The following is a 43,396-nucleotide window of genomic DNA, read 5'->3' as shown; positions in this document are numbered from 1 at the left end:
CCCCCCCCCCCCCCCCCCCCCCCCCCCCCCCCCCCCCCCCCCCCCCCCCCCCCCCCCCCCCCCCCCCCCCCCCCCCCCCCCCCCCCCCCACCCCCACGCGCCGCAACCCGAACCGCCGTGCCAACGCCGGCCGCCGGGCGATGCAGGGCAAGCGCATGCGTGGGGATGTCCAGAGTGGCGTGCTTGCGGGGGCAAACGTCGATTGTGGACGTTTTCGGCGTGAGTCGGGCTGTTGACAGTCTTTGCGTGGCCGGGAATCCTATGTGCGGCGCGCGGCTTGCCGCGCGCATGTCACTGTCCGTGACATGCGCGCCGGCGGGTCGGTGAACCGTGCCGGGGGACGACGCAGAAGGCGACGACCGCGCCTGCCCGACGATCGGATTTGAACAAAGTGCAGACTGACTATCATGCCGCCGCGGTGTTGGTGGATGCCGGTGGGCGTGTCGTGGACGGCGAGGGGTCGGGCTGCCCGGTGGCGCATGCTCCCCGGCCGCAGGCGCCTGCGATGGAGGACGTGGCGGCGGAGGCCGTGGAGTTCCTGCGTCTCTACCACGCGGAGCGGCGGCTGCCGGACGTGGCCGTGCGCATCGCGCAGGTGCGGGAGGAGATCGCGCTGACCGGCACGTACCGGCACACCTCCGAGGAACTGGCGTACGGGGCGAAGGTGGCGTGGCGGCAGTCGGTGCGCTGTGTGGGGCGCGTGCGGTGGGCCGGGTTGAAGGTCCGGGACCGGCGTGACGTGACGACGGCGGCGGGGATCGCGCAGGAGTTGGCGCAGCACCTTTCGGTGGCTGACAACGGTGGGCGGATCCAGTCGGTGATGACGGTGTTCGCGCCGGACCGGCCCGGGGTGGGTCCGCGGGCGCGGATCTGGAACGACCAGTTGATCCGCTACTGCGGTCATCGGATGGACGACGGGTCGGTGCTGGGTGATCCGGCGCAGGTGGCGATGACGGACGCGGCACGGCGTCTGGGGTGGCGTCCGCCGGCGGTGCCGGGACGGTTCGACCTGCTGCCGTGGGTGATCGAGACGGCGTACGAGGATCCGACGCTGGTGGAGGTGCCGCGGGACCTCGTCCGCGAGGTTGCCCTGACGCATCCGGCGTACCCGTGGTTCGAGGAGTTGAGGCTGCGCTGGCACGCCCTGCCGGTGATCAGCAACATGCGCCTGCGGGTCGGTGGGGTGGACTACAGCTGTGCCCCGTTCAACGGGCACTACCTGAGTGACGAGATCGGCACCCGGAACATGGGTGACCGGGACCGGTATGACCAGTTGCTGCCGGTGGCGCGGGGGTTGGGGTTGGACACCTCGCGGGAGGACACCCTGTGGCGGGAGCACGCCGTGTTGGTGATCAACCAGGCGGTGTTGCACTCGTTCCGGGAGGCGGGGGTGCGGGTGTCCGATCCGCACACCGAGTCGGAGTTGTTCATGAAGTTCTGCGCGCAGGAGGAGCGGGCGGGCCGGCCGGTGCACGGTGACTGGTCGTGGCTCAACGGCAGTGTGGGGTGGGCGGCGTTGCACGCGGTGCACCACCGCTACTACGACACCCGGGTGCCGGATCCGAACCTGTGGCAGGGTGACCGCGCGTACGGGGCGTCGGGCGTGGTGGGGCTGACCCTGCGGGAGCGTCACGACGCCGCCCGCCGGCAGGAGGGCTGAGGCATGGACGTCGCGGCGTTACGTCAGAGTTGGGCGCAGTTCTGCGTGGCCGGTCCGGAGGCGGCGAAGTACTTCTACGCCACGTTGTTCGTGATCGCGCCCGAGGCCCGCACGATGTTCCCGACGAACATGCAGTACCAGCAGGACAAGTTGCTCTCGGCCTTGGGGCACATCATCACCCACGTCGACGACGAGCGGGAGTTGACGGCGTTCGCGCAGCGGTTGGGGGCCGACCACCGGCGGTTCCGCGGCGAGGACCAACAGGGTCGGCCGGTGCCGTTGGCGGAGTGGCACTACATCTGGGTCGGGCAGGCGTTGCTGGCGACGCTGGAACGCTTCCTCGGGCCACGGTGGACGCCGGCCCTGCGCGCGGAGTGGGCCGCGGCGTACGAGTTGGTGGCGCGGTTGATGCTGACGGGGGCGGCGGAGGCGGAGCGGACGTCGCCGCCGTACTGGGAGGCGGAGGTGCAGTGGGTGCAGCGGCGCCGGGCCGACGTGTGCGTGTTCACGGTCCGCCCGAACTACCTGTGCGACTACCTGCCGGGGCAGTCGCTGCCGGTGCAGGTGCCGCAGTTGCGGATGTGGCGGTACCTGTCGCCGGCGAACGCGCCGCGCGCCGACGGGACGATCGAGTTCCATGTCCGGGCGGCGGGTCGCTTCTCCACGCATCTGGTGCGGAAGCTGCGCGAGGGCGACCAGTTGTTGTTGGGGTTGCCGGTGGGGGTGGCGTTGTCGTCGTACGACCGGTCGCAGTTGCCGTTGCTGCTGGTGGCGGGCGGCACCGGGTTGGCGCCGTTGCGGGCGGTGGCGGAGGCGTTGCAGCAGGGGCCGGGGCGTGCGACGACGCTGGTGGTGGGCGGTAAGACTCCCGACGACCTGTACGACGACCGGGCGTTGCGGGAGTTGGCGGCGACGCCGCCGGCGGGGGCGTGGCGCTCCGGTGCGGGCGGCGGCTGGTTGCGGTACGTGCCGACGGTGGAGAGCGGCTGGCAGTGGCAGGGTGAGGTGGGCACGGCCGGTCAGACCGCGGTGCGGTTGGGTCCGTGGCGGGACACCGACGTGCTGGTCTGCGGCAGTCCGGAGATGACCCGGGAGACGATCACCGCCCTGACGGTGTCCGGTGTGCCGCCGGAGAGGATCCTGGTGGAGAGTTACGACCAGTCTCTTTATCCCCCTCTCGCGAGTGCGGCGGCCGCCGCGCCGCGGGACTTCAGTTGGACAGGTGTTCGATGAGCATCGATAGTGGCGACCGGGTCTCCGCCGCCCCGACCGGCGAGCTGACCCGGGCGTTGGGCGCGCTGGAGGCTCGCCGTTTCCGGGGCAGCCAGTGGCTGTCCGCCGACGAGGTCGCCGGCCTGGCCCGGTCGGTCGACGAGCGGATGGCGTTGCTCGACGGTGAGGTGGATCGGCTGCGGCGGGAGAACGACGGGCTGGTGCGGCAGGTGGAGATGCTGCGTCACGGCGCGCTGCCGAGCACCGCCCCGCAGGGCCCGGACCCGGTGGTGGTCGAGTTGGCGGTGCGGGCGCAGGACGAGGCGAACCGGACGATCAGCGAGGCCAGCACGGAGGGCGCGGAGATCATCGCCGACGCCCGGCGACAGGCCGACGAGATCCTCGCCGAGGCGCACCGCCGGGCGGGGTCTCTGTTCCCTCAGGGGGAGCCTCGGGGTGAGGACCTGCGGCGGCAGGTGCGGGAGCTGGAGGGCCGGCATGCGGCGCTGGTGGCGGCGGTGACGACGGCGCAGCAGCAGCTGAGCCAGTGGCAGGAGCACCTGTCGGCGCAGTCGGAGCAGTTGCGGGCCGACGCCTACGCGGCCGGGGCGGCCAGTGCGCGGCTGCGGGCGGTGCTCGACGGCTGACCCCGTGGGACGCCGCGGCGGGCGGAGTGCGCCCGCGCCGGGCGGGGGTGCCGGACGGGGCGCGGTGGGCGCCGTCCGGTTCCGGTGCGCCGGCGGGGACGTTGCGGCCGGTCAGCCGGCGGCGACGGCGTCGGCGATCGGGGTTTCCCCGCCGACCAGCTCCAGGATCTGCCCGGCGGTGCGGGGCTCGTAGAGCAGGGCGAGCAGCACGCGGGCGACGTCGGCGCGGGTGACCGCGCCCGGAGGCACGTGCCGGGCCAGGGCGATCCGTCCGCTGGGTGGGTCGTCGGTGAGCCGGCCGGGTCGCAGCACGGTCCAGTCGAGGTCGCGGCCGGTCAGGTCGTCCTCGGCGGCTTTCTTCGCCCGCAGGTACGCCGCGAACACCTCGTCGGTGCCGGCGGGCGGCTCGCCGTCCACGCCCATCGAGGAGACCAGCAGGTAGCGGCGGACGCCGGCGCGTTCGGCGGCGTCGGCGAGCAGCACGGCGGCGGCCCGATCGACGGTGTCCTTGCGGGCGGCGCCGCTGCCGGGGCCGGCGCCGGCGGCGAAGACCACCGCGTCGGCGCCGGCGAGGTGGCCGGCGAGGTCGGCGACGCCGACGTGTTCGAGGTCGGCGACGACGGGGTGGGCGCCGGCGGCGGTCAGCGCGGCGGCGTGGTCGGGGTTGCGGATCAGGCCGACGGCGGTGTCGCCGCGTCCGGCGAGTTCCCGGTGGGTCAGTTTGGCGATCTTGCCGTGGCCTCCGGCGATGACGACGCGCATATCTGCCAACCTAGTCGCCGCCGCGGCGGGGTCGCGGGGTGTTCGCCGGGGCGCGGGTCGCTGAGGCAGCATGGACGGGTGACGGAGACGATCGACACGCTGGCCGGCCTGGTGGCGGGCGGTGGTGTCGTGGTGTTGAGCGGGGCGGGCCTGTCGACCGAGTCGGGCATCCCGGACTACCGGGGGCCCAGTGGGGCGGCCCGTCGGCACACCCCGATGACCTATCAGGTGTTCACCCGCGACGCGCAGGCGCGGCGGCGCTACTGGGCGCGCAGCCACCTGGGGTGGCGGGTGATCGCGCGGGCGGCCCCGAACGACGGGCACCGGGCGGTGGCCCGGTTGCAGCGCGGCGGCCTGGTCGACGGGGTGATCACACAGAACGTCGACGGGTTGCACACGGCGGCGGGCAGCCCGCGGGTGGTGGAGTTGCACGGTCGTCTCGACGAGGTGGTGTGCCTGGGGTGCGGCAACCAGACGTCCCGGGAGGAGTTGGACCGGCGGCTGCGGGAGGCGAACCCGGGGTTCGACGCGCGGGTCTCGGCGGTCAACCCGGACGGTGACGTGGATCTCGCCGACGACGAGGTGGCGGAGTTCCGGACGGTCGACTGCACGTTCTGCGGTACCGGGGTGCTCAAGCCCGACGTGGTGTTCTTCGGCGAGACGGTGCCGGCGCCGCGGGTGGCCCGCTGTTTCGACATGGTGCAGCGGGCCCGGCTGCTGCTGGTGCTGGGGTCGTCGTTGACGGTGATGTCGGGTCGCCGGTTCGTGTTGCGGGCGGCGAAGCTGGGCATCCCGGTGGTGATCGTCAACCAGGGGCCGACGCGGGGCGACGGGTATGCGGCGTTGACCCTCGACGCGCCGCTGGGCCGGTTGCTGCCGGCGCTGGCCGACCGGACGGTGGGGGCGCCGGCGGGCGGTGACGTCGGCGCGGGCGTGGTGCCGACGGGCCTGACCGGCGCCGGCCGGTAGCCGCCGGGGTCAGCCGGCGGCGCGGGGCTGGTCGATGACCCACCGCCACGTGCCGTCGGGCTGGCGGCGGGCCACCTCGACGGTGACGCTGCCGTCGTCGAGCCGGGTGGAGGTCAACGCCAGGTCACCGGCGCGCAGGGTGGGTCGCGCCTCGCCGGGGACGAAGGTGGGCCGGTCGGCGAGCAGCCGGGTGAACGCGGCGCGGATGGCCCGCGTGCCGGTGGCCGGGCCGGCGGGGGTGTCCAGGACCGCGTCGGGCTCGTAGAGGGCGACCAGGCCGTCGACGTCGCCGGCGTTGGCGCGGGCGACGAAGAACCGGCCGAGGTCCTCCGGGTGGGTCGCGGGCTCGGGCATCAGAACACACCTCCACAGCTCACCGTGATCATGCCGCGGGGGTACGACATCCACCGGCCGACCGGGCGCTGGTAGCGTTGACCATGCCGGTACCACCCACGTGGGAGAGACCGCCCAGAAAGCACCTCGGGCGGCGCCGAAGGGGCAAATCCTCCCCGGAACCTCTCAGGCAAAAGGACCTCGTGGGCAGGCACTGTGGAGCGCTGTGCGGGCGTGACAGAGGGGGAGGCCGACCTGTCGACCTCGCCTCAGGGGAGCGCCACCCATGACCGCAGAGCAGTTCGCCGCCCGCCACATCGGCCCGGATCCGGCCGACGAGCGCCGGATGCTGGAGGCCGTCGGCTACGGCTCGATCGAAGAGCTGATGGACGCGGCGATCCCCGAGGTGATCCGCTGGCACGGCACCCTGGACCTGCCGGAGCCGGCCACCGAGCACGACGCGCTCGCCGAGCTGCGGGCCCTCGCCGCCCGCAACACCGTGGCCGTGTCCATGATCGGCCTGGGCTACCACGGCACGCACACCCCGGCGGTGATCCGCCGCAACGTGCTGGAGAACCCGGCCTGGTACACGGCGTACACGCCGTACCAGCCGGAGATCAGCCAGGGCCGGCTGGAGGCGCTGCTGAACTTCCAGACGATGGTGACGGACCTGACGGGGCTGGCCACCGCGAACGCGTCGATGCTCGACGAGGGCACCGCGGCGGCGGAGGCGATGACCCTCGCCCGCCGCGCGTCGAAGTGCAAGAGCCCGGTGTACGTCGTCGACGCCGACACCCTGCCGCAGACCATCGCGGTGATCACCAGCCGGGCCGAGCCGCTCGGCATCGACGTGCGGGTGCTCGACGTCGAGCGCGAGGAGCTGCCGGCGGAGTTCTTCGGTCTGCACCTGCAGTACCCGGGGGCGTCCGGGGCGGTGCGCGACCAGGCGGGCCTGGTCGAGGCGGCGCACGCGGCCGGCGCGCTGGTCACCGTGGCGGCGGACCTGCTGGCCCTGACGCTGCTGCGCCCGCCGGGGGAGATCGGCGTCGACATCGCCGCCGGCACCACCCAGCGGTTCGGCGTGCCGATGGGCTTCGGTGGGCCGCACGCCGGCTACCTGGCCGTGCGGGCGGGCCTCGAGCGGATGCTGCCCGGCCGCCTCGTGGGGGTGTCCCGCGACGCGGACGGCAACCCGGCGTACCGGCTGGCGTTGCAGACCCGCGAACAACACATCCGGCGGGAGAAGGCGACCAGCAACATCTGCACCGCCCAGGTGCTCCTCGCCGTGATGGCCGGCATGTACGCCGTGTACCACGGCCCCGACGGGCTGCGCGCGATCGCGGAGCGCACCCACTTCTGGGCGGCGCGGTTGGCGGGCGCGCTGCGCACCGGCGGGGTCGAGGTCACCGACGTCGCGTTCTTCGACACGGTCACCGCGGTCGTGCCAGGGCGGGCCGCCCAGGTCGTGGCGGCGGCCGCGCAGCGGGGGGTCAACCTGCGGCTGGTCGACGCGGACCGGGTGGGGATCTCCTGCGACGAGACCACCACCCACGCGCACCTGGACGCGGTGTGCGACGCGTTCGGGGTGCCGCGTGCCCACGGGGAGACCGACTCGCGGCTGCCCGAGGCGCTGGCCCGTACGTCGGACTTCCTCACCCACCCGGTGTTCCGCAGCCACCACTCCGAGACGGCGATGCTGCGTTACCTGCGGCGCCTGTCGGACTTCGACTACGCCCTGGACCGGGGGATGATCCCGCTCGGGTCGTGCACGATGAAGCTCAACGCCACCACCGAGATGGAGCCGGTGACGTGGCCGGAGTTCGCGCACGTGCACCCGTTCGCGCCGCAGGCGCAGACGGCCGGCTACCGGGAGATGATCGCCCAGCTGGAGGCGTGGCTGGCGGAGGTGACCGGCTACGACGCGGTCAGCGTGCAGCCCAACGCCGGCTCGCAGGGTGAGCTGGCGGGTCTGCTGGCCATCCGGGCGTACCACCGCGACCGTGGCGAGGGGCACCGGGACGTGTGCCTGATCCCGTCGTCGGCGCACGGCACGAACGCGGCCAGCGCGGTGATGGCCGGGATGCGGGTCGTCGTGGTGGGCTGCGACGACGGCGGCAACGTCGACCTGGTCGACCTCGACGCGAAGATCGACAAGCACCGCGACGCCCTCGCCGCGATCATGGTGACGTACCCGTCGACGCACGGGGTGTACGAGACGGGCATCGCGTCGCTGTGCGCGAAGGTCCACGACGCCGGCGGTCAGGTGTACGTCGACGGGGCGAACCTCAACGCGTTGGTCGGGTTCGCCAAGCCGGGCCGGTTCGGGGCGGACGTGTCGCACCTGAACCTGCACAAGACGTTCTGCATCCCGCACGGCGGCGGTGGTCCCGGGGTGGGGCCGGTGGCGGTGCGGGCGCACCTGGCGCCGTTCCTGCCGGGCGACCCGCTGGGCGCGCACGTCGACGGCCGGCCCGCGATCTCGGCGGCGCGGTACGGGTCGGCGGGGATCCTGCCGATCCCGTGGGCGTACCTGCGGATGATGGGCGCGGCGGGGCTGGCCCGGGCGACCGGGGTGGCGGTGCTGGCGGCGAACTACGTGGCGGCGCGGCTGCGCGGGCACTTCCCGGTGCTGTACGCCGGCAACAAGGGCCTGGTGGCGCACGAGTGCATCCTCGACCTTCGGCCGCTGACGAAGGCGACCGGGGTGAGCGTGGACGACGTCGCGAAGCGGCTGATCGACTACGGGTTCCACGCGCCGACGATGTCGTTCCCGGTGGCGGGGACGCTGATGGTGGAGCCGACCGAGAGCGAGGACCTGGCCGAGCTGGACCGGTTCTGCGACGCGATGATCGCCATCCGGGCGGAGATCGACAAGGTGGGTGCCGGAGAGTGGCCGGCGGGCGACAATCCCCTGGCGAACGCGCCGCACACGGCGGCGATGGTGTCCGGGGACGAGTGGCCGCACGCGTACCCGCGGTCGGTGGGGGCGTACCCGGCCGGGGTGGACCGGGCCGGGAAGTACTGGCCGCCGGTGCGGCGCATCGACGGCGCGTACGGCGACCGGAACCTGGTGTGTTCCTGCCCGTCACCGGAAGCGTTCGAGAGCTGAGGTCGCGGCGCGCCGGGGCGGTCGAGGTGCCGCCCCGGCGGATGCGCCGACCTGGGCCGCGGCGGTCCCGACCGGGGGACTAGCCTGGGTCGACGCCACAAGACTGCGTGACGGAGAGTGACGGGTCAGGCGGCGAGGGCGTGTCGGGCCGGGCCGCGGTGCGGGGCGATGGTCCTGCCGTCGGGGAGTAGTTCGCCGGTGTCCTCGAAGACGATGACACCGTTGCAGAGCAGGCTCCAGCCCTGCTCAGGGAAGCAGGCGAGGACGCGGGCGGCTTCCCGGTCGGTCGCGTCGGCGGAGGGGCAGGTGGGTTGGTGCTGGCACATCGGGATCTCCGGACTGTGGGGGCACTGTGTCATGGTTCACATGACCAGTGACGCACAGTACCAAGCGAAAGTGGACGGCATCGAGCAGGTATGCGCGTCGTTTCCGGGAAATCCACTGAACGGATGAGGGAGAATAGGCCGGACGGCGTGGAAACGCTTTCACGGGCAGGGGTCGATGTGCCGGCGGCGCCGGTCGCCTGCCGCCGTACGCTCGTCGAGCGGGCCCGCTGGCAGTGGCGGCCCGCCGACGGCGGCGACCCGGCCGCGCTGGCGCAGGAGTTCCTGGCCGCGCACGGCCTGCCGCTGCACGACCTGGCCCGCCCCGCCGCCGGCCACGACCCCGCCGGCGTCTGCGGGGCCGCCCTCTACGTCTCCGCCGCCGCCGGCGCGGGCCTGGCCGGCGGGCCGCCCGGCGCCGCCAACCCCGCCCCCGCGCTGCCGGAGGTCGCCGTGGTCGTCTACGGCCACGGCCCGCCCGCCCCGCCGGCCGCCGCGGCGCCCGCCGCCGGCTGGTGGCTGGGCGGCTGGGCGGAGAGCTGGACCCCTCGGCAGCACGCCGAGGCGGTGACCGCGGTCCGCGCCGCCATCGGCCGGGGCGACGTCTACCAGGTCAACCTCGTCGGGCACGCCGCCGCCCGGTACGCCGGCGACCCGCTGCCCGCCCTGGGCCGGCTCGCCGCGCTGCCCGGCGCCCGCTACGGCGGCACCCTCACCGGGGCGGGCTGGGCGATCGGCTGCGCGAGCCCGGAAACCCTCGTCGAGCTGACCGGCGGGCGGCTGGTCACCCGACCGATCAAGGGCACCCGGCCCGCCACCGCCATCGGCCGCGCCGAGCTGCTCGCCTCGGCCAAGGAACGCGCCGAGCACGTGATGATCGTCGACCTGGAGCGCAACGACCTGGCGCGGGTCGCCCGCACCGGCAGCGTGCGGGTCGACGAGCTGTTCGCCGTACGCCGCTGGTGCGACCTGTGGCAGGCCGAGTCGACGGTGTCGGCGGCGGTCGCCGACGGGCTCGGCCTGGCCGACCTGCTGCGGGCGGTCTGCCCGGGCGGCTCGGTCACCGGCGCCCCGAAGCTCGCCGCGCTGGACCGCGTCGCCGCCCTCGAACCGGTCGGGCGCGGCGCGAGCATGGGCGCCCTCGGCTGGGTCGCCCCCGGGCGGATCGACCTGGGGTTGACCATCCGCACCGCCGCCGTCGACGCCGACCGCGTGCACGTCTGGGCGGGCGGGGGCATCACCTGGGGCAGCGACCCCGACGCCGAGGTCGCCGAGGCCGCCGCCAAGACCCGTCCCGTCCGCGCCGGGCTCGCCGGCGGCTGACCGCCGCGCGCCGACTGGCCCCGCGCCGGCCCGGAGGTCTCCTGACCTGACCGGCGGGGCGGGGGTGTCAGCGGCGGTCGGCGAAGCCGTCCAGCGCCGCCACGACCCGCTCCGCCATGCCGTTCCCGCTGCCGTGCCCGGCGCGCTCCAGCAGCTCCAGGCGCGCGTCCGGCCAGGACTGGGCCAGCAGCCACGGGATGTCCGGCGGGCTGCTGATGTCGAGTCGGCCGTGCAGGAGCACCCCGGGGATGCCGGCCAGCCGCCCCACCTCGCGCAGCACCTGCTCGTTGGGCAGGAAGCAGTCGTGCCGCCAGAAGTGGGTGACCAGCCGGGCGAACACCATCCGGAACACCGGGTCGGCGTAGCGGGGGTCGGGCCGGTGACCGGGGGCGGTGGCGACGTGGCTGTCCTCCCAGGCGCACCAGTCCCGGGCGGCCCGGTCGCGTACCGCCGGGTCCGGGTCGGCGAGCAGCCGGGCGTACGCGTCGGCCAGGTCGCCGTCGCGGTCGGCCGGCGGCACGCCGTCGCGGAACCGGGCCCACTCGGCGGGGAAGACCCGTCCCATGTCCCGGGTGATCCAGTCGATCTCCCGGCGGGTGCCGGCGGTGACGCTGAACAGCACCAGCTCGCTGACCCGCTCCGGGTGCCGCTGGGCGTACGCCAGACCGAGGCAGGAACCCCAGGACGCGCCCAGCACCAGCCAGCGGTCCACCCCGACGTGCTCGCGCAGCCGTTCGACGTCGGCGATCAGGTGGTCGGTGGTGTTGGTGGACAGGTCCACGGCGGGGTCGGCGGCGTGCGGGAGGCTGCGTCCGCAGCCGCGCTGGTCGAACAGGGTCACTCGGTAGCGGGCCGGGTCGAAGAAGGTCCGCCAGCTGGGCGAGCAGCCGGAGCCGGGCCCGCCGTGCAGCACCACCGCGGGCTTGCCGTCGGGGTTGCCGCAGGTTTCCCAGTACACGAGCTGGCCGTCGCCGACGTCGAGCATCCCGTGCGCGTACGGCTCCGTCAGGGCATACCGCTGCGTCATCGCCTGTCCTCCCTCGTCCCACCAGATACAACAGCGCTGTTACATTAGCGGGGTGACTGACGTACCGGACCGGGAGGCCGTGGGGACGCTGCTGCGGCACGTCCTCGAGGTGCTCGACGCAGACGTGGCGGCGGTGTACGCCGAGCGGGGCCTGGCCGACTACCGGCCCCGGTTCTCGCCGCCGCTGCGGGTGCTGGTGGCCGACGGGCCGCTGCCCATCCGCGACCTGGCCCGCCGGGTGGGGGTCACCCACTCGGCGGCCAGCCAGACCGTGGCCCAGATGGCCCGCGCCGGCCTGGTGGAGCTGACCCCGGGCGCGGACGCCCGGCAGCGCATCGTGCACCTGACCGACCGGGCCCGCGAGCTGCTGCCGTTGATCGAGGCGGAGTGGGCGGCGACGACCGCGGCGATGCGGGAACTGGACGCCGAGCTGCCCGTGCCGCTGGCCGACCTGCTGCACGAGGTCCTCGCCGCGGTGCGCCGGCGGCCCGTGCGCCAGCGCATCGCCGACGCGGGCCTGCCGCCGCCGGCCTGACAGCCGCCCCGCCCGCACCGGCGCGCCGCACGACAGGCGCCCCCGGTCCGCCCGCTCGCCGCACGCCAGCGACGCCCCGCCGGCGGGCACGTTGCCCGCCGGCATCGTCCGCGAGGCCCGCCGGCGGCGCCGACCGGGCGGTCAGGCCTGCCGCAGCAGTGCCGCCGCCCGCTCGGCGGCCACCGCCACCAATTGGCGCAACGCGTCAACGTCGACGTCCGGGCCGGGCGGCAGCAACGGCAGCGTCGGCGCGTCCGCCGGCCCCGGTGGCGGCGGCAGGGGCGGCGTCGGGCGGGCGTACGCCTCGACGGCCGCCGTTCCCGCCGCGTCGGGACGCCCGGCGGGTGGCTCCGGCGCGATACGGGCCTGACCGGGTGACCCCGACGGCGGCGTCGACTCCGGCCGCGGCCCGCTGCCGCCCGGGGCCGGCGCGGCGGCGAGCAGTTGCCGGGCGTCGCGGCCCCGGATCAGCAGCAGCAGGGCGGGGTCGGCGTCCAGCAGCCAGGACACCTGGTGGCACAGCGCGGCGGCGTGCCGGCACGGGTGGTCCCACTCCGGGCAGTCGCACTCCGGGGTGATCTCGCCCAGCGCGGGCAGCAGCCGCACCCCGGCGAGGTCCGCCAGGTCGCGGGGCAGCTGCCCCGCCAGCAGCGCCGCCTGGTGCCCGGCCCGGGCGGCCACCTCGCCGGCCAGCAGGTCCCAGTCGTCCCCGGTCAGCGGCGCGACGCGTACCCGGGTGGCGTATGCCTGCTCGGTGTCGCCGTCGTGCACGGCGGCGGCGAGCCGGCCGGGGCTGACGGTGATCGGGCCGACGTGCCCGGCGGCGGCCAGCCGGCGCCCGGCGCGCAGCGGCCCGGCGTCGAGGGCGTCGGCCTCCCACGCCCGGTTCCACGCCGCACCCCACCACGTGCGGGGGCGGCGGGCCCGGCCGGGCGGGAACGCGGTGAAACCGCGCGGGGTCATCGGTCGCCGCCGAGGGTCACGAGTTCGGCCAGTTCGGTGTCGCTGAGCGCGGCCAGGGCCGCCGGTCCGGCGTCGAGGACGGCCTCGGCGAGATCCCGCTTCCCGGCGAGCAGCGCGGCGATGCGGTCCTCGACGGTGCCCTCGGCGATGAGCCGGTGCACCTGTACGGGCCGGGTCTGCCCGATCCGGTACGCCCGGTCGGTGGCCTGGTCCTCCACGGCCGGGTTCCACCAGCGGTCGTAGTGCACGACGTGGTCGGCGCGGGTGAGGTTCAGGCCGGTGCCGGCGGCGCGCAGCGACAGCAGGAACACCGGGGCCTCGCCGGCGTCGAAGCGGCGGACCAGGTCGTCGCGGGTGGCGACGGGCAGCCCGCCGTGCAGCAGCAGCGCGCCGACGCCCCGGTCGGTCAGGTGCCGGTGCAGCAGTCGGGCCATCGCCACGTACTGGGTGAACACGAGCACCGCGGAGCCTGCGGGCAGGATCGTGTCGAGCAGTTCGTCGAGCAGGTCGAGCTTGCCGGAGCGGCCGGCCAGCGGCGGCGCGCTCTGGCGCAGGTACTGGGCGGGGTGGTTGCAGATCTGCTTGAGCGCGGTGAGCAGCTTGACCACCAGCCCGTGCCGGGCGAAGCCGTCGGTGCCGGCGATCAGGTCGAGCAGTTCGGCGACGCACGCCTGGTAGAGGGCGGCCTGTTCGGCGGTGAGCGCGACGGGCTGGTCGGTCTCGGTCTTGCCGGGCAGCTCCGGGGCGATGCCGGGGTCGCTCTTGCGGCGGCGCAGCAGGAACGGCCCGACCAGCCGGGCCAGGTCCCGTCCGGCGTCGGGGTCGCGGTCGGTCTGCACCGGCTTGACCCAGCGGGCGCGGAACTCGGTGAGGGTGCCGAGCAGCCCGGGGGTGGTCCAGTCCAAAATCGCCCACAGGTCGGTGAGGTCGTTCTCCACGGGGGTGCCGGTCAGGGCGACCCGGGCGGCGGCGGGGATCGCGCGCAGCGCCGTCGCGGTCTCCGAGTGGGGGTTCTTCACGTGCTGTGCCTCGTCGGCGACGAGCAGCGGCCACCGCCGGGCGGCCAGCCGGGTCGCGTCGCGGCGCAGGGTCGCCCAGGTGGTGAGGACGAACCCGCCGTCGAGGTCGTCGAGGTGGCGGTCGGGGCCGTGGAAGCGGCGTACGGGGGTGTCGGGGGCGAAGCGCCGGATCTCCCGTTCCCAGTTGCCGAGCAGCGACGCGGGACACAGCACCAGGGTCGGGCCGGCGGTGGCGGGGTCGGCCTGCCGGTGCAGGTGCAGGGCGATGAGGGTGACGGTCTTGCCCAGCCCCATGTCGTCGGCGAGGCAGCCGCCGAGGCCGAGCGCGGTCAGCCGGGCCAGCCAGCGCAGCCCGTGCCGCTGGTAGTCGCGCAGGGTCGCGGCCAGCCCGGGCGGTGCGGGCACCGGGGGAGCGGTCCCGCCGTCGGCGAGCCGCCGCGCGGCGTCGGCCAGCCAGCCCTCGGTGGTCACGTCGACGCGTTCGCCGTCGACGTGTGTGGCGCCGGTCAGCGCGGCCCGCAGCGCGGGCATCGCAGCCAGCGTCCCGGCGTGCGGGTCGCGGGCGCGGCGGGCCAACTCCGGGGGCACCAGCACCCACCGCTCGCGCAGCCGCACCACCGGCCGGTGCGCGTCGGCGAGCCGGGCCAGCTCGGCCGGGGTGAGCGGCGCGCCGTGCAGGCTCAGCCGCCAGTGCAGCGCCAGGTCGCCGGGCGCGGCGAGCAGCCCGGTCCCGGCGGCGCGGCGGGCCGGGGCGCGCAGCACGGCCGAGGCGGTGAGGTCGCGGTCGAGTCCCGCCGGCCAGTGCACGTCGATCCCGTCGCCGGCGAGGCGGGCGGCCGCGCCGCCGGCCAGGTCGACGACGTGGGCGTCGGTCAGCGCCACCGCGTCGGGCACGGCCGTGTCCAGCAGCCCGGCCAGGGGCGGCCACACCCGCGCGGCGTGTCGCAGGGCCAGCAGCGCGGCGTCGCGGGCGCCGGGCGGGAACCCGGGGACCGCGGCGTGCCACAGCGCGGCGGCGTCGGTGAGCAGCCCCGGCGCGGCGGCGCGGTGCACCTGCGCCACGAGCCGCCACGGCTCGTCGGGGGTGTCGTCGTGTTCCAGGCGCAGCGACAGCCGTACCGCCGCGTCGGCGTGGGCGGCGACCCGGGCGGCCCAGTCGCGCAGCCGCCCGACGGGTGTGGGTGTCGGCGCGGCCCACGCCCCGGTGGCGCCGTCGGCGCGGGGCAGGGTGTCGGCGACGGCGTCGAGGAAGTCACGGAGCAGCCGTGCCGGGTCGGGCAGCCAGGCGGGGGTGCGTCCGGGCACCGGCACCGCGCGCGCGGTGGCGGGCATCGCGGCGGCGAGCCGCGCCTGCCGGGCCTCGTCGTCGGCGGTGAGCGGCCCGACGCGCCAGGTGTCGTGCCCGGCGGGGGTCACCGCGGGCAGCAGCAGGCCGTGGGCGGCCAGGTGCAGGGCCTCCCGGGTGGCGGCGGCCCAGAACGCGGCCGCCGGGTCCGTGGCCGGCGCGGCGAGCAGCAGCGGTACGCCGGCCACCAGCGACGCCCGTCGGGCGGACACCGGGGTGGGGTGGCCGTGCGGGGGCGCCGCCAGGGTCACCTGGGCGGGTTCGCCGATCCCGTCGGGCGGTGGGCCGCCGTCGGGCGACCAGACGAGCAGCGTCCCGGCGCGGGGCGGGTCGGCGGGGGTGAACGTGACGGCGTGGGAGCCGATCGTCACGGGCGTCCTTCCGGGTGCAGGTCGGTGGTCAGGTCCTCGGCGCGGCGCAGGTCGTCGCGGACCGGACCGCGTTCGGCGGACGTGAGGGGCACCGCCGTGGCGGCGTCCAGGGCCTCACGCGCCTGGTCGGCGTGGATCGGGATGGTCCGTCCGGTCACCGGCCGAGCCTGCGGTAGCGGCGCACCGCGAGGGGCAGGAACACGGCGATCAGCAGCAGCGGCCAGGCGACGGCGAGGGCGACGGCGTGCTGCGCGGCGAAGGACTCGCCGCCCCAGCCGGGGTTGCCGAACAGCTCCCGGCAGGCCGCGACGGTCGCGGACAGCGGGTTCCACTGCGCGACCGCCGCCAGCGGGCCGGGCATGGTGTCGGGGGCGACGAACGCGTTGGAGGTGAACCCGACGGGCCAGACCAGGATCTGCAGCACCACGACCGACTCGGGTCGGCGCAGCACCAGCGCCAGGTGGATGCCGACCCAGATCAGGGCGAAGCGCAGCAGCAGGAGCAGCCCGACGGCGGCCAGGGCCGCGGCGGGGCCGGCGTGCCACTGCCAGCCGACGGCGAGGCCGCAGGCCAGCATGACGGCCAGGCCGGCGGCGGAGTGCAGCAGGTCGGCGGCGGCCCGGCCGGTGACCACCGCCGAGGGCGCCATCGGCAGGGACCGGAACCGGTCGGTGACGCCGCGGGCGGTGTCGGTGGCCACGGCCGCGTACGTCGACTCGATGCCGAAGGCCATCGTCATGGCGAACATGCCGGGCAGCAGGAACTCCCGGTAGTCGCCGCCGCCGGGCACGCTCATCGCGCCGCCGAAGAGGTAGCCGAACATCAGCACCAGCAGCACGGGGAACAGCAGCCCGACGATCGCCTGCGCGGGTTGCCGGACCCAGTGCGCCAGCGCGCGGCCGGTGAGGGTGACGCCGTCGGCGACGGCCCAGCGCAGGCGGTGCGGCAGCGGGTGGACGGTCACGGTCACGCGGTCACCTTCTTCTCGGCGGGGTGGGCGGCGGGGGAGTCCTCGCCGGTGAGCTTCAGGAACACTTCGTCGAGGGTGGGGCGGCGCACCGCGATGTCGACGGCGGTCAGGCCGGCGTCGTCGAGCGCCCGCAGCACGGCGGCCAGCGCGGCGACTCGCCCGGAGACGGGCACGCTGACCCGCAGGGCCGCCGGGTCGACGTGCGGCCGCGCCGCGACGGCGGCACCGACGGCCCGCGCCGCCCGGTCCAGTTCGTCGGCGCGGGACAGCACCACGTCGACCCGGTCGCCGCCGAGCGCGGCCTTCAGCTCGTCGGGGGTGCCGTCGGCGATCACCCGGCCGGCGTCGACGACCCGGACGCTGTCGGCGAGCTGGTCGGCCTCCTCCAGGTACTGGGTGGTCAGCAGCACGGTGGTGCCGTCGGCGACGAGGCCCCGCACGGCGTCCCACACCTGCGCCCGGGCGCGCGGGTCGAGGCCGGTGGTGGGTTCGTCGAGGAACAGCACCGGCGGGTCGAGGACCAGGCTCGCCGCGAGGTCGAGGCGGCGGCGCATCCCGCCGGAGTAGGTGCCGGCGGGCCGGTCGGCGGCGTCGGTCAGGTCGAAGCGGGCGAGCAGCTCGGCGGCCCGGACGCGGGCCCGCGCGCCACCGAGGTGGTGCAGCCGGCCGAAGAGCACCAGGTTCTGCCGGCCGCTGAGCACCTCGTCGACGGCGGCGTGCTGACCGACCAGCCCGATGCGGGCGCGCACCCGGTCGGGGTGTCGGCGCACGTCGGCGCCGGCCACCCGGGCGGTGCCGGCGTCGGGCCGCAGCAGGGTGGTCAGCACCCGCACCGCGGTGGTCTTGCCCGCGCCGTTGCGCCCGAGCAGGCCGCAGACCGTGCCGGCGGGCACCGTCAGGTCGAGGCCGGCGAGGGCCTCGGTGTCGCCGTAGCGCTTGCGTAGTCCCTCGGCCTCGATGGCCGGTCCGTCCCGGTGCATCCGTGCCCCCGTCCGCTCGTTCCGTACGCCGTACCGTACACCATACGGTACGGCGCACGGTAGAGTTCCGGGGCATGACGACCGAGTACAGCGGCACCGGCGACCCCGCGCGCAGCCTCGCCCTGCTCTGGCGCACCCGCGAACGCGCCAGCCGCAAGGGCCGGCCCGACCTGTCCGTGGACCGGATCGTCCGCGCCGCCATCGAGGTCGCCGACGCCGACGGGCTGGCCGCCCTGTCCATGCGCCGGGTCGCCGAACGCCTCGGCGTCGGCACCATGAGCCTCTACACGTACGTCCCCGGCAAGGGCGAACTGCTCGACGTCATGCTCGACACCGTCTACGGCGAGACCGCCCGCCCCGACGACGTGCCCGGCGGCTGGCGCGGCCGCCTCGCACACATCGCCCGCGAGACCTGGGCGCTCTACCTGCGTCACCCCTGGCTGCTGCAGGTCGCCACCACCCGCCCCCCGCTCGGCCCCAACGTCATCGCCCGCTACGAGTACGAGTTGCGCGCCGTCGACGGCATCGGCCTGACCGACCTGGAGATGGACGCCGTCGTCACCCTCGTCTCCGGGTACGTCCACGGGGCCGTGCGCAGCGCCGTGGAGGCCGCCCAGGCCGCCGCGCACACCGGCATGACCGAGGAACAGTGGTGGCAGGCCCACGCCCCCTACCTGGAGAAGGCCCTCGACCCGCGCCGCTACCCCCTCGCGGCGCGGGTCGGCAGCGCCGCCGGTCAGGAGTACCAGGCCGCGAGCGACCCCGCCCGCGCGTTCGAGTTCGGCCTGGCCCGCATCCTCGACGGCGTCGAGGTGCTCGTGGCCGCCCGCCCGGGTGCCGCCACCGCGGGCGACGACGGATAACCTTGCCGGCATGACGATGCGGCCCATCAGGATCATCGGCGACCCCGTGCTGCGCACCCCGAGCGAGCCGGTGACCAGCTTCGACGCCGAACTACGCGCCCTGGTCACCGACCTGATGGACACCCTGCTCGGCGCCCCTGGCCGCGCCGGCGTCGCCGCACCCCAGATCGGCGTCAACGCGCAGGTGTTCGTCTACGACGCCGACGGCCACCGCGGCCACCTGGTCAACCCGACGCTGGAGCTGTCGGAGGAGTTGCAGGACGACGACGAGGGCTGCCTGTCCGTCCCCGGGCTCTACTTCCCGACCCCCCGGGCGATGCACGCCACCGCCCACGGCTTCGACCAGCACGGCGAGCCGCTGACGATCTCCGGTAGCGGGTTCCTCGCCCGGGCCCTGCAGCACGAGACCGACCACCTGGCCGGCCGCCTGTACGTCGACACGCTGCGCGGGGACACCCGCCGCCGGGCGCTGCGCGAGATGCGCGCCGGCCGCTTCGACTCGCCCAGCCGCCGCGGCTGAACCGCGCAGGCGCGTCGACACACCGGGCGCGGGCGCCTGCGACCCGCGCGGCTCAGGCGCGTACGCGAACGGCCGCCGGACCCCGACGGGGCCCGGCGGCCGGGACGTCACCCGCGGGGCACGACCCCGCGCGCGGGGGCCGTCACTTCGGCGGGGGAGCCACCAGGCACACCGCCGGCGCCGAGGCGTTGCCCGCGTCGTCCACGCCGACGATCAGCGCGTCGCCGCGCAACGTCACCTTGAAGTCGATGTCGCCGGTGCCGTCCTTCACCCGCGACTGCGCACCCGGCGCCTGCACCAGCTTGATCTTCGTGCCGGCCGGGAACGGCCCGAACCGCACGCTCGGGTCCGCCGCGTCACCGATGAACACCTGCACGGCCGTGTCCACCACGTCCGTCGACGTCAGCTCGTAGAACCCGTCCGGGTTGTAGGAGCCGGGGATGTTGCCACCGCTCGGGTTGTTCGTCGGCACGCACGCCGTCGCCGGCGCGGTGGTGTCCACCACCCGCATCACGGCGGTGTCGCTGCCGGTGTTGCCGGCCGCGTCGGTGGCCGTGCACGTCACCGCCGTCGCGCCGAGCGGGAACGTCGAGCCGGGCGGCGGCACGCAGGCCGGGGTCAGCGGACCGTCGACGTTGTCGGTCGCCGACGCCGGATAGTCGATCACCGCGCCGGCCGGGCTGGTCGCCTCCACCGTCCGGTCGTCGACGACCACGGTCGGCGGGGTGACGTCGTTGACCCGCACGCGGATCTGCTGCGTGAACGCCGGCCCGCCGGAGAGGCCGTTGAGCAGGAAGTCCACCGTGCAGGTCAGCTCGGCGCCCTGCGCGGCGTCCGCCGCCACCGTGATCGTCTCGGCGAACGGCACGTCGGTGCCCGACTGCTGCGTCCGCGACGCCGCGTCGAAGCCCACCGACAGGCCCGCGTCGCACGACGTCACCGTCGGGGTGACCGTGACGTCCAGGTCCCGCAGGCCCGCCAGGATCGCGGCGGTCACCGTGTCGGGGGAGCTGCCCACCAACTGCCCGCCGGTGGCCGACACCACCGCCGTGGCCTGCCCGGTCGCGTCCAGGCCACCACCGCCACCGCTGACGTTCACCGCCAGCAGCCGCGCCTCGTCGGCCTGCAACGCCGCCGTCGCCTGCGCCAGGGTGCGCCCGTTGCTCGGGTCGTGGCTCGGCGCGTCACCCACCAGCACCACGATCCGGCTGCTGCCCGACCGGTAGGCGATCGCCCCGTCGGACACCTCGACCAGCGCGTTCACCCACGCCTCCGGGGTGTCCCCGCCGCCGCCGGCGGCCAGCCCGTTCACCGCGTTCTGCAGGGCCGTCGCGTCGTCGGTCAGGTTCTGCCGCACCTGGAACAGCTCCGCGCCGTCCCCGGTGTCCCGGTAGGAGGCCACCGCGAACTGCGCCGACGGCTGCGCCGCGCGCACGTCGGTGATGACCTGCTGCAGGTTGGTCCGTACGTTGGCGATCGCCCCGCCCATGCTGCCGGTCGTGTCGACCAGCAGCACCACGTCGGGCTTCGGCGGAATCGGCGGGGTGGACACCACCTTGCTGACGCCGATCGACGTGCCGGGGTCGGCGTCGCGGTCCACGAGGGCCGGGTTCACCCCGGGCGCCGCCACCGCGGGCGTCGCCAGCGCGGTCACCACCGCCGTCACGCCGGCGAGCAGGCTCACCGTCCGTGTTCGCCGCCAGGGCACTGCTGCTGTTGCCATGCGTTGCTCCTTCAGCTCCGCCGCGCGACGCACGCGCGACCTCTGCCGGGAGACGCTAGGGCCGGGGCGGGCCCCCGCCGGTCCGACACCAGCAGCGTCCAGCGTCGGGTTCCCGACCCCCCTGGACGGCCGTACATGCAGGTGGAAGGGTTTTCACGTCGGCCCTCGGCCGGTCGTCCGGGCCACGGCGCCGGACGGTCGCACCGCCGCGCCGGCCGGGCGCGAGCGCCGGGCCGCGCGGCCCGTGGTGACCGGACGACCGGCCGTCACCGCCCGCGCGCGGTCAACGCGTACTCGCCGTAGTCGGCGACGCGGGTGAAGCCCAGGCGCTCGTAGAGCCGCACGGCCGGCCCGTTGTCCGCCTTCACGTTGAGCGTGACGTGCGTGACGGTGGTCAGCAGCCGCCCGCACAGCGCGGCCACCGCCGCCGCGGCCAGCCCGCGCCCCCGGGCCCGGGGATGGGTGGTCACGTTGCCCAACGCCGCCACCCGGTACGCCGGCGAGAACACGTGCACCCCGGCGACGGCCACCACCTCGCCGCCCTCGCGGATGCCCACGTACTGGCCGGTGTCCAGCATCCGCGGGTCGAACCAGTTGCCCGGGTAGGCGTCCGCGTACAGCCGGTGCATCGCCGGCAGGTCCGCGGCGTCCAGTACCACCCCGGCGGGCGGGGTCGCGGCCAGCCGGGCCGGGTCGGTCAGCGCCATCTTGTGGTGCGGGCCGGCCGGCTCCATCCGGTACGCCCCGGCCAGCGCCGGCTCCAGGCCGGGGGACAGGTGCGCCCACAGCCGGGCCGGCAGCACCGGCGCCAGCTCCCGCAGCAGCGCCGCCAGCTCCGCGACCCGCGGCGGCGCCGCGAACGCCAACAGGGTGGGCGGGTCGGCCCCGTGGTACAGCAAGGCCACCTCCTCGCCCCGGCGGAACCAGGAGGTGTACGGCCAGAAGAAGTCGTCCAGGTCGCCCAGCTGGTAGGCGTGCAGCACCGGGTCGCGTTCCAGCAGCCCGGCGAGGACGGCCCGGTCGTGTTCGGCGCGTACCGGCATCCGCTGATGATCACACATCCGCTCGGGCGGTCCCCGGCCGGTGCGCCCCGTGGGCGCGGTGGCGCGGGTCAGCAGCCCGTGGAAGGCGGGGCGGGGAGGTTCTCGTCCGCCCAGCGGGCCAGCGCGTCGAGGGCCGGCACCAGCGCGGCGCCCCGCTCGGTCAGCTCGTAGCTCACCCCCAGCGGCGGGCCCTGCCGCACCGTCCGGCTGACCAGCCCGACCCGGACCAGCTCGCCCAGCCGGTCGGACAGGACGGACTCGCTGATCCCGGGCAGGGCGCGCCCCAGCTCGGCGAACCCGGCCGGGCCGTCGGCGAGGGTGCCCAGCAGCATGCCGTTCCACCGCTTGCCGAGGAACGCGAAGGCCCGGGTGATGCCCCCGTGGCACGCCCGCCGCGCGCCGTCGACCTCCCGTTCGACCGTCATGGTCCCAGGATACGGCGGGGACCGACAGACCGGGGGACTACTAAAAAGCTAGCTGCTACTGTCGTCGTAGCCAATCAGTCCGTTGCCTGGAGATGCCCCGATGACCGACGTCTTTTCGCCCCTGATCACCCTGGACCCCGAGGCCCAGGCACAGCTGTTCACCGACGCCCGGACCGCCAACGCCTTCACCGACGAACCCGTCACCGACGAGCAGCTCCAGGCGATCTTCGAACTCGCCAAGTTCCCGCCCACCGCCGTCAACGCCCAGCCCCTGCGCATCCTCTTCGTCGGCCCGGGCGAGGCCCGCACGCGCCTGGTCGCCCACATGAGCGAGGGCAACCAGGCCAAGACCAGCACCGCGCCCATGGTCGCCGTGCTCGCCGCCGACACCGACTTCCACGAGTTCATCCCGCAGGTGTTCCCGATCCGACCGCAGCTGCGCGACGACCTCGCCGGCAACCTCGAGGCCCGCGAGCAGATGGCCCGCTTCAACGCCACCCTGCAGATCGGCTACTTCCTGCTCGCCGTCCGCGCCGCCGGCCTCGCCGCCGGCCCCATGGGCGGATTCGACGCCGCCGGCGTCGACCGGGAGTTCTTCACCGACTCCACCTGGAAGAGCCTGCTCGTGGTCAACATCGGCCGGCCCGCCGAGAACGCCTGGTTCCCGCGCCTGCCCCGCCTCGGCTACACCGACGTCGTCCGGCACGCCTGACACACCCACCGGCGCCGAGGCCGGCCATCGCGCCCCGGAGAAGCAGCCAGTCCGCGGAAACCGGCACCGGGGCCGGCCTCGCACCCCGAGAGAGCGCTGGCGAAGCGGCTGCAACGGTGGCGGGCGACGGTCAGGTCGACGCCACCCACTGGTCGTAGCCGAGCTTGCCCACCAGCGCCAGCACCACCACCAACAACACGATCCGCACGAAGCCGGAGCCGCGCCGCAGCGCCATCCGCGCCCCGAGCGCGGCTCCGGCGATGTTGCACACCGCCATCGCCGCACCCAGCAGCCACCACACGTGCCCGGTCGCCGCGAACACCACCAACGCCCCCAGGTTCGTGCCCGCGTTCACGATCTTCGCCATCGCCGAACCGTGCACGAAGTCCGCACCCACCAACGCGGTGAACACCAACACCAGGAACGTCCCCGTGCCCGGCCCGATCAACCCGTCGTACAGGGCGATCCCCACACCCGCCATCGCGACCACCGTGACCACCCGCCACCGCGTCCGCCGCTCCGGCTGCGCCACCACCCCCAACCGGGGCCGCAGCACCACGAACACCGCCACCGACACCAGCACCGCCAACACCACCGGCCGGTACGCCGACGCCGGCACCGCCCCCGCCAGAGCCGCACCCAACCCGGCGCAACACACCGCCAACCCCGCCGACGGCCCCGCCACCGCCCAGTCGATCTTCGTACGCCGCGCGTACGTCACCGCCGCCGTCGTCGTACCGGCGATCGCCGCCAGCTTGTTCGTCCCCAACGCCGACGCCACCGGCATCCCCGGCGCCGCCACCAACAACGCCGGCAGCAGCAACAGCCCCCCACCCCCCACCACGGCATCGACCCAACCGGCCATGGCGGCCGCAGCGAGCAGGGTGGTCAGCGACAGGGGGTCCACGGGCCGCCATTCTTCCCACCGCCGCCCGCCCCACGAGACCCCTTGTGGCCAGCCTCACCAGCAGTCACGGCACAAAGAGCCCGAGCCCCGGCCGGGACGGGCAAGGCTCAGGCCAGCAGGTTCTCGATGAGGTCGGCGGCGCGCGAGGTGCCACCCTCGGCCCGCGCGCCGACGCGGAGCAGCGCCGAACGGCGGGCGACCTGCGCGTCGGTGACCAGGTCGTGCAGGGCCGCCCGCAGGGTCTCGGCGGTGGCTTCGGGGGTGTCGATACGGCGGGCCACGCCCAGTTCCACGAGCCGGTCGGCGTTCATGAACTGGTCGACGGCCTGCGGCACGGCGATCATGGGAACGCCCGCCAACAGTCCTTCGCCGCAGCCGCCCATGCCGGCGTGGGTGACGAACGCGTCCGCCTGCTCCAGGATCGCCCGCTGCGGAACCCAGGAGTGCACCTCGACGTTCGGCGGGATGTCGCCGAGTTCCCGCGGGTCGGTGTACCGGCCGATCTGGAGGACGACGTGCCAGCCGGGCAGGTTGCCGTAGGCCGCCAGGCACTGGCGGTAGAACTCCGGCTGACGGGTGTACGCCGAACCCAGGGAGATCAACAGCACGTGCTCCGCGTCCGCCGGACGGGTCCAGCCGTCCGCGCCCGCACGTGCGTCGAAGCAGGGCCCGACGAAGGTCACCGTGTCGGTGTCGACCCGGTCGCCGTGTGGCTGCATCGCCCGGGTGATCAGCGCAAGGACCCGCGGGGGGCGACCGGAGAAGGCGTCCACGTCGGTGGTGCACGCCCCGCAGTCGGCGAGCCACCGGGCGAACTTCGCCCGGTACGCGTCGGCGCCCGGCATCTGCCGCAGGTGCGCCACGACGTCCTGTTCGTAGCCGTCCCAGGCCACGAACGTCGGAGACAGCTGCAGGACGGGCCGGTCCTGCGATTCGGCGAGGGCGCGCGCGGCGTAGGCGCCGATGTCGTACAGGTACAGGTCCGCCGGGTCGGGATCGTAGGCGGCGCGCAACTGGGGGAGTGCCCGGATGGCGTCGTCGAGGAAGAGCCCCATCGCGGCGATGGGGTCGTCGGGCCAGTCGTTGTCGGCGACCGGCAGTTCGGACGTGCAGGGGACGAGTTCGGCGCCGGTGGCCGCGACCAGGTCGGCCACCGCCGGGTCGTTGGCGTAGGTCACGCGGTGGCCGCGGGCCACCAGCTCGCGGACGACCTCAAGGCTTGGCAGGACGTGGCTGACGGCGGGGATGCCGACCATCGCGATGTGGGCGCGGCGACGGGACACGGAAGACACGGAAGCTCACTCATTTCAGCTCTACGGCGAAGAGGACACCGCAAGCCAGCGCACCGCCGCCCACCGAGAAGGCACGGTCGGAGGGGGCGCACATGGACGTGCGGGAGGGAAGCCGGGGCGCTGCCCCGACCGTGTCAGCCGTAGATCTGATGGAAGTACATGCCCGCGACTCTAGCCACGCCCAGGCTTCCGGACACCACATTTTGCCGCCGACAGCCCCCCAAACACCTTGATGTCGGGGTCCTCCTTGGAGTACGGAGGTACCTACAGCTGATCTTGCAGAGGTCAAGCCGGTCGCCAAGAGCAGAACTCCGCCCCGACCGGCCGGTACCGCCGATGGCCGGTACCGCCGCGATCGGGGCGGTTGTGCATCTGCTGGCCACCGTCATCGAGGAGGGCCGGGGCCTGCCCCTTGGTGAGCGGCGTGCTGGCTGGCGCGGCCGACCGCCTGCTGCTGGCCTGGCGGCGGGGCCCCGGCCCGCGGCTAGCGCAGATGCCGGGCGAAGAACGCGGCCGCGTCCTCCCCTGCGAACTGCGGGACACCGGTGTGTCCGCCCATGTTGGCGTGCAGCGTTTTCTCCTTGGAGCCGAAGGCGTCGAACAGGTCCAGGGCCGCCTGCCGGTCGTTGCCTTCGTCATCCCACTGCAGCAGGACATGCAGCGGAATGGTGACCTGTCGGGCCTCCTCGAACATGGTGCGAGGCACGAAACTCCCGGCGAAGAAGCCGGCGGCCACGATGCGGGGCTCGGCCACCGCAAGCCGGATGCCGACGGAGATCACTCCCCCCGAGTACCCGACCGGGCCGCCGATCTCGGGCAGCGACAGGAGGGCGTCCAGGGCGGCCTGCGATTCCGGGACCGCCTTGTCGACGAGCGGGAGGATGAGGGCGTCGATGATCTCGTCGCTGACCGGCTCGCCGGCCTCCACAGCTCGGCGCAGGTCGGCGCGGGCCTGCTCGGCGGCGGCCCAACGGGGCCGGGCGCCGCTGCCGGGGAGCTCGATGGTGGCCGCGGCGAAGCCATCCGCCGCAGCGTGCCGGGCCCGCGCCACCAGGCGGGGGTACATCCTCTGAAGTCCGAGCGGGGGGTGGCCGAGCAGGATCAGCGGGACCGGTGCGGACGCGGATGTGGGCGTCCACAGGATGCCGGGGATCTCACCGAGGGTGAACTCACGTTCGAGGACGCCGTCATCGAGGCGCTGTTCGGAAGTGAATCGCATGGTCGTGCCTTTCGGGAGTGCTCGTGAAACGGCGCTCCCGGACGACCTATCGCCCGACCGTGACCCCAGAGGGGAGCACCCATGTCGAAACGTTCACGGGTACCACCTCCTCGGTCTCTCGCACGGCCTCACGAAAACTAGCAGCGCCGCCGTGATCCACCAAACGTATTTCTGTGCAGGCTCCGTGGCCGGATGCCACGGACAGGCCGCATGCGGCTACGGTGCGATTGGAGACGTCCCACGCAGGACGATGCGCCCGCACAGAAACTCCTGCCCGCGCGTCAACCGCGCGCAGTGTCCGGGGCGGCGACCTCCAGATCGGCGATGCTGCCCGACATGATCGTCCGTACGTGCTCGGTGATGTGCTCCACGGGCCAGTCCCACCAGGCCACCGCCAGCAGCCGGGCAACGTCCTGGTCGTTGTAGCGGGTGCGGATGAGGCGGGCCGGGTTACCGCCGACGATGCCGTAGTCGGGCACGTCGCTGGTAACCACGGCGCCCGAGCCGACGATCGCGCCGTGCCCGATCCGTACGCCGGGCATGACCGTCGTGCCGTAACCGAACCAGACATCGTTGCCGACGACGGTGTCCCCTCGGCCCGGCAGCCCGGTGAGCAGGTCGAAGTGTTCTGCCCACGAGCCGCCCATGGTCGGGAAAGGGAAGGTCGAGGGGCCGTCCATCCGGTGGTTGGCACCGTTCATGACGAACCGCACTCCCGTGCCCAGCGCGCAGAACTTGCCGATGATCAGCTTCTCCGGCCCGTAGTGGTAGAGCACGTTGCGCGTCTCGAACGCGGTCGCATCGTCCGGGTCGTCGTAGTAGGTGTACTCCCCGACCTCGATCAGCGGGGACTTCACCAGCGGCCGGAGCAACACCACCCGCGGTTGCTCAGGCATCGGATGGAGGACCGTCGGGTCGGCAGGCACAGGCACGGAAGAAACTCCCATCGGTTGCGGGTCCGTGTCCGCTCCATGATCGCGGCACCACGCCGTCCCAGGACATCGATTTACGCCACGGCGTGACTCATCCGCCGAAAACTCGACCGGGCACCCCGGCCCGCACCACCGTCACCGACCCCGCCGCCGACGCAACCACACACCCACCGCACCCAACGCCACGAACAGCACCACCGAGCACCACAGCACCTTCAACACCCGGCAACCCTCCCACGGCCACGTAGGGTGCAAACGTGCGCCTGGCCACCTTCAACCTGCTGCACGGCCGGTCCCTCACCGACGGCCTCGTCGACCCCGACCGGCTCACCGCCGCCGTCACCGCCCTCGACGCCGACGTCCTCGCCCTGCAGGAAGTCGACCGCGACCAGAGCCGCAGCGGCAAACTCGACCTCACCGCCATCGCCGCCCGCGCCCTCGGCGCCGACGAACACCGCTTCGCCGCCGCCGTCGTCGGCACCCCCGGCGAACAGTTCCGCCCCCTGCGCCACGACGACGACGGACACGGCGAACCCTGCTACGGCGTCGGCCTCGTCACCCGCCACCGCGTCCGCAGCTGGCAGGTCACCCGACTGCGCCCCGCCCCCGTACGCTCACCCGTCTACGTCCCCGGGCCCGGCGGCGGACTCACCCTCCTGCACGACGAACCCCGCGTCGTCCTCGCCGCCGTCCTCGACACCCCACACGGCCACCTCACCGTCGCCGCCACCCACCTGTCCTTCGTCCCCGGCTGGAACGCCCACCAACTCCGCCAGACCATCCGCGCCCTACGCACCCTGCCCGCGCCCCGCATCCTCCTCGGCGACCTGAACCTCCCCGCCGGCCCCGCCCGACTCCTCACCGGCTGGCACCCCCTGGGCCGCCGCCCCACCTACCCCGCCGGGCAACCCCGCGTGCAACTCGACCACATCCTCGCCGACCGCCACGGCATCGACCAGCTCCCGCCCGTCACCGCCGTACACACCCCCCTGTCCGCCATCTCCGACCACCGCCCCCTCCTGGTCGACCTCGGCTGACCACCTGTGGCAAGCTGAACCCGACGCGACTGGCGGCCAGGGGATGGCAACAACCATCGGGGAGCTCCCACGAGCAGAGGTCGACCGCCTGGGCCTCCGCTGACGGAGGAGCACCATGCCCACCGCCCGACTCCTGCCCGGCGCCCCCGTCGCCGAACGCATCCTCACCGACGTCGCCGCCGGCGTCACCGCCCTGCGCGCCGCCGGCATCACCCCCAGCCTCGCCACCATCCTCGTCGGCGACGACGACGCCAGCGCCGGCTACATCCGCATCAAACAGCGCCAGGCCGCCGAACTCGGCTTCGACTCACCCCACGTCCACCTGCCCGCCACCGCCACCCAGGACGACCTGCACCGCGCCATCGCCGAATTCAACACCGCACCCGACGTCCACGGCCTGCTCATCCAGCACCCCATCCCCGGCCACCTCGACTACGACCGGGCCCTGCAGACCATGGACCCCGACCTCGACGTCGACGGCATGCACCCGCTCAACATGGGACGACTCGCCCTCGGCCTGCCCGGCCCGCTGCCCTGCACCCCCGCCGGCATCGAAGCCCTGCTCGCCTTCCACGACATCCCCGTCGCCGGCCGCGACGTCGTCATCCTCGGCCGCGGCGCCACCCTCGGCCGCCCCCTCGCCCTGCTGCTCACCCAGAAACGCCCCACCGCCAACGCCGCCGTCACCGTCGTCCACACCGGCGTCCCCGACTGGGCCACCCACACCCGCCGCGCCGACATTCTCATCGCCGCCGCCGGCGTCCCCGGCATCATCCAGCCCGAACACGTCCGCCCCGGCGCCACCGTCATCGGCGGCGGCGTCCGCTACGAAGGACGCCGCCTACTGCCCGACGTCGACGAGACCTGCGCCGACGTCGCCGGCGCCATCACCCCCCGCGTCGGGGGAGTAGGCCCCACCACCGTCGCCATGCTCTTCCGTAACGCCCTGGACGCCGCCCGCCGCGCCACCGGCCACCTCTGACATCGTCCGGCCCGGCGGCGAACGCCCTCGACGCCGGGCCGACGGACCCCGGGGTGGACCGGCCGCCGTGACACCGGTCCACCCCGACCACCCGCGGGCCGCACCCGGCGCCCCGGTTCCCGGGTCAGGACGCCGGGGAAGCGGGACTCTCGCCCCGCTTCACGCGGGCCCCGCACACCAGCTCGGTGACCCCGCCGAGACCGGCGAACGCAAGCACGTGCCGGACAGTCACGCCCCCTCCCGCGCCGACGGAAGGACGAACCCGGCAAGGACCGCCGCCCCCACGCAGGCGAGGCCGTTCACCCACACCGCGACCCCGACCCCCTGCAGCACACCCGACGCACCGGCGCCGCCCCCGGCAACCGCCGTCACCACCGACGACATCACCGGCACACCCAGCGTGATCCCGACCTGCTGACTCATCGTCGCCAGCCCGGTCGCCAAACCCTGCTCCTCGGCCGGCAGCCCCGAGGTGGCCGTGACCATGAACCCGACGATCGCCACCAGATTCGCCACCCCACCGACGAACGTCGCCGCCAGCAACACCACCAGCCACACCCGGTCGGCACCCAGGAACGCCAACGGCAACGTCGCCGCGGCCTGCACCACGAACCCCACGACGATGGCCCGCTTGCCGCCCACCCGGGCGAGCAACCGAGGCGCCACCATTCCCCCCACCACCGTCCCGACCCCCAGCACCGCGAACGACAACCCCGCCGCGAGCGGCGAATAGCCCAGCACGTCCTGCAGGTACAAGGTGAGCAGGAACACCAGCGACGTCTCCGTCGCGAACGCGAGCAACCCCGCCACGTTCCCCCAACCCACACCACGGCGGGTCAGCACACGCACCGGAACGAGCGGCTCCGCCACCCGCCGCTCCACCATCCAGAACACCGCCAGCAACACCACCGCCGCCAGCAACGACCCCCACGCCCGCGGATCACCCCACGAACGCCGCCCGGCCTCGGTGAGCCCGTACACCAGCGCCAGAAGACCACCGGTCACCGCCACCGCACCCGGCACGTCCAGCCGCGGACGCCGCTGCGGCCGGCTCTCCGCGAGCACCGCCGGCGCAACCGCCAGCACCGCCGCCGCGACCACGACGTTGATGAAGAACGTCCACCGCCAGCTCCACAGATCCGTCAGCACACCGCCGAGAACGGCCCCGGCGGTGAACCCGGCAGCCATCAACGCACCGTTGAGCCCGAGCGCCCGCTCACGCGCCGGCCCCTCCGGAAACGACGTCGTCAACAGCGACAGCGCCGCCGGAGTCACCGCCGCCGTCGCCAGACCCTGCACCACCCGCGCCGCCAACAACACCCCCGCGTCGTCCGCCAGCCCACCGACCAGCGACGACACCCCGAGCGCCGCCACCCCCACCAGGAACAGCCGACGCCGACCGAACAGGTCCGCAACCCGCCCGAACAGCAGCGTGAACCCCGCCGCGCACAACGCGAACGCCGTCACCACCCACTGCAGCGCCCCCAACGACAGACCCACGTCCCGACCGATCGCCGGCAACGCCACGTTCAGGATCGAGAAATCGACCGCCAACGTGAAACTCGCCGTCAACAACACCAGCAGCGCAAGCCGCTGACGGCCCGCCCCACCCCCCTCGACCCGCACCGCATCGACGACCGACGCCGCATCGACCCTCACCATGACCAGGCTTCCCTCTCCCCGGGACGACCCCATGCCGCCCGTCACCCGGACACGCTCGCCGCCCACCCGCAAGCCAGCCAGACCCCTGACCCACGCAGCACCACGCCGCCTAGCACTCCCAGGGCCAGGCACGCCCCTGGCCGGGCCACCACACCGCCGGCAACAATGCAGGCATGAACCCAGGGCGACCCTCCGGCGACCTCCCCGCATTCCTCCGGTCCCGCCGAGCCCGACTCACCCCCGAGGACGTCGGCATCACCTCCTACGGCCTCCGCCGCGTCCCCGGACTACGACGCGAAGAACTCGCCCAACTCGCCGGCATCAGCCCCACCTACTACATGCGCCTCGAGCAGGGCCAGAGCACCAACGCCTCCGACGCCGTCATAGACGCCCTCGCCCGCGCGCTACGACTCACCGCCGACGAACGCGCCCACCTGACCGACCTCGCCCGCCCGACCCGCGCCCGCCGCCGCCGTCCACCCCGCCCCGAACACGCCCGCGGCACCACCATCCGCCTGCTCGACGCCATGCCGACCGTCCCCGCCGTCGTCATGGGACGACGCACCGAAGTACTCGCCTGGAACCGGCTCGGGCACGCCCTGCTCGCCGGCCACCTCGACCCCACCGCACCCGCCCGACCCGCCGACCGACCCAACCTCACCCGCATGCTCTTCCTCGACCCGCACACCCGCGAACTCCACCGCGACTGGCACCAGGAAGCCTGCCGCGCCGTCGCATCCCTGCGCCTGGTCGCCGGCCGCCACGTCGACGACCCCGCCCTCAACGAACTCGTCGGCGACCTCTGCGTCCACAGCGACGAGTTCGCCGCCCTCTGGACCAGCCATCCCGTCCACGGCTGCAGCACCGGACGCAAGCACCTGCACCACCCCGTCGTCGGCGACGTCGACGTCGACTTCGAGGTCCTCCACACCGCCGACGACACCGGGCAACGCCTCATCGCCCACGTCGCCGCCGACCCCCGCTCCGCCGCCGCACTGAGCCTGCTCGCCACCATCGAGAGCGGCGACCAACCCCACCCCGGCCAGGACGACCGACACCACAGCGCCACCCGCTGACCCGCCTCGCGGCGCTCACCGGCCCACGAGCTGCTCCACCGTCGCCCACCACCCCGGCAGGAACGCCAACACCTCGTCCGCCCGCCGCCGCCGATCCGCCGCCGACGACACCCCCAGATCCGCCACCGCCGCCTCGAACGCCGGCGCCAACTCCACCCCCCGCTGCGGCGCGTCCACCGCCAGCACCGCATGACACCGCGCGTACGTCGCCACGATCCAGAACATCGCCTCCCGGTGCCACCCCGCCGCCACCAACGCCGCACTGCCGTCCACCGCCACCACCCGCGCCGCCGGCGTGATGTCCGCACTGAAGAAGAACCGCGTCCGCGCCACCTCCGCCGCCACGTCGAACGTGCGCGCCAACCCCGCCAGATGCCCCGCCACACGGCCCGCCGACACCCCACCACCGTCCAAGAGGTCCAGCACCGCCCCATACCGGTCCACCAGGCCGTACGCCGCCAACACCTCCCGCGCCACCACGTACCGCCGCCGCACCGTCGGCTCCACCAACCCCGCCACCAGCGGCAACACCGCCGTCAACGACGTCGGGAACAACCACCCCGTCACCTGCTCGTGCAACGCCCCCGAGTCGTCCACGCCCCGCAACCCGGCCTCGATCCGCGCCCGCACCCCCGCACACCGCCGCCGCACCCACACCGCGTCGGCGAACCCCGCCGACACCCGCGCCCGCAACCACGCCAGCCGCCCCGTCGGATCCCACAGCACCCCGTCGCCCCGGAAACACCCCGCGAACACGAACGAGCCCAACACGTCCTCCGGCGACCCCAGGTCCTCCCACGTCACGAACGTGACCTCCAGCAGCACCCCACCCCAGCGGAACTTCCCCAACTTCTCCGCCGGCCCCGACCGCACCACCAGCACGTCCACGTCCGACCACGGCGGCACCACCTCACCCGCCGCCATCCCCAGCACCGACCCGCTGAGCACCGCGCCCTCCACACCCGGCTCCCGCGCCGCGTACGCCCGCACCCACGCCGCCGCCACCGCGCGCGCCGCATCCGCCCTCACGCCCCGCCCCCCGCTCCGCCGGGGCCAGCGCCGCCAACGCCCGGTTGGTACGGTTGGACCGCACCGCCTCCCGCTGCTGCCCGGCCGTCACCTCGATGTAGGTCTGCGACGACGCCAGCGACGCGTGCCCCAGCAGCCGCATGATCTCCGCCGCGCTCGCCCCGTCCTCCGCCAACCGTGTCGCGAACGTGTGCCGCAACGCGTGCAACCGCGCCCCGCGCGGCACCCGGTCGGTGATGCCGGCGCGCCGGTAGCAGGACTCCACCAGATACTGCAGTCCGCCCCGGCGCAGCGGCTCACCCCGACGGTCCACCAGCAGCGGCGCGTCCGGTCGCACCGTCCGCGACCCGAACCGGCGGGCGCGGCTGTCCAGGTAGTCCACCAGCACCCGGTCCAGCTCCGGCTCGACCGGCACCACGCGTGGCCGCCCGCCCTTGCCGGCGACGTCGACGCGCCGCTCACCCGGGCGACCCGCCAGCGAACCCACCCGCAACGCCAGCAGTTCCGACAGCCGCAGCCCCGCGCACAGCGCCAACGCCAGCACCGCCACGTCCCGCTCCGGCCACGGGTCGCGCTGCCGGCCCTCCTGCCGCGCCACCGAGGCCAGCAGTTGTTCCGGGGTGTCCGCCCCGCGCAGGGGCTTGGGCTGGGGGAGCGGCGCGCGGGGCCGCCCGACCGCCGGCATCGGGTTGCCGGCGACGACGCCGTCGGCAACCAGGAAGGAGAAGAAGCTGTTCCAGGTGGACCAGGCCCGGTGCACCGAGGCGACCGCCCGGGGAGCGGCGAAGCGGGCGAAGGCCGCCCGCATGACCCGGGGCGTGAGGACGGTCAGCGGCAACTCGTCGAGGGGGAGGGGAGGGGCGGTCTCCTCGGCCGCCAACGCGGCGACGGTGCGCAGGTCCCGCCGGTACGCCTCCAGGGTGTGGGGGGAGGGCTTGCGGGTGGCGCGGGCGGTCAGGAACTCCTCGATCAATCGCGGTACCGATTCGTCCTGTTTGTCATGCATAAGGACTATTATGCATGAATTTCGTGTTCGCCGGCAACGGCGGGGAAGAGGGGGAGAGCGTGCAACGATACGTGCTCACCGGCGCGCCCGGGGCGGGGAAGACGACACTCGCCGACGCGCTACGACGTCGCGGGTGGAGCGTCGTCGCCGAGGCGGCCACCGACGTCATCGCCGCGGGGCAGGCGCGCGGCGATGACGAACCATGGCGCGGGGCGGGTTTCGTCGACGCCGTGGCGCGGCTGCAGCGCGAACGGCGGGAGGCGGCCGGGTCCCCGGTGCAGGTCCACGACAGGTCTCCGCTGTGCACCCTGGCGCTCGCCCGGTACCTGGGCCGCCCCGTCGGGCCGACGCTCGCCGCCGAGGTGGAGCGGGTGCTGCGGGAGGGGGCCTACCAGCGTCCGGTGTTCCTCGTCGAGCCGCTCGGCTTCGTGACCCGCACCGCCGCCCGCCGGATCGACTACGCCGAGTCGCTGGCGTTCGCCCGCGTCCACGAGCAGGTCTACCGGGAGCACGGCCACGAACTCGTCGCCGTCCCGCCAGCGCCCGTGGCGGAGCGGGTCGCGCTGGTGGAGGCGCACCTGCGGCGGCTCGTCGGTCTCCCGCCGGGTCCCGAGTGACCGGGGACCGGGCTCTCCGCGCGGCGCGCTCGCCACGCCAATCGGTGGGGAGGGGGTGGATTACGCAGGCAGATACCTGCATAATCGGCGAGGTGAACGCAGAGGCGGGAGAGATGGACCCGGTCTTCAAGGCACTGGCCGACCCCACCCGACGGCTCCTGCTCGACCGCCTGCGGGAACACAACGGACAGACGCTGCGGGAGCTCTGCGAGCGCCTCGACATGGCGCGCCAGTCGGCGACCCAGCACCTCGACGTCCTCGTCCGGGCCAATCTCGTCACCGTCGTACGACGCGGACGCGAACGGCTGCACTACCTGAACCCGACGCCGATCCACGAGATCGAGGAGCGTTGGATCTCGGGCTTCGAAAGGCGCCGCCTGCAAACCATCAGTGCCATCAGGAACCAGGCAGAGGAGCACGCCATGACCGCACCCACGGCCCCGCCGACCTACGTCTACGTCACGTACATCCGCGCCAGCGCCGAACAGGTGTGGCAGGCCCTGACGGACGCGGACCTGACGGCCGCCTACTGGGGACACGCCAACGTCTCCGACTGGCAGCCGGGGTCCACCTGGGAGCACCGGCGCGTCGACGGGTCAGGCGACGTCGACGTCGTCGGGCGAGTCGTCGAGGCCGACGCGCCGACGCGCCTGGTGATCACCTTCGCGGCGCCCGGCGACGAACCGCCCGGAGGCCCGTCGGTCGTCACGTTCCTCGTCGAACCGCACCATGACATCGTCCGCCTCACCGTGACCCACGAGAACCTCACCGACCAGGCGATGCACACCGGAATCTCGCAGGGGTGGCCCGCCGTGCTCGCGAACCTCAAGTCGTTGCTCGAAACCGGAGAGGTTCTTTCTCCGGCACCCTGGGAGATGTCCCCGACGAACGCCTGAGACCGCCCCGCGCCACGCCACCCTCGCCACCCGTTGCCGAAGGAGACCCTCGTGACCGCATCACCCCCGACCCGGCTCGCCGACAGTGTCGCGCTGTTCCAGCGGTCCGCCGACTACGCGCTCGGAGCCCTGTCGGCCGTCGGCGACGCCGACCTCGACCGGCCGACCCCGTGCGCCGGCTGGGACCTGCGGACGTTGGTGCTGCATCTCGCCGACGCCGCTGACGCCCTCACCGGTTTCGCCGCCACGGGAGAACTGATCCTTCCGGCGTCACCCCGGGCGGGCGGGGCCGACCCTGTGGCCGTCGCGCGGGAGCGCATTCAGCGCCTGCTCGACGCCGTGCGTACGGCGGTGCACGGCGACGCGCACCCCGACCGGGCCGCGTGGGCGGGCGGTGCCGCGCGCGGCGGCGCGATCGAGTTCGCGGCGCACGGGTGGGACATCGCCACCGCCTGCGGCGTGGAGCGTGAGATCCCCGCCGGGCTGGCCACCGAGCTGCTCGCGTTGTCCGCGGCACTGGTCGGCGAGCAGGCCCGCCAGTCCCGGTTCGGCCCGCCCGTGCCGGTCTCGTCCGGCGTGGCCCCGGGCGATCGCCTCGTCGCCTTCCTCGGTCGGCATCCTGCCGCGCGTCCGTGAGGTTGCCCTCCCCGGCGCCATGAGGGCCCGCAGCGGCGCCGGGGAGGGCCGACATTCGGTCTACTTGACATAATGTACATTATCGAACGAGGTGGCATTGGTGAGAAGATGCTGAGGCCGAGGCAACGGAACGCGCCGCCAGACAGGGCGCTTGATCCACGCAGGTGGCCGTGATCTGCTCGCTGCTCGCGGCGAGATGGGTACGGCAACTCATCCTCCGTGTGCAGCTAGCCAGCATCCTCGTAACCATGACTCCTTGTCGCCTGGTCAGGTTGGCAATGGCTGCACTTCTGCTGCTCACGCTGGCGGCCTGCGGGTCAGACGCGCCCACGCGGGAGGAAGCAAGCCGGGAAGCGCAATCGGACGCAGTCCGGCAGGCAAGCGCGTCGAGCGCTGAGCAGATCAGCAGCGTTCTCGCCGCCGTGGCCCGGGCATCGCCGCTCAGGCCGGTCGCAACGTCAACACTCGACGTCTGCCATGCCGGAGCCACCAATGGCCTGTGGCCGCACGACGACTACCGCCTCAGTTGCGGTCTTAGCGAGATCAGGTACTTCGGGGCCGGCGGCGACCTTCTGGATGTGCTGCGCCAAGTCGACAAGCGTGCCAAGGCAGCCGGGCTGATGCCGGTCACCACCTCGGCCATCGCAGATGTCGAGAGGTACTACGCGGCGAACGGCAAGACCGATGACGGTTTACTGCTGTCCCTGCCGGGGTTGAGCTACGTCGTTCCCGGGCAGGACTGGACGGTTCGGGTCGGGTGGTCGCAGGTCAGCGACCCGCTGAACAGTCAACCGGTCCCGGCCCTTACCTGGCCGACTGTCTTCGTTGAGGCCCAACCGGTCGACCTCGACGCGCTGCGGAGTGGTCCGCTGCGAAGGCACCGGTATCTCGTCACCATCTCCTCGGGGACCACGTACTACGAGGTTCCCTGGCCTTCCTGACGAGGACACAGGACCGAGGTCCTCGATATCGAGCGGCGACTCCGAGCGTCGCGCGCGCCGAAGGCGAACCCGAGGATCAGGACCGACCGGTCACGGAGGCCGGCCAGCTTGTCCAGGTCCAAGGCGATCCAACTCCGCGGTCTACGAGACCCTTCGCGGCTGGGCCTGAACTGGTTACCAGCCTTCCGACGCTACCGACGTCGCGAGAAGTGGATCGAAGTGCAGATGGGGCACCGCTCCCCCGTGTCCCAGACTCCCGCACGGTCGGCTTCGCGTTGTCGTTGCATCGTTGACTGCATCAATCAGGGCAGATGGGTGCGGCCACGTCCCGCCGCCCAGGTTCCGCCGTCGCTGCAAGCAGACTGCACAGCCGGTTCAGTCGAGCAGTCGGAGCAGGCCCGCGACACCGCAGGGCTGTCAGGCCGCCGACCGGATGGCGATCACGATTCTGATGAGGTCCAGGCGCTGCGGAAGGTGCGACGGTAGGCGTCCGGAGGTACGCCGACGGTGCGGTTGAAGTGTCGGCGTAGCGTCGTGGCGGTTCCCATGCCAGCCGCCTGGGCGATGGCGTCGATGCTGTTGTCGGTGTTCTCCAGCAGTTCCTGGGCCCGACGGATCCGCTGCGTCGACAGCCACTGCAGCGGGGTGGTGCCTGTTGCCGACTTGAAGTGGCGGGCCAGGTTGCGCGAGCTCATGTTCGCCTGGCGGGCCAGGTCCTCCACGGTCAGCGGATGGTTCAGCCGTTCCATCACCCAGTGGGCTTGACCCGTTTCGACGGACAGGGTCGATGTGTTGATCTCACGCTACCTTGCTGACCGGTAGCGGGTTGATGATGGTGCTGGCTTCGTAGGCGGCGGGGCTGAGGTAGCCGAGGCTGGAGTGCCGGCGGCGGGTGTTGTACCAGCCTTCCACGTACTCGAATATCGCCTGGCGGGCGGTGGTGCGGGTGGGCCAGGCCTGGCGGTGGAGCAGTTCGGTCTTGAGGGTGGCGAAGAACGACTCGGCGACGGCGTTGTCCCAGCACTGCCCACGCCGGCCGAGTGACAGTCGGATCCCATGGCGGTTGGCGAGGCGGGCGTGCTGGGTGCTGGTGTATTGACAGCCGCGGTCGGAATGAAAGATCAACCCGGAGGCGGGTCGGCGCCGGCGGATCGCGTCGGTGAGGGCGGCGTCGACCAGGTCGGTGCGCAGGTGATCGGCCACGGCCCAGCCGACGACCCGCCGGGATGCCAGGTCGATGACCGTGGCCAGATACAGCCAGCCCTCCCACGTGCTGATGTACGTGATGTCCCCACACCACCGGGTGTCGACCGCGGCCGCGTCGATGCCGAAGTCACGGCCGACCAGGTCGGGACGCGCTTCGGCCGCCGGGTCCGCGACGGTGGTGGTGCGCCACCGTCGCGGGCACCTGCCGGCGATCCCGGCGGTGCGCATCAACCGGGCGACGCGTTTACGGCCGTGCCGCAGCCCGGCTGCGGCGAGTTCGGCGTGTACCCGCGGCGCCCCGTAGGTGCCCTTCGACATCGCGTGCACCGCGGTGATCTTCTCGGTCAGGGCCTGGTCGACGCGCTCCCGCTCACTGTGCTGGCCACGGTTGTGCTGGTAGTAGGCGGACCGGGAGACCTGCAGCAGCTCGCACGCACGCTTCACGTTGCGCCGGCTGGCTTGCTCCGCCTCGATGAACGGGTACACGTTCACCGGGTCTCCCTCACGAAGAAAGCCGTCGCCCGCTTCAAGATCTCCACGTCCTCGCGCAGCCGCCGGTTCTCCCGCCGCAACTGCGCCAACTCGGCCCGCTCGTCGCTGCTCAGCCCGTCACTGCGGGTACCGGCGTCGAGCTCGGCCTGCTTGACCCAGTCCCGCACCGCAGTCTCGGTCAGGTCGAAGTCCTTGGCCACCTGCCCGATCGTGCGGTCCCCACGCTGGCACAACTCCACGATCTCGGCCTTGAACTCCGCCGTGAACGACCGGCGGGGCCGAGGCCGCTTCTTACCCATGCTCTCCATGATGCTGGACATCCTCCCGGAGCCCACCGGCTCCTGATCTCGGATGTCCGTCAAAGCGGGTCAGGCCCACCAGGGGAACAGGTCGGCGAGGGGGTGGTCGTCGCGGGCGGGCACCGGGGTGGTGACGAACTGGGCCTGGCCCCCGGCGCGATGCGGCGGCACCACCAGGCGGCGGGCGACGGCGTTGGCGACCGTCGCGCCGTGGTCGCGACGGATCAGGTGCAGGCACAGGTCGATCGCGGCGGCTTTGCCGGCGGAGGCGAGCACGTTGCCGTTGTCGACGTAGAGCACGTCCGGGTCGACCTGCACCCGGGGGTAGCGGGCGGCCAGCGCCTCGGTGTGGGCCCAGTGGGTGGTTGCGCGCAGCCCGTCCAGCACCCCGGCGGCGGCCAGCACGAACGCTCCGGTGCACAGCGAGACCATCCGGGCGCCCGCCTCGTGGGCCGCGCGGACGGCGTCGAGCAGGTCGGGTGGCACGTCCGCGTCGATGTCCTCCACGGCAGGGATGATCACGGTGTCGGCGCGGGCGAGTCGGTCCAAGCCGTCGTCGGGTTCCATGTGGAATCTGCCGATCCGGACCGGGCCCGGGCCGCAGACCACGAGGTCGTACCAGGGGTCTGCCAGGCCGGAGGGGTCGTGGACGAAGATTTCGCAGGCCATGGCGAGTTCGAAGTGCAGCATCGCGTCGGTGGCGGCGAGCGCGACAGTGGCCATGTCCGAAATTGTATGGGGCATGGCGTTGCGGACACTGGTCCGGGCCGGCGGCTGCCGAGAGGATCTTCTCAGTCGATCTTTCGCGGAGCATGGAGGAGCTGCAGATGGGTTCGGGTCAGACCGTGGCGGTGTTCGGTGCGTACGGACACACCGGGCGGTTCGTGGTGACGGAGTTGCGTGATCGCGGGTTCGTCCCGCTTCTCGTCGGTCGTGACGTGGGCAGGCTCCAGGCGCTGGCGGCGTCGCATCCGGGGCTCGAATTCCGGGTGGCGTCGGTCGATGATCCGGTCTCGCTCGACCAGGCGTTGAAGGGCGCGGTCGCGGTCGTCAACTGTGCCGGTCCGTTCGCCTCGACCGCGGCGCCCGTGATCGAGGCCGCCCTGCGCACCGGGGTTCCGTACGTGGACGTGGCGGCTGAGATCGAGGCCAACCTCGACACGTTCACGCACTTCACGGACCGTGCTCGGGCCGCGGGCGTCGCGGTGGTCCCGGCGATGGCGTTCTTCGGCGGACTCGGTGATCTGCTGGTCACGACGGCGATGGGTGATTGGACGGTGGCCGACGAGGCGCACGTGGCGTACGGACTGAGTAGTTGGCACCCCACCGCCGGGACTCTCGCCTCCGGCACCGTTTCCCGGGAACGGCGCGATGGCCGACGTGTCCGCTACACCGGTGGCCGGCTGGAGTATTACGTCGACGAGTGCGACCTGCCGACCGTGGAATGGGACTTTCCCGCTCCGATGGGCCGCCGGAGCGTCCTCGGCGGGTTCACGATGGCTGACGTCGTCACGGTCCCCAGCCACCTGTCCATCCCCGAGGTGCGCACGTACATGACCACCGATGCGGCCAAGGACCTTGCCGCTGCGGACGCGCCCGCACCGGCTGCGGTCGACGAGTTCGGCCGGTCCGCGCAGACGTTCACCGTCGACGTCGTCGTGCGTGCCGGCGACACGCAGCGACGCGTCGTCGCCAGTGGCCAGGACATCTACGCCATCAGCGCGCCGCTGGCGGTCGAAGCGGTCCATCGCGTTCTCGCCGGTCGGACGAGGACGAGCGGCGTGGCCTCCGCCGGCGAGATCTTCGACGCGCCCGACTTCCTCCGTGCGCTGTCCGCGCACATCACGCTCGAACCGTGCCGCGAGTCTCGCGCGTCGCGGTTCGTCTGATCGCCCAGCCGCAGGTGACGGCCCGGATGGTTCCCGCTGTCGGGCTGCCGCATCCTCGGGAGCTACAGGGGTCGAGCCAGCACGGGTCAGGGGCGGTTCAGGTGGCCCAGGGCGCACGGGCCTCGGTCAGCTGCCGACGTAGGCCGCCAGGTGCTCGCCGGTGAGCGTGGTGCGGGCGGCGACGAGGTCGGCGGGTGTGCCCTCGAAGACGATCCGGCCGCCGTCGTGGCCGGCGCCGGGACCGAGGTCGATGATCCAGTCGGCGTGTGCCATGACCGCTTGGTGGTGCTCGATGACGATGACCGACTTGCCGGATTCGACGAGCCGGTCGAGCAGGCCGAGCAGATGCTCGACGTCAGCGAGGTGCAGACCGGTGGTCGGCTCGTCGAGGACGTAGACGCCGCCCTTCTCGGCCATGTGCGTGGCCAGCTTGAGCCGCTGCCGCTCCCCGCCGGACAGCGTGGTGAGCGGCTGGCCGAGGCTGAGGTAGCCGAGCCCGACGTCGGCGAGCCGGCCGAGGATGGTGCGCGCGGCCGGCGTGCGTGCCTCGCCGGTGCCGAAGAACTCCTCGGCCTCGGTCACCGACATCGCGAGCACCTCGCTGATGTCGCGGCCGCCGAGGTGGTACTCCAGCACCGATGCCTGGAACCGCTTTCCCCCGCATTCCTCGCAGGTGGTGGCGACGCCGGCCATCATCCCGAGGTCGGTGTAGATGACGCCGGCGCCGTTGCAGGCGGGGCACGCGCCCTCGGAGTTGGCGCTGAACAGCGCCGGCTTCACGCCGTTGGCCTTCGCGAACGCCTTGCGGATCGGGTCGAGCAGGCCGGTGTACGTCGCCGGGTTGCTGCGTCGTGAGCCCCGGATGGCGCCCTGGTCGATCACCACCACGCCGTCGTGGCCGGCGACGGAGCCGTGGATCAGCGAGCTCTTGCCGGAGCCGGCCACGCCCGTGAGCACGCAGAGCACCCCGAGCGGGATGTCGACGTCCACGTTCTGGAGGTTGTGCGTCGACGCGCCGCGGATTTCCAGGGTGCCGGAGGACGAGCGCACCGACTTCTTGAGGGTGGCCCGGTCGTCGAGGTGCCGCCCGGTGAGTGTGTCGCTGGCCCGCAGCCCTTCGACGGTGCCCTCGAACACCACCTCGCCGCCCTCGGTGCCGGCGCGCGGGCCCAGGTCGACGACGTGGTCGGCGATCTCGATCGTTTCCGGCTTGTGTTCCACGACGAGCACGGTGTTGCCCTTGTCCCGTAGCCGCAGCAGCAGGTCGTTCATCCGCTGGATGTCATGGGGGTGCAGACCGATCGTCGGCTCGTCGAAGACGTAGGTGACGTCGGTGAGCGACGAGCCGAGGTGCCGGATCATCTTGGTGCGCTGTGCCTCTCCCCCGGACAGGGTGCCGGCTGGCCGGTCGAGGGAGAGGTATCCCAGCCCGATCTCCGTGAACGAGTCGAGGAGGTGTTGCAGCCCGGTGAGCAGCGGGAGCACGGACGGCTCGTCGAGGTCCCGGATCCAGTCGGCCAGGTCGCTGATCTGCATCGCGCAGAGGTCGGCGATGTTCTTCCCCTTGATCTTCGACGACTGTGCTTCCTTGCTGAGCCGGGTGCCGTGGCACTCGGGGCAGGTCGTGAACGTCACCGCCCGCTCCACGAAGGCGCGGACGTGCGGCTGTAGCGCGTCGACGTCCTTGGACAGGTAGGACTTCTGGACCTGCGGGATCAGCCCCAGGTACGTCAGGTTGATCCCGTCGACCTTGATCTTGGTGGGTTCCTTGTGGAGGAGGTCGTCCAGTTCCTTCTTCGTGTACTTGCGGATCGGCTTGTCGGGGTCGAACAGGCCGCCGTTGCGGAAGATGCGGCCGTACCAGCCGTCCATGTTGTAGCCCGGTACGGTGATCGCGCCCTCGTTGAGCGACTTGCTGTCGTCGTACAGCTGGGTCACGTCGATGTCGTTGATCGAGCCCATGCCTTCGCAGCGTGGGCACATGCCGCCGAGGCGGGTGAAGGTGGCCTTCTCGGTCTTCGTCCTGCCGGCGCCGCGCTCGACGGTGATGGCGCCGCTGGCCTTCACCGAGGGGACGTTGAACGAGTACGCGTTGGGCGGGCCGATGTGTGGCTGCGCGAGCCGGCTGAACAGGATGCGCAGCATCGCGTTCGCGTCGGTGGCGGTGCCGACGGTGGAGCGCGGGTTGGAACCCATCCGTTCCTGGTCGACGATGATCGCGGTCGTCAGCCCCTGAAGCCGGTCGACCTCCGGCCGCGCCAGTGTCGGCATGAAGCCCTGCACGAAGGCGCTGTAGGTCTCGTTGATCAGCCGCTGCGACTCCGCGGCGATCGTGCCGAACACCAGCGAGCTCTTGCCCGAGCCGGATACGCCGGTGAACACGGTCAGCCGGCGCTTGGGGATCTCGACGCTGACGTCCTTGAGGTTGTTCACTCGCGCGCCGT

The 43,396-nt window shown here is 73.4% G+C and carries 41 protein-coding genes, 1 pseudogene and 2 riboswitches (1 of these 44 cut by a window edge); of the genes and pseudogenes, 18 read left to right on the top strand and 24 right to left on the bottom strand.

Going from position 1 to position 43,396, the window contains the following annotated elements; all coding sequences use genetic code 11:
• Positions 1-505: 505 nt before the first annotated feature.
• From ACZ6O2_RS16975 to ACZ6O2_RS16965, 3 genes are read left to right on the top strand one after another with little or no spacing between them, the layout of a single operon-like run.
• Positions 506-1,660 carry a nitric oxide synthase oxygenase gene (locus ACZ6O2_RS16975; protein WP_466023469.1) on the top strand — a complete coding sequence of 385 codons (1,155 nt, stop codon included), beginning with the start codon at positions 506-508 and terminating at the stop codon, positions 1,658-1,660.
• A gap of 3 nt (positions 1,661-1,663) precedes the next feature.
• A complete protein-coding gene (locus ACZ6O2_RS16970; RefSeq protein WP_350705661.1) occupies positions 1,664-2,893 on the top strand; it encodes a globin domain-containing protein in 1,230 nt (409 codons plus the stop codon).
• The gene (locus ACZ6O2_RS16965; protein ID WP_350705659.1) at positions 2,890-3,519 is read left to right on the top strand and encodes a hypothetical protein; all 630 of its coding nucleotides are present in this window, start codon (positions 2,890-2,892) and stop codon (positions 3,517-3,519) included. Before ACZ6O2_RS16970 ends, ACZ6O2_RS16965 begins: the two co-directional genes overlap by 4 nt.
• 111 nt (positions 3,520-3,630) lie before the next feature.
• Here the strand turns inward: ACZ6O2_RS16965 and ACZ6O2_RS16960 are convergent, their stop codons facing one another.
• On the bottom strand, positions 3,631-4,281 hold the full coding sequence (locus ACZ6O2_RS16960; protein WP_466023468.1) for an NAD(P)H-binding protein: 651 nt from the start codon (positions 4,279-4,281) through the stop codon (positions 3,631-3,633).
• Between the two features lie 78 nt (positions 4,282-4,359).
• Between ACZ6O2_RS16960 and ACZ6O2_RS16955 the strand changes: the two genes are divergently transcribed.
• Entirely contained in the window at positions 4,360-5,250 is an 891-nt protein-coding gene (locus ACZ6O2_RS16955) for an NAD-dependent protein deacetylase (RefSeq protein ID WP_466023467.1), read from the top strand.
• 9 nt (positions 5,251-5,259) lie between these two features.
• Here the strand turns inward: ACZ6O2_RS16955 and ACZ6O2_RS16950 are convergent, their stop codons facing one another.
• Positions 5,260-5,604 carry a YybH family protein gene (locus tag ACZ6O2_RS16950; RefSeq protein WP_466023466.1) on the bottom strand — a complete coding sequence of 115 codons (345 nt, stop codon included), beginning with the start codon at positions 5,602-5,604 and terminating at the stop codon, positions 5,260-5,262.
• Positions 5,605-5,695: 91 nt separating this feature from the next.
• A riboswitch (glycine riboswitch) is annotated at positions 5,696-5,795 on the top strand.
• Positions 5,796-5,869: 74 nt separating this feature from the next.
• On the opposite strand from ACZ6O2_RS16950, the gene gcvP reads away from it, so the two are divergent.
• Positions 5,870-8,692 (top strand): aminomethyl-transferring glycine dehydrogenase, encoded by a 2,823-nt coding sequence (gene gcvP / locus ACZ6O2_RS16945; RefSeq protein WP_466023465.1) that lies wholly within the window; start codon positions 5,870-5,872, stop codon positions 8,690-8,692.
• A 125-nt stretch (positions 8,693-8,817) separates the two neighbouring features.
• Here gcvP and ACZ6O2_RS16940 read toward each other — a convergent pair whose 3' ends face one another.
• A complete protein-coding gene (locus ACZ6O2_RS16940; RefSeq protein WP_350705649.1) occupies positions 8,818-9,018 on the bottom strand; it encodes a DUF5999 family protein in 201 nt (66 codons plus the stop codon).
• 123 nt (positions 9,019-9,141) lie between these two features.
• Here ACZ6O2_RS16940 and ACZ6O2_RS16935 point away from each other — a divergent pair, with 123 nt between their 5' ends.
• Positions 9,142-10,338, top strand: coding sequence for a chorismate-binding protein (locus ACZ6O2_RS16935; RefSeq protein ID WP_466023464.1), 1,197 nt, complete (start codon positions 9,142-9,144; stop codon positions 10,336-10,338).
• Between the two features lie 67 nt (positions 10,339-10,405).
• Here the strand turns inward: ACZ6O2_RS16935 and pip are convergent, their stop codons facing one another.
• A complete protein-coding gene (gene pip / locus ACZ6O2_RS16930; protein WP_466023463.1) occupies positions 10,406-11,365 on the bottom strand; it encodes a prolyl aminopeptidase in 960 nt (319 codons plus the stop codon).
• A 52-nt stretch (positions 11,366-11,417) separates the two neighbouring features.
• Here pip and ACZ6O2_RS16925 point away from each other — a divergent pair, with 52 nt between their 5' ends.
• The gene (locus tag ACZ6O2_RS16925; protein WP_466023462.1) at positions 11,418-11,900 is read left to right on the top strand and encodes a MarR family winged helix-turn-helix transcriptional regulator; all 483 of its coding nucleotides are present in this window, start codon (positions 11,418-11,420) and stop codon (positions 11,898-11,900) included.
• A gap of 141 nt (positions 11,901-12,041) precedes the next feature.
• Here ACZ6O2_RS16925 and ACZ6O2_RS16920 read toward each other — a convergent pair whose 3' ends face one another.
• From ACZ6O2_RS16920 to ACZ6O2_RS16900, 5 genes are read right to left on the bottom strand one after another with little or no spacing between them, the layout of a single operon-like run.
• Positions 12,042-12,863, bottom strand: a complete 822-nt coding sequence (locus ACZ6O2_RS16920) for an SWIM zinc finger family protein (RefSeq protein ID WP_466023461.1) — start codon at positions 12,861-12,863, stop codon at positions 12,042-12,044.
• Positions 12,860-15,598, bottom strand: a complete 2,739-nt coding sequence (locus ACZ6O2_RS16915; protein ID WP_466023460.1) for a DEAD/DEAH box helicase — start codon at positions 15,596-15,598, stop codon at positions 12,860-12,862. Before ACZ6O2_RS16915 ends, ACZ6O2_RS16920 begins: the two co-directional genes overlap by 4 nt.
• Complete coding sequence (locus ACZ6O2_RS16910) at positions 15,595-15,756, bottom strand: hypothetical protein (protein WP_466023459.1); 162 nt, start codon at positions 15,754-15,756, stop codon at positions 15,595-15,597. The genes ACZ6O2_RS16915 and ACZ6O2_RS16910 overlap by 4 nt, the downstream gene beginning before the upstream one ends.
• Entirely contained in the window at positions 15,753-16,562 is an 810-nt protein-coding gene (locus ACZ6O2_RS16905) for an ABC transporter permease (protein WP_466023476.1), read from the bottom strand. Before ACZ6O2_RS16905 ends, ACZ6O2_RS16910 begins: the two co-directional genes overlap by 4 nt.
• A 2-nt stretch (positions 16,563-16,564) precedes the next feature.
• On the bottom strand, positions 16,565-17,548 hold the full coding sequence (locus ACZ6O2_RS16900) for an ATP-binding cassette domain-containing protein (RefSeq protein ID WP_466023458.1): 984 nt from the start codon (positions 17,546-17,548) through the stop codon (positions 16,565-16,567).
• A gap of 74 nt (positions 17,549-17,622) precedes the next feature.
• Between ACZ6O2_RS16900 and ACZ6O2_RS16895 the strand changes: the two genes are divergently transcribed.
• Together ACZ6O2_RS16895 and def are read left to right on the top strand one after the other, a co-directional pair.
• Positions 17,623-18,411 carry a TetR/AcrR family transcriptional regulator gene (locus tag ACZ6O2_RS16895; RefSeq protein ID WP_466023457.1) on the top strand — a complete coding sequence of 263 codons (789 nt, stop codon included), beginning with the start codon at positions 17,623-17,625 and terminating at the stop codon, positions 18,409-18,411.
• Between the two features lie 10 nt (positions 18,412-18,421).
• Complete coding sequence (gene def / locus ACZ6O2_RS16890) at positions 18,422-18,931, top strand: peptide deformylase (protein WP_350705633.1); 510 nt, start codon at positions 18,422-18,424, stop codon at positions 18,929-18,931.
• A gap of 142 nt (positions 18,932-19,073) precedes the next feature.
• Here def and ACZ6O2_RS16885 read toward each other — a convergent pair whose 3' ends face one another.
• The 3 genes from ACZ6O2_RS16885 to ACZ6O2_RS16875 all read right to left on the bottom strand — a co-directional run bounded on the left by ACZ6O2_RS16885 (position 19,074) and on the right by ACZ6O2_RS16875 (position 22,122).
• Positions 19,074-20,654 (bottom strand): VWA domain-containing protein, encoded by a 1,581-nt coding sequence (locus ACZ6O2_RS16885; RefSeq protein ID WP_466023456.1) that lies wholly within the window; start codon positions 20,652-20,654, stop codon positions 19,074-19,076.
• A gap of 266 nt (positions 20,655-20,920) precedes the next feature.
• Positions 20,921-21,697: a GNAT family N-acetyltransferase gene (locus ACZ6O2_RS16880; protein WP_466023455.1), complete on the bottom strand. Its 777-nt coding sequence runs from the start codon at positions 21,695-21,697 to the stop codon at positions 20,921-20,923.
• A gap of 68 nt (positions 21,698-21,765) precedes the next feature.
• Positions 21,766-22,122 (bottom strand): winged helix-turn-helix transcriptional regulator, encoded by a 357-nt coding sequence (locus tag ACZ6O2_RS16875; RefSeq protein ID WP_466023454.1) that lies wholly within the window; start codon positions 22,120-22,122, stop codon positions 21,766-21,768.
• A gap of 100 nt (positions 22,123-22,222) precedes the next feature.
• Here ACZ6O2_RS16875 and ACZ6O2_RS16870 point away from each other — a divergent pair, with 100 nt between their 5' ends.
• Positions 22,223-22,834: a malonic semialdehyde reductase gene (locus ACZ6O2_RS16870; RefSeq protein ID WP_350705625.1), complete on the top strand. Its 612-nt coding sequence runs from the start codon at positions 22,223-22,225 to the stop codon at positions 22,832-22,834.
• Between the two features lie 130 nt (positions 22,835-22,964).
• Here the strand turns inward: ACZ6O2_RS16870 and ACZ6O2_RS16865 are convergent, their stop codons facing one another.
• The 4 genes from ACZ6O2_RS16865 to ACZ6O2_RS16850 all read right to left on the bottom strand — a co-directional run bounded on the left by ACZ6O2_RS16865 (position 22,965) and on the right by ACZ6O2_RS16850 (position 27,199).
• A complete protein-coding gene (locus ACZ6O2_RS16865; protein ID WP_466023453.1) occupies positions 22,965-23,741 on the bottom strand; it encodes a sulfite exporter TauE/SafE family protein in 777 nt (258 codons plus the stop codon).
• A gap of 107 nt (positions 23,742-23,848) precedes the next feature.
• Positions 23,849-24,997, bottom strand: coding sequence for a macrolide family glycosyltransferase (locus ACZ6O2_RS16860; RefSeq protein WP_466023475.1), 1,149 nt, complete (start codon positions 24,995-24,997; stop codon positions 23,849-23,851).
• A gap of 520 nt (positions 24,998-25,517) precedes the next feature.
• Positions 25,518-26,252, bottom strand: coding sequence for an alpha/beta hydrolase (locus tag ACZ6O2_RS16855; RefSeq protein WP_466023452.1), 735 nt, complete (start codon positions 26,250-26,252; stop codon positions 25,518-25,520).
• A 281-nt stretch (positions 26,253-26,533) separates the two neighbouring features.
• A complete protein-coding gene (locus ACZ6O2_RS16850; RefSeq protein WP_466023451.1) occupies positions 26,534-27,199 on the bottom strand; it encodes a CatB-related O-acetyltransferase in 666 nt (221 codons plus the stop codon).
• 242 nt (positions 27,200-27,441) lie between these two features.
• Between ACZ6O2_RS16850 and ACZ6O2_RS16845 the strand changes: the two genes are divergently transcribed.
• Both ACZ6O2_RS16845 and ACZ6O2_RS16840 read left to right on the top strand, forming a co-directional pair.
• Positions 27,442-28,221: an endonuclease/exonuclease/phosphatase family protein gene (locus ACZ6O2_RS16845; protein WP_466023450.1), complete on the top strand. Its 780-nt coding sequence runs from the start codon at positions 27,442-27,444 to the stop codon at positions 28,219-28,221.
• Positions 28,222-28,236: 15 nt separating this feature from the next.
• Positions 28,237-28,322, top strand: a riboswitch (ZMP/ZTP riboswitch).
• A 14-nt stretch (positions 28,323-28,336) separates the two neighbouring features.
• A complete protein-coding gene (locus tag ACZ6O2_RS16840) occupies positions 28,337-29,203 on the top strand; it encodes a bifunctional 5,10-methylenetetrahydrofolate dehydrogenase/5,10-methenyltetrahydrofolate cyclohydrolase (protein ID WP_466023449.1) in 867 nt (288 codons plus the stop codon).
• A 228-nt stretch (positions 29,204-29,431) separates the two neighbouring features.
• Here the strand turns inward: ACZ6O2_RS16840 and ACZ6O2_RS16835 are convergent, their stop codons facing one another.
• Positions 29,432-30,910 carry an MFS transporter gene (locus ACZ6O2_RS16835; protein WP_466023448.1) on the bottom strand — a complete coding sequence of 493 codons (1,479 nt, stop codon included), beginning with the start codon at positions 30,908-30,910 and terminating at the stop codon, positions 29,432-29,434.
• A 128-nt stretch (positions 30,911-31,038) separates the two neighbouring features.
• On the opposite strand from ACZ6O2_RS16835, the gene ACZ6O2_RS16830 reads away from it, so the two are divergent.
• On the top strand, positions 31,039-31,941 hold the full coding sequence (locus ACZ6O2_RS16830; RefSeq protein ID WP_466023447.1) for a helix-turn-helix domain-containing protein: 903 nt from the start codon (positions 31,039-31,041) through the stop codon (positions 31,939-31,941).
• A 15-nt stretch (positions 31,942-31,956) separates the two neighbouring features.
• Here the strand turns inward: ACZ6O2_RS16830 and ACZ6O2_RS16825 are convergent, their stop codons facing one another.
• A complete protein-coding gene (locus ACZ6O2_RS16825; RefSeq protein ID WP_466023446.1) occupies positions 31,957-32,889 on the bottom strand; it encodes a hypothetical protein in 933 nt (310 codons plus the stop codon).
• A 106-nt stretch (positions 32,890-32,995) separates the two neighbouring features.
• A pseudogene (locus ACZ6O2_RS16820) lies at positions 32,996-33,976 on the bottom strand (tyrosine-type recombinase/integrase); the annotation flags it as partial.
• A 14-nt stretch (positions 33,977-33,990) separates the two neighbouring features.
• Here ACZ6O2_RS16820 and ACZ6O2_RS16815 point away from each other — a divergent pair.
• The 4 genes from ACZ6O2_RS16815 (at position 33,991) to ACZ6O2_RS16800 (ending at position 37,066) form a co-directional block, all read left to right on the top strand.
• Complete coding sequence (locus tag ACZ6O2_RS16815; protein ID WP_350705603.1) at positions 33,991-34,593, top strand: AAA family ATPase; 603 nt, start codon at positions 33,991-33,993, stop codon at positions 34,591-34,593.
• Entirely contained in the window at positions 34,590-35,489 is a 900-nt protein-coding gene (locus ACZ6O2_RS16810; RefSeq protein ID WP_466023445.1) for an ArsR/SmtB family transcription factor, read from the top strand. Before ACZ6O2_RS16815 ends, ACZ6O2_RS16810 begins: the two co-directional genes overlap by 4 nt.
• Positions 35,490-35,540: 51 nt before the next feature.
• Positions 35,541-36,125: a TIGR03086 family metal-binding protein gene (locus tag ACZ6O2_RS16805; protein ID WP_466023444.1), complete on the top strand. Its 585-nt coding sequence runs from the start codon at positions 35,541-35,543 to the stop codon at positions 36,123-36,125.
• Between the two features lie 278 nt (positions 36,126-36,403).
• On the top strand, positions 36,404-37,066 hold the full coding sequence (locus ACZ6O2_RS16800) for a hypothetical protein (protein WP_466023443.1): 663 nt from the start codon (positions 36,404-36,406) through the stop codon (positions 37,064-37,066).
• Positions 37,067-37,506: 440 nt separating this feature from the next.
• Here the strand turns inward: ACZ6O2_RS16800 and ACZ6O2_RS16795 are convergent, their stop codons facing one another.
• The 4 genes from ACZ6O2_RS16795 to ACZ6O2_RS16780 form a co-directional block, all read right to left on the bottom strand.
• Positions 37,507-37,815: a helix-turn-helix domain-containing protein gene (locus tag ACZ6O2_RS16795; RefSeq protein ID WP_466023474.1), complete on the bottom strand. Its 309-nt coding sequence runs from the start codon at positions 37,813-37,815 to the stop codon at positions 37,507-37,509.
• Positions 37,816-37,864: 49 nt separating this feature from the next.
• Positions 37,865-38,764 carry an IS3 family transposase gene (locus ACZ6O2_RS16790; protein ID WP_466023442.1) on the bottom strand — a complete coding sequence of 300 codons (900 nt, stop codon included), beginning with the start codon at positions 38,762-38,764 and terminating at the stop codon, positions 37,865-37,867.
• Positions 38,761-39,063 carry a transposase gene (locus ACZ6O2_RS16785; protein WP_466023441.1) on the bottom strand — a complete coding sequence of 101 codons (303 nt, stop codon included), beginning with the start codon at positions 39,061-39,063 and terminating at the stop codon, positions 38,761-38,763. The genes ACZ6O2_RS16790 and ACZ6O2_RS16785 overlap by 4 nt, the downstream gene beginning before the upstream one ends.
• Before the next feature lie 69 nt (positions 39,064-39,132).
• Positions 39,133-39,786, bottom strand: coding sequence for a DJ-1/PfpI family protein (locus tag ACZ6O2_RS16780; protein ID WP_466023440.1), 654 nt, complete (start codon positions 39,784-39,786; stop codon positions 39,133-39,135).
• 104 nt (positions 39,787-39,890) lie between these two features.
• Here ACZ6O2_RS16780 and ACZ6O2_RS16775 point away from each other — a divergent pair, with 104 nt between their 5' ends.
• Positions 39,891-40,952: a saccharopine dehydrogenase family protein gene (locus tag ACZ6O2_RS16775; protein WP_466023439.1), complete on the top strand. Its 1,062-nt coding sequence runs from the start codon at positions 39,891-39,893 to the stop codon at positions 40,950-40,952.
• 126 nt (positions 40,953-41,078) lie between these two features.
• Here the strand turns inward: ACZ6O2_RS16775 and ACZ6O2_RS16770 are convergent, their stop codons facing one another.
• Positions 41,079-43,396 carry the 3' portion of an excinuclease ABC subunit UvrA gene (locus ACZ6O2_RS16770; protein ID WP_350705593.1) on the bottom strand. It continues 76 nt past the right edge of the window, so the window shows 2,318 of its 2,394 coding nt (coding positions 77-2,394); its start codon lies off the right edge, out of view; it ends in the stop codon at positions 41,079-41,081.

Source organism: Micromonospora sp. NPDC048040 (assembly GCF_055587185.1).
The sequence above is the reverse complement of the archived record's forward strand: the minus strand, read 5'-3'. Positions and strand labels throughout refer to the sequence as shown.

Coding starts and splice junctions, on each gene's coding strand:
- ACZ6O2_RS16975 (WP_466023469.1), top strand. CDS start 506: ATGGAGGACGTGGCGGCGGAGGCCGTGGAGTTCCTGCGTCTCTACCAC.
- ACZ6O2_RS16970 (WP_350705661.1), top strand. CDS start 1,664: ATGGACGTCGCGGCGTTACGTCAGAGTTGGGCGCAGTTCTGCGTGGCC.
- ACZ6O2_RS16965 (WP_350705659.1), top strand. CDS start 2,890: ATGAGCATCGATAGTGGCGACCGGGTCTCCGCCGCCCCGACCGGCGAG.
- ACZ6O2_RS16960 (WP_466023468.1), bottom strand. CDS start 4,281: ATGCGCGTCGTCATCGCCGGAGGCCACGGCAAGATCGCCAAACTGACC.
- ACZ6O2_RS16950 (WP_466023466.1), bottom strand. CDS start 5,604: ATGCCCGAGCCCGCGACCCACCCGGAGGACCTCGGCCGGTTCTTCGTC.
- gcvP (WP_466023465.1), top strand. CDS start 5,870: ATGACCGCAGAGCAGTTCGCCGCCCGCCACATCGGCCCGGATCCGGCC.
- ACZ6O2_RS16940 (WP_350705649.1), bottom strand. CDS start 9,018: ATGTGCCAGCACCAACCCACCTGCCCCTCCGCCGACGCGACCGACCGG.
- ACZ6O2_RS16935 (WP_466023464.1), top strand. CDS start 9,142: ATGAGGGAGAATAGGCCGGACGGCGTGGAAACGCTTTCACGGGCAGGG.
- pip (WP_466023463.1), bottom strand. CDS start 11,365: ATGACGCAGCGGTATGCCCTGACGGAGCCGTACGCGCACGGGATGCTC.
- ACZ6O2_RS16920 (WP_466023461.1), bottom strand. CDS start 12,863: ATGACCCCGCGCGGTTTCACCGCGTTCCCGCCCGGCCGGGCCCGCCGC.
- ACZ6O2_RS16900 (WP_466023458.1), bottom strand. CDS start 17,548: ATGCACCGGGACGGACCGGCCATCGAGGCCGAGGGACTACGCAAGCGC.
- ACZ6O2_RS16895 (WP_466023457.1), top strand. CDS start 17,623: ATGACGACCGAGTACAGCGGCACCGGCGACCCCGCGCGCAGCCTCGCC.
- def (WP_350705633.1), top strand. CDS start 18,422: ATGACGATGCGGCCCATCAGGATCATCGGCGACCCCGTGCTGCGCACC.
- ACZ6O2_RS16885 (WP_466023456.1), bottom strand. CDS start 20,654: ATGGCAACAGCAGCAGTGCCCTGGCGGCGAACACGGACGGTGAGCCTG.
- ACZ6O2_RS16880 (WP_466023455.1), bottom strand. CDS start 21,697: ATGCCGGTACGCGCCGAACACGACCGGGCCGTCCTCGCCGGGCTGCTG.
- ACZ6O2_RS16875 (WP_466023454.1), bottom strand. CDS start 22,122: ATGACGGTCGAACGGGAGGTCGACGGCGCGCGGCGGGCGTGCCACGGG.
- ACZ6O2_RS16870 (WP_350705625.1), top strand. CDS start 22,223: ATGACCGACGTCTTTTCGCCCCTGATCACCCTGGACCCCGAGGCCCAG.
- ACZ6O2_RS16860 (WP_466023475.1), bottom strand. CDS start 24,997: ATGGTCGGCATCCCCGCCGTCAGCCACGTCCTGCCAAGCCTTGAGGTC.
- ACZ6O2_RS16855 (WP_466023452.1), bottom strand. CDS start 26,252: ATGCGATTCACTTCCGAACAGCGCCTCGATGACGGCGTCCTCGAACGT.
- ACZ6O2_RS16850 (WP_466023451.1), bottom strand. CDS start 27,199: ATGGGAGTTTCTTCCGTGCCTGTGCCTGCCGACCCGACGGTCCTCCAT.
- ACZ6O2_RS16840 (WP_466023449.1), top strand. CDS start 28,337: ATGCCCACCGCCCGACTCCTGCCCGGCGCCCCCGTCGCCGAACGCATC.
- ACZ6O2_RS16830 (WP_466023447.1), top strand. CDS start 31,039: ATGAACCCAGGGCGACCCTCCGGCGACCTCCCCGCATTCCTCCGGTCC.
- ACZ6O2_RS16815 (WP_350705603.1), top strand. CDS start 33,991: ATGAATTTCGTGTTCGCCGGCAACGGCGGGGAAGAGGGGGAGAGCGTG.
- ACZ6O2_RS16800 (WP_466023443.1), top strand. CDS start 36,404: ATGGCTGCACTTCTGCTGCTCACGCTGGCGGCCTGCGGGTCAGACGCG.
- ACZ6O2_RS16795 (WP_466023474.1), bottom strand. CDS start 37,815: ATGGAACGGCTGAACCATCCGCTGACCGTGGAGGACCTGGCCCGCCAG.
- ACZ6O2_RS16785 (WP_466023441.1), bottom strand. CDS start 39,063: ATGGGTAAGAAGCGGCCTCGGCCCCGCCGGTCGTTCACGGCGGAGTTC.
- ACZ6O2_RS16780 (WP_466023440.1), bottom strand. CDS start 39,786: ATGGCCACTGTCGCGCTCGCCGCCACCGACGCGATGCTGCACTTCGAA.
- ACZ6O2_RS16775 (WP_466023439.1), top strand. CDS start 39,891: ATGGGTTCGGGTCAGACCGTGGCGGTGTTCGGTGCGTACGGACACACC.